General features: G+C 69.1%; 54 protein-coding genes and 2 tRNA genes (1 of these 56 only partly in view). 28 read left to right on the plus strand and 28 right to left on the minus strand.

From position 1 onward, the window contains the following. A partial coding sequence (locus tag C8D81_RS12515; protein WP_208109263.1) for a 5'-nucleotidase C-terminal domain-containing protein occupies positions 1 to 2,736 on the minus strand: 2,736 nt, incomplete at its 3' end. Between the two features lie 228 nt (positions 2,737 to 2,964). Between C8D81_RS12515 and C8D81_RS12520 the strand changes: the two genes are divergently transcribed. Beyond that, the gene (locus tag C8D81_RS12520) at positions 2,965 to 3,882 is read left to right on the plus strand and encodes an intradiol ring-cleavage dioxygenase (protein ID WP_133626161.1); all 918 of its coding nucleotides are present in this window, start codon (positions 2,965 to 2,967) and stop codon (positions 3,880 to 3,882) included. A gap of 58 nt (positions 3,883 to 3,940) precedes the next feature. Here the strand turns inward: C8D81_RS12520 and C8D81_RS12525 are convergent, their stop codons facing one another. Further along, positions 3,941 to 5,314 (minus strand): HNH endonuclease signature motif containing protein, encoded by a 1,374-nt coding sequence (locus tag C8D81_RS12525; protein WP_133626162.1) that lies wholly within the window; start codon positions 5,312 to 5,314, stop codon positions 3,941 to 3,943. A 151-nt stretch (positions 5,315 to 5,465) separates the two neighbouring features. On the opposite strand from C8D81_RS12525, the gene C8D81_RS12530 reads away from it, so the two are divergent. The 11 genes from C8D81_RS12530 (at position 5,466) to C8D81_RS20975 (ending at position 16,144) form a co-directional block, all read left to right on the plus strand. Next, entirely contained in the window at positions 5,466 to 6,620 is a 1,155-nt protein-coding gene (locus tag C8D81_RS12530; protein WP_094356729.1) for a hypothetical protein, read from the plus strand. Between the two features lie 9 nt (positions 6,621 to 6,629). Further along, entirely contained in the window at positions 6,630 to 7,448 is an 819-nt protein-coding gene (locus C8D81_RS12535) for an HAD-IIB family hydrolase (RefSeq protein WP_208109264.1), read from the plus strand. Between the two features lie 142 nt (positions 7,449 to 7,590). After that, positions 7,591 to 9,426, plus strand: a complete 1,836-nt coding sequence (locus tag C8D81_RS12540; RefSeq protein ID WP_133626163.1) for an acyl-CoA dehydrogenase — start codon at positions 7,591 to 7,593, stop codon at positions 9,424 to 9,426. A gap of 338 nt (positions 9,427 to 9,764) precedes the next feature. Next, positions 9,765 to 10,781, plus strand: a complete 1,017-nt coding sequence (locus C8D81_RS12545) for a VOC family protein (protein WP_094356727.1) — start codon at positions 9,765 to 9,767, stop codon at positions 10,779 to 10,781. Beyond that, positions 10,778 to 11,497, plus strand: coding sequence for an alpha/beta fold hydrolase (locus tag C8D81_RS12550; RefSeq protein ID WP_133626164.1), 720 nt, complete (start codon positions 10,778 to 10,780; stop codon positions 11,495 to 11,497). The genes C8D81_RS12545 and C8D81_RS12550 overlap by 4 nt, the downstream gene beginning before the upstream one ends. 57 nt (positions 11,498 to 11,554) lie before the next feature. Continuing rightward, the gene (locus tag C8D81_RS12555; protein ID WP_094404425.1) at positions 11,555 to 12,541 is read left to right on the plus strand and encodes an NHL repeat-containing protein; all 987 of its coding nucleotides are present in this window, start codon (positions 11,555 to 11,557) and stop codon (positions 12,539 to 12,541) included. A 63-nt stretch (positions 12,542 to 12,604) separates the two neighbouring features. Then, positions 12,605 to 12,973 (plus strand): DoxX family protein, encoded by a 369-nt coding sequence (locus C8D81_RS12560; RefSeq protein ID WP_094356724.1) that lies wholly within the window; start codon positions 12,605 to 12,607, stop codon positions 12,971 to 12,973. 59 nt (positions 12,974 to 13,032) lie between these two features. Next, a complete protein-coding gene (locus tag C8D81_RS12565) occupies positions 13,033 to 13,596 on the plus strand; it encodes a TetR/AcrR family transcriptional regulator (RefSeq protein ID WP_144009108.1) in 564 nt (187 codons plus the stop codon). 116 nt (positions 13,597 to 13,712) lie between these two features. After that, positions 13,713 to 14,315 carry a TetR/AcrR family transcriptional regulator gene (locus C8D81_RS12570; RefSeq protein ID WP_166646798.1) on the plus strand — a complete coding sequence of 201 codons (603 nt, stop codon included), beginning with the start codon at positions 13,713 to 13,715 and terminating at the stop codon, positions 14,313 to 14,315. Positions 14,316 to 14,429: 114 nt separating this feature from the next. Then, positions 14,430 to 15,584 (plus strand): SH3 domain-containing protein, encoded by a 1,155-nt coding sequence (locus tag C8D81_RS12575; protein WP_094430752.1) that lies wholly within the window; start codon positions 14,430 to 14,432, stop codon positions 15,582 to 15,584. A 419-nt stretch (positions 15,585 to 16,003) separates the two neighbouring features. Continuing rightward, positions 16,004 to 16,144 carry a hypothetical protein gene (locus C8D81_RS20975; RefSeq protein WP_166646799.1) on the plus strand — a complete coding sequence of 47 codons (141 nt, stop codon included), beginning with the start codon at positions 16,004 to 16,006 and terminating at the stop codon, positions 16,142 to 16,144. A gap of 56 nt (positions 16,145 to 16,200) precedes the next feature. Here C8D81_RS20975 and C8D81_RS12580 read toward each other — a convergent pair whose 3' ends face one another. Further along, positions 16,201 to 17,760 (minus strand): deoxyguanosinetriphosphate triphosphohydrolase family protein, encoded by a 1,560-nt coding sequence (locus C8D81_RS12580; protein ID WP_094426197.1) that lies wholly within the window; start codon positions 17,758 to 17,760, stop codon positions 16,201 to 16,203. Positions 17,761 to 17,792: 32 nt separating this feature from the next. Beyond that, the gene (locus tag C8D81_RS12585) at positions 17,793 to 18,122 is read right to left on the minus strand and encodes a plasmid stabilization protein (RefSeq protein WP_094430750.1); all 330 of its coding nucleotides are present in this window, start codon (positions 18,120 to 18,122) and stop codon (positions 17,793 to 17,795) included. Positions 18,123 to 18,214: 92 nt separating this feature from the next. Here C8D81_RS12585 and pgi point away from each other — a divergent pair, with 92 nt between their 5' ends. Together pgi and C8D81_RS12595 are read left to right on the plus strand one after the other, a co-directional pair. Further along, positions 18,215 to 19,891, plus strand: a complete 1,677-nt coding sequence (pgi, locus tag C8D81_RS12590) for a glucose-6-phosphate isomerase (RefSeq protein ID WP_094356718.1) — start codon at positions 18,215 to 18,217, stop codon at positions 19,889 to 19,891. Positions 19,892 to 19,929: 38 nt separating this feature from the next. Continuing rightward, the gene (locus tag C8D81_RS12595) at positions 19,930 to 20,592 is read left to right on the plus strand and encodes a SanA/YdcF family protein (protein WP_094356717.1); all 663 of its coding nucleotides are present in this window, start codon (positions 19,930 to 19,932) and stop codon (positions 20,590 to 20,592) included. Positions 20,593 to 20,702: 110 nt separating this feature from the next. Here C8D81_RS12595 and C8D81_RS12600 read toward each other — a convergent pair whose 3' ends face one another. Continuing rightward, entirely contained in the window at positions 20,703 to 21,518 is an 816-nt protein-coding gene (locus tag C8D81_RS12600) for an SDR family NAD(P)-dependent oxidoreductase (protein WP_133626165.1), read from the minus strand. A gap of 69 nt (positions 21,519 to 21,587) precedes the next feature. Between C8D81_RS12600 and C8D81_RS12605 the strand changes: the two genes are divergently transcribed. Then, positions 21,588 to 22,100 carry a MarR family winged helix-turn-helix transcriptional regulator gene (locus C8D81_RS12605; RefSeq protein WP_208109265.1) on the plus strand — a complete coding sequence of 171 codons (513 nt, stop codon included), beginning with the start codon at positions 21,588 to 21,590 and terminating at the stop codon, positions 22,098 to 22,100. Positions 22,101 to 22,329: 229 nt separating this feature from the next. Here C8D81_RS12605 and C8D81_RS12610 read toward each other — a convergent pair whose 3' ends face one another. The 4 genes from C8D81_RS12610 to C8D81_RS12625 form a co-directional block, all read right to left on the minus strand. Continuing rightward, positions 22,330 to 24,243 (minus strand): glycogen debranching N-terminal domain-containing protein, encoded by a 1,914-nt coding sequence (locus tag C8D81_RS12610; protein ID WP_208109266.1) that lies wholly within the window; start codon positions 24,241 to 24,243, stop codon positions 22,330 to 22,332. A gap of 7 nt (positions 24,244 to 24,250) precedes the next feature. Beyond that, positions 24,251 to 25,294: a hemolysin family protein gene (locus tag C8D81_RS12615; RefSeq protein ID WP_094404430.1), complete on the minus strand. Its 1,044-nt coding sequence runs from the start codon at positions 25,292 to 25,294 to the stop codon at positions 24,251 to 24,253. Then, positions 25,287 to 26,651 (minus strand): hemolysin family protein, encoded by a 1,365-nt coding sequence (locus C8D81_RS12620; protein ID WP_208109267.1) that lies wholly within the window; start codon positions 26,649 to 26,651, stop codon positions 25,287 to 25,289. The genes C8D81_RS12615 and C8D81_RS12620 overlap by 8 nt, the downstream gene beginning before the upstream one ends. Before the next feature lie 117 nt (positions 26,652 to 26,768). Next, positions 26,769 to 27,596 carry an aldo/keto reductase gene (locus C8D81_RS12625; RefSeq protein ID WP_094404710.1) on the minus strand — a complete coding sequence of 276 codons (828 nt, stop codon included), beginning with the start codon at positions 27,594 to 27,596 and terminating at the stop codon, positions 26,769 to 26,771. Positions 27,597 to 27,736: 140 nt separating this feature from the next. Between C8D81_RS12625 and argS the strand changes: the two genes are divergently transcribed. Continuing rightward, positions 27,737 to 29,371: an arginine--tRNA ligase gene (argS, locus tag C8D81_RS12630; protein WP_133626166.1), complete on the plus strand. Its 1,635-nt coding sequence runs from the start codon at positions 27,737 to 27,739 to the stop codon at positions 29,369 to 29,371. A gap of 48 nt (positions 29,372 to 29,419) precedes the next feature. Here argS and pdxR read toward each other — a convergent pair whose 3' ends face one another. After that, positions 29,420 to 30,784 carry a MocR-like pyridoxine biosynthesis transcription factor PdxR gene (pdxR, locus tag C8D81_RS12635; protein WP_098477357.1) on the minus strand — a complete coding sequence of 455 codons (1,365 nt, stop codon included), beginning with the start codon at positions 30,782 to 30,784 and terminating at the stop codon, positions 29,420 to 29,422. Positions 30,785 to 30,868: 84 nt separating this feature from the next. Between pdxR and pdxS the strand changes: the two genes are divergently transcribed. Further along, a complete protein-coding gene (pdxS, locus tag C8D81_RS12640; RefSeq protein ID WP_094430740.1) occupies positions 30,869 to 31,768 on the plus strand; it encodes a pyridoxal 5'-phosphate synthase lyase subunit PdxS in 900 nt (299 codons plus the stop codon). Beyond that, positions 31,765 to 32,361 carry a pyridoxal 5'-phosphate synthase glutaminase subunit PdxT gene (gene pdxT, locus C8D81_RS12645; protein WP_094430738.1) on the plus strand — a complete coding sequence of 199 codons (597 nt, stop codon included), beginning with the start codon at positions 31,765 to 31,767 and terminating at the stop codon, positions 32,359 to 32,361. The genes pdxS and pdxT overlap by 4 nt, the downstream gene beginning before the upstream one ends. 87 nt (positions 32,362 to 32,448) lie before the next feature. Here pdxT and C8D81_RS12650 read toward each other — a convergent pair whose 3' ends face one another. The 3 genes from C8D81_RS12650 to C8D81_RS12660 all read right to left on the minus strand — a co-directional run bounded on the left by C8D81_RS12650 (position 32,449) and on the right by C8D81_RS12660 (position 35,630). Beyond that, positions 32,449 to 33,549: a hypothetical protein gene (locus C8D81_RS12650; protein WP_094430736.1), complete on the minus strand. Its 1,101-nt coding sequence runs from the start codon at positions 33,547 to 33,549 to the stop codon at positions 32,449 to 32,451. A gap of 125 nt (positions 33,550 to 33,674) precedes the next feature. Then, positions 33,675 to 34,340, minus strand: coding sequence for a response regulator (locus tag C8D81_RS12655; protein WP_094430733.1), 666 nt, complete (start codon positions 34,338 to 34,340; stop codon positions 33,675 to 33,677). A gap of 9 nt (positions 34,341 to 34,349) precedes the next feature. After that, on the minus strand, positions 34,350 to 35,630 hold the full coding sequence (locus C8D81_RS12660; RefSeq protein ID WP_094430730.1) for a sensor histidine kinase: 1,281 nt from the start codon (positions 35,628 to 35,630) through the stop codon (positions 34,350 to 34,352). 182 nt (positions 35,631 to 35,812) lie between these two features. Here C8D81_RS12660 and C8D81_RS12665 point away from each other — a divergent pair, with 182 nt between their 5' ends. Together C8D81_RS12665 and C8D81_RS21300 are read left to right on the plus strand one after the other, a co-directional pair. Continuing rightward, a complete protein-coding gene (locus tag C8D81_RS12665; RefSeq protein WP_166646800.1) occupies positions 35,813 to 36,466 on the plus strand; it encodes a DUF4352 domain-containing protein in 654 nt (217 codons plus the stop codon). Positions 36,467 to 36,525: 59 nt separating this feature from the next. After that, positions 36,526 to 37,662 (plus strand): hypothetical protein, encoded by a 1,137-nt coding sequence (locus tag C8D81_RS21300; RefSeq protein ID WP_094430728.1) that lies wholly within the window; start codon positions 36,526 to 36,528, stop codon positions 37,660 to 37,662. A gap of 97 nt (positions 37,663 to 37,759) precedes the next feature. Here C8D81_RS21300 and C8D81_RS12675 read toward each other — a convergent pair whose 3' ends face one another. Beyond that, on the minus strand, positions 37,760 to 38,590 hold the full coding sequence (locus C8D81_RS12675) for an aldo/keto reductase (RefSeq protein WP_229119536.1): 831 nt from the start codon (positions 38,588 to 38,590) through the stop codon (positions 37,760 to 37,762). A gap of 13 nt (positions 38,591 to 38,603) precedes the next feature. Then, entirely contained in the window at positions 38,604 to 39,413 is an 810-nt protein-coding gene (ppgK, locus tag C8D81_RS12680; RefSeq protein ID WP_094356706.1) for a polyphosphate--glucose phosphotransferase, read from the minus strand. An 86-nt stretch (positions 39,414 to 39,499) separates the two neighbouring features. On the opposite strand from ppgK, the gene galE reads away from it, so the two are divergent. Further along, entirely contained in the window at positions 39,500 to 40,462 is a 963-nt protein-coding gene (gene galE, locus C8D81_RS12685; RefSeq protein ID WP_094430726.1) for a UDP-glucose 4-epimerase GalE, read from the plus strand. A gap of 181 nt (positions 40,463 to 40,643) precedes the next feature. Here the strand turns inward: galE and C8D81_RS12690 are convergent, their stop codons facing one another. The 3 genes from C8D81_RS12690 to C8D81_RS12700 are packed head-to-tail and all read right to left on the minus strand — an operon-like array spanning position 40,644 to position 43,244. After that, on the minus strand, positions 40,644 to 42,062 hold the full coding sequence (locus tag C8D81_RS12690) for a PH domain-containing protein (RefSeq protein WP_094402439.1): 1,419 nt from the start codon (positions 42,060 to 42,062) through the stop codon (positions 40,644 to 40,646). Then, on the minus strand, positions 42,059 to 42,565 hold the full coding sequence (locus C8D81_RS12695; protein ID WP_094356703.1) for a PH domain-containing protein: 507 nt from the start codon (positions 42,563 to 42,565) through the stop codon (positions 42,059 to 42,061). Before C8D81_RS12695 ends, C8D81_RS12690 begins: the two co-directional genes overlap by 4 nt. Continuing rightward, positions 42,555 to 43,244 carry a DUF1707 SHOCT-like domain-containing protein gene (locus C8D81_RS12700; protein ID WP_094404435.1) on the minus strand — a complete coding sequence of 230 codons (690 nt, stop codon included), beginning with the start codon at positions 43,242 to 43,244 and terminating at the stop codon, positions 42,555 to 42,557. The genes C8D81_RS12695 and C8D81_RS12700 overlap by 11 nt, the downstream gene beginning before the upstream one ends. Positions 43,245 to 43,345: 101 nt before the next feature. Here C8D81_RS12700 and C8D81_RS12705 point away from each other — a divergent pair. Further along, positions 43,346 to 43,419 (plus strand) — tRNA-Gly (locus C8D81_RS12705). Positions 43,420 to 43,508: 89 nt separating this feature from the next. On the opposite strand, the gene C8D81_RS12710 is transcribed toward C8D81_RS12705, so the two are convergent. Next, positions 43,509 to 44,108 carry a TetR/AcrR family transcriptional regulator gene (locus tag C8D81_RS12710; RefSeq protein ID WP_094356701.1) on the minus strand — a complete coding sequence of 200 codons (600 nt, stop codon included), beginning with the start codon at positions 44,106 to 44,108 and terminating at the stop codon, positions 43,509 to 43,511. Between the two features lie 138 nt (positions 44,109 to 44,246). Between C8D81_RS12710 and C8D81_RS12715 the strand changes: the two genes are divergently transcribed. Both C8D81_RS12715 and C8D81_RS12720 read left to right on the plus strand, forming a co-directional pair. After that, a tRNA-Gly gene (locus tag C8D81_RS12715) sits at positions 44,247 to 44,320 on the plus strand. 26 nt (positions 44,321 to 44,346) lie between these two features. Further along, complete coding sequence (locus C8D81_RS12720; protein WP_094404436.1) at positions 44,347 to 44,661, plus strand: hypothetical protein; 315 nt, start codon at positions 44,347 to 44,349, stop codon at positions 44,659 to 44,661. Between the two features lie 18 nt (positions 44,662 to 44,679). Here the strand turns inward: C8D81_RS12720 and C8D81_RS12725 are convergent, their stop codons facing one another. Beyond that, positions 44,680 to 45,087, minus strand: a complete 408-nt coding sequence (locus C8D81_RS12725) for a PPOX class F420-dependent oxidoreductase (protein WP_094356699.1) — start codon at positions 45,085 to 45,087, stop codon at positions 44,680 to 44,682. A gap of 65 nt (positions 45,088 to 45,152) precedes the next feature. Here C8D81_RS12725 and C8D81_RS12730 point away from each other — a divergent pair, with 65 nt between their 5' ends. After that, a complete protein-coding gene (locus C8D81_RS12730) occupies positions 45,153 to 45,632 on the plus strand; it encodes an NUDIX hydrolase (RefSeq protein WP_094402448.1) in 480 nt (159 codons plus the stop codon). On the opposite strand, the gene C8D81_RS21625 is transcribed toward C8D81_RS12730, so the two are convergent. After that, a complete protein-coding gene (locus C8D81_RS21625; protein WP_094404437.1) occupies positions 45,622 to 45,891 on the minus strand; it encodes an Ada metal-binding domain-containing protein in 270 nt (89 codons plus the stop codon). The genes C8D81_RS12730 and C8D81_RS21625 overlap by 11 nt on opposite strands. Then, the gene (locus C8D81_RS21630; RefSeq protein ID WP_229117630.1) at positions 45,888 to 46,460 is read right to left on the minus strand and encodes a hypothetical protein; all 573 of its coding nucleotides are present in this window, start codon (positions 46,458 to 46,460) and stop codon (positions 45,888 to 45,890) included. The genes C8D81_RS21625 and C8D81_RS21630 overlap by 4 nt, the downstream gene beginning before the upstream one ends. Positions 46,461 to 46,695: 235 nt before the next feature. Between C8D81_RS21630 and C8D81_RS12740 the strand changes: the two genes are divergently transcribed. Next, positions 46,696 to 48,063, plus strand: coding sequence for an aspartate aminotransferase family protein (locus tag C8D81_RS12740; RefSeq protein ID WP_094404439.1), 1,368 nt, complete (start codon positions 46,696 to 46,698; stop codon positions 48,061 to 48,063). Between the two features lie 165 nt (positions 48,064 to 48,228). On the opposite strand, the gene lhgO is transcribed toward C8D81_RS12740, so the two are convergent. Beyond that, positions 48,229 to 49,404 (minus strand): L-2-hydroxyglutarate oxidase, encoded by a 1,176-nt coding sequence (gene lhgO / locus C8D81_RS12745; RefSeq protein ID WP_094430724.1) that lies wholly within the window; start codon positions 49,402 to 49,404, stop codon positions 48,229 to 48,231. Positions 49,405 to 49,426: 22 nt separating this feature from the next. Between lhgO and C8D81_RS12750 the strand changes: the two genes are divergently transcribed. Further along, positions 49,427 to 50,302 carry a DMT family transporter gene (locus tag C8D81_RS12750; protein ID WP_094404441.1) on the plus strand — a complete coding sequence of 292 codons (876 nt, stop codon included), beginning with the start codon at positions 49,427 to 49,429 and terminating at the stop codon, positions 50,300 to 50,302. Here C8D81_RS12750 and C8D81_RS12755 read toward each other — a convergent pair. Beyond that, positions 50,286 to 51,452 carry a hypothetical protein gene (locus C8D81_RS12755; protein ID WP_094404442.1) on the minus strand — a complete coding sequence of 389 codons (1,167 nt, stop codon included), beginning with the start codon at positions 51,450 to 51,452 and terminating at the stop codon, positions 50,286 to 50,288. The genes C8D81_RS12750 and C8D81_RS12755 overlap by 17 nt on opposite strands. 66 nt (positions 51,453 to 51,518) lie before the next feature. Further along, positions 51,519 to 52,448 carry a DMT family transporter gene (locus tag C8D81_RS12760; protein WP_094430722.1) on the minus strand — a complete coding sequence of 310 codons (930 nt, stop codon included), beginning with the start codon at positions 52,446 to 52,448 and terminating at the stop codon, positions 51,519 to 51,521. Between C8D81_RS12760 and C8D81_RS12765 the strand changes: the two genes are divergently transcribed. Continuing rightward, complete coding sequence (locus C8D81_RS12765; protein WP_133626168.1) at positions 52,447 to 53,865, plus strand: aminotransferase-like domain-containing protein; 1,419 nt, start codon at positions 52,447 to 52,449, stop codon at positions 53,863 to 53,865. The genes C8D81_RS12760 and C8D81_RS12765 overlap by 2 nt on opposite strands. Here C8D81_RS12765 and C8D81_RS12770 read toward each other — a convergent pair. The 3 genes in view from C8D81_RS12770 to C8D81_RS12780 are tightly spaced (at most 5 nt apart) and all read right to left on the minus strand, a layout consistent with a single transcriptional unit that may run on beyond the window. Continuing rightward, positions 53,847 to 54,221, minus strand: a complete 375-nt coding sequence (locus tag C8D81_RS12770) for a hypothetical protein (protein ID WP_094356689.1) — start codon at positions 54,219 to 54,221, stop codon at positions 53,847 to 53,849. The two genes, C8D81_RS12765 and C8D81_RS12770, sit on opposite strands and share 19 nt — an antisense overlap. Further along, positions 54,205 to 54,738 carry an Asp23/Gls24 family envelope stress response protein gene (locus C8D81_RS12775; RefSeq protein WP_208109268.1) on the minus strand — a complete coding sequence of 178 codons (534 nt, stop codon included), beginning with the start codon at positions 54,736 to 54,738 and terminating at the stop codon, positions 54,205 to 54,207. Before C8D81_RS12775 ends, C8D81_RS12770 begins: the two co-directional genes overlap by 17 nt. Before the next feature lie 5 nt (positions 54,739 to 54,743). Then, positions 54,744 to 55,184, minus strand: partial view of an RNA polymerase sigma factor gene (locus tag C8D81_RS12780; protein ID WP_094404445.1) — the 3' portion only. 207 nt of this gene lie beyond the right edge of the window; only the last 441 of its 648 coding nucleotides appear in the window; its start codon lies off the right edge, out of view; the stop codon is at positions 54,744 to 54,746.

Below are 55,184 nucleotides of genomic sequence, written 5' to 3' on the forward strand. Positions count from 1 at the left end.
CAGGTAGTCGCGGATCAGACCCCAGGACTGGTGGGCGCCGGAGGCGGGGCTCCAGTAGATCGAGCCGCCCTGGAAGCGCTGGGCGCAACCGCCGTCGCGGAGTCCGCAGAACTCCCCGCCGAGCGGGTAGCCGAGCTGACCGGTCTCCCAGCCCAGGTCGGCGTACTTCTGCCCGATCGCTCCCCAGACCGGGGCCGGTCCGGACGCCGGCGACCAGTAGATCAGGCCGCCGGTGAAGCGCTGGGCGCAACCACCGTCGCGGAGTCCGCAGAACTCATCGGAGGTGGGGTAACCGAGCTTGCTGGTCTCCCAGCGCACGTCGGCGTACGCCACCGAGATCGCACCCCAGACCGGGTACGCGCCGGTTGCCGGGGTCCAGTAGATGAGCCCGCCCTCGAAGCGCTGGGCACAGCCGCCGTCGCGCAGCCCGCAGAACTCATCGCTCGTCGGGTAGCCCAGCTTGCCGGTCTCCCAGCCGGTCGCGGCCCACTTGTCGCGGATCGCGCCCTTCACCACGTGCTCACCGGTGTTCGGCGAGGAATAGACCGAACCGTTCTCGAAGTGCTGACCGCAGCCGCCGTCGCGCAGCCCGCAGAACTTGTTGCCGATCGGCTTGCCGAGCGGACCGTACGCCGGCTGCAGGGTGACCGGGACGTAGGCGGTGGTGTTGGTCGGGCTGGCGACCAGCTTCAGGATCGCCGGGCCGGCCGGCATTCCCGCGGGCAGGGTCACCGTCAGCTCACCCTGGCCGTTGCTGATCGCGGCCTCACCGACCTGCTGGTCGTTGATGGTCGCGACCACCCTGGTGTTCGGCTGCGGCGGGGCGGTGGTGCCGTTGACGGTCATGTCGATGGTGTCCGGGGCGACCGTGCTCGGTACGCCGAGTCTGAAGGTCGTCGCCTTCCCCTCCTCGAGCACGTCGGCCTTCGGGGTCATCGACACCGACTGGCGGGCGTAGCTCGGCGACAGCGGGGTGTTCTTCTTCACCCAGTCGACGAACGCCTCCAGGTCCACCCGGCCGGAGTCCCTGGTGTTGGTGCCCTTGCCGAGCTCGAAGAAGTTGTCGCCGCCGGCGATCAGGAAGGAGCCGGAACCGACGGTGTACTTCGCGGCCGGATCCACTGCCTTGCCGTTGATCGCGATCGAGGTGATCCGATCGCCCTCGGCGCGGGAGGCGTCGTAGGTGTAGCTGACGTTCCGCGACAGTCCGAGCTGCAGGTAGGGCCGCGACGGCACGTTGCCGGCGGCATCGCGCTGCCACTGCTGCTCCAGCACCGTCTTCAGCTGGGCACCGGTGATCTCGGTGGTCATCAGCGAGTTGGCGAACGGCAGGATCGAGGCGGCCTCCTCGTAGGTGATCTCGCCGGCGTTGATGTCGGCGCGGGTGCCACCGGGGTTCTGCATGCCGATGAAGTTCGGGTTGCCTGCCGACAGCTGGTCATAGAACATCTGCGCGACGGTGTCGCTCATCACCGACTCGCGGTTGCGGCTCGCGCCGGCCTCGCGGGCGATCGGCGCGGTGGCCTCACCGACGACCTGGGAGCCGACAACCTTCGCCTGGGCGAGCGCCTCGTCCAGGATCGTCTTCACCTGCCGGGCCCGCTCATAGGTGGCCGTGGCGGTGGCGGAGGTCATCGTCGACTTGATGTTGGCCACCGAATAGCAGCCGACCTGCTTGGTCGCCGGGTCGAAGCCGAGTTCGATCTTGCCGATGTTGGTGGCGTACGAACCGGTCTGGATGACCGGACGGGTGACACCGGTCATCCCGGGGACCGGGGCCTGGTAGGCGTAGGTCTGGTGGGTGTGGCCGTTCAGGATCGCCGACACCCGCGAATCGGTGCCGTTGATGATCCGGTCGAACGCCGGCGCCGACGGCGGGGCGGTCGTCGGTTCGGTGGTCGAACCCGGGGAACCCTCGTGGAAGGAGGCGATCACCAGGTCGGCCTCACCGTTGGCCGGGTTGCCGTCCTTGAGCTGGGCGACCTGGGCGTTCACCGCGTCCACCGGATCGGTGACCTTCCAGCCCTCCATCCCGGCGGGGGAGACCAGCGAGCCGAGATCTCCGGTGACCGCGCCGACGACGGCGACCTTCAGGCCGGCCTTGTCGAAGATCGTGTAGGGCTGGGCGATCGGCTGACCGGTGCTGGTGCTGACGATGTTCGCGGCGGTGTAGGGGAACTTCGCCCGCGGAACGATCCGGTCGGTGAAGTCCTTGGCGCCCTTGTCGAACTCGTGGTTGCCGACCGCGCTGCCGTCGACGCCGGCCGCGTTCAGGATGTCGATCGTCGGATTGTCGTCCTGCGAGGCGGAGGTGAACAGCGACCCGCCGACCGAGTCGCCGGCGCCGTAGAGGATCGTGTTGGCGTCGCCACCGGCCTCGGCGCGCAGCTTCTCGATGTCACCGAAGAAGCCGACGGTGTCCGGGTTGCTCTGGGCCAGTCGGCCGTGGAAGTCGTTGAAGCCGAGCAGCGTCAGCTTGCTCTCGTTGACGCACTGCGCCGCCGGGGTCGCCTTGACCTTCGCCGGCGTACGCGACGGCGTGGCGCTCGCGGTCGTGCTCGCGGTCGGGGACTGCGCGGACGAGGACTGGGCGGACGGGGTGGGCGCGGGGGTACGCGTCGTCGAGGGTGACGGGGTGGGCGTCGGGGCGGCGTACGCCGTCGCAACCGGCCCGGCAACGAGGCCGAGGGCGCACGCCGTGGCGGCGGCTCCCCGGAACCAGCCAGGAATCTGCATGACTCTCCTAGTCAGAATGGGCAGAGCGAACTCAGGGCAGGGCGAACCCGGTGCCCCGAACCACCCAAATGCCTCGGCCAACCCGGCCGCAACCGATGTCGACGATTGTTGGCGGAATGTTTCCTTTGCCCGGAACCCGTCCACAGCCGTTGGACAGGGCAGGGACAGTGGGTGGGCAGGTACGCGGGGGAGAGTCGTCCTCGACCGAGTGACAGTCAGGAGACACCGATGACGAACAGCCCAGAACCGCAGCAGACCCCCGCCGGCCCGGCGTACCAGGGACGACTGCTCGACCGGCCCGGCGAGGAGGTCATCGACCAGGGCGCGGCCTTCGACATCCGGACCGTGCTGAGTCGCCGGGGGATGCTGGGGCTGCTGGGCGCCGGCGGGGTGGCGGCGCTGGCGGCGTGCACGACCGGCGTCGGTGCGACCACGGAGTCGGCCGCGGCGACCTCCGGTACCGCGGTGGGAGAGATCCCGGAGGAGACGAACGGGCCGTACCCAGCGGACGGCACCACAGACCTGAACATCCTCCGGCAGTCGAGGATCGAGCGCAGCGACATCCGCACCAACCTGGGCGGCGGAACACCCGTCGCGGGCATACCGCTGACCTTCACGTTCACGCTCACCGACATGGCGAAGGGCAACGTGCCGTTCGCGGGCGCGGCGGTCTATCTGTGGCACTGCGACGCGCAGGGGCGCTATTCGATGTACACCGACGGGGTCGAGAACGAGACCTGGCTGCGCGGCATCCAGGTCGCCGACGACCAGGGTCGGGTCACCTTCACCACGATCGTGCCCGGCTGCTACCAGGGGCGGTGGACGCACTTCCACTTCGAGGTCTTCGGCGACCTGGCCTCGGCGACCGATGTGCAGAATGCGATCGCCACCTCACAGGTCGCCTTCCCGGCGGACATGCTCACGGCCGTGTACGCGGACAGTCGCTATCCCAATTCGGCAAGGAATCTGGCCCGGGTCGGCACCCAGCCGGCCGACGACCGCCTCTTCGGCGACGGTGACGTCAACCTGCAGCTCCCGACGATGACTGGGGATGTGGCCTCGGGGTACGCCGGGTCGCTGCCGGTCGCCATCGACACCACGACCGCCCCGGGCGGTGGCGGGATGGGTGGCCGCCCACCGCGGTGACTGTCCTGCTCACGTCCATCGAGTAGCTCGCGCAGCGAGCGTGTCGAGATGAACCCGGTCAGTGGTCGTCGCCGATGGGGTGTTGCCGGACCCGGTGTCGCAGATGCCGCCGCGGCGTACGATTGCGGTCCAATCCCTGTGGTGGCAGGAACTCCGGCAGCCGATCGGCGGGATTCAGGCGGACCTCCCAGCGATTTTCGTTGTGCAGTTGATTTCTCGAGGGTTCGACCAGGGCGTGGTGGTGCGGGCAGAGGAGTACGCCGTTGTCGAGACTGGTCGGTCCGCCACACCACCAGGGGCGGATGTGGTGAGCGCCGCAGCGACGGGCGGGTTGGTCGCAGCCGGGGAAGATGCAGCCACCGTCACGGGCAATCAGGGCAGCGCGGAGCTCACCGGTGAAGAAGCGGCGCAATTTCCCTACATCCAAGGGAATTCCGAGCCCGCCGAGGACGATGGGGATGATCTCGGCATCACAGGCCAGGAGGCGGAGTTGTTGCGCGGACATCGGGCCGGCTGTGGTGTCGGTGCAGCCGATGCCGCGACGCAGGGTATCCAGGCCGACGGTGACGTTCACCCGGGCGCGATCGGCGTCGTGGGCGGGTGCGTGCCGGGCGTCGGCGTACGCCTGGGCGACCTCCATGAGTGCGTCCGCGCGGCCCATCGCCCGCGACGGGCGGCCGCCACACAATCCACACGACGGCCCCGCGCAGGACGATCCGCAGAGCGGTGGTTCGTCGGCCTGGTGCCGATCGACCAGTGCATCCAACAGCGCGGTCAGCTTCTCGCCCTCGGCAGCTGGGAGCTGACCCTTGATGTGGGTCGAACCGTGGCCGTCGTGGTGCAGATGGAGTGCACGGTTGCGGCGAGCCGACTGCTCTTCCTGCTCGAGTCGGCGTTCCAGCAGGGCGTCGGCGTGGTCGGGGTCGATCACCTCGACGAGTCGGTTGCCGAGTTCGCGCAGCTCGACCGGATCCCACCGTTGGGCCTGTTCGACCATGGTCTGCTGGGCGGCGGTTTCCTTGCCTGGTGGCAGATCCGGCGGCAGATGCTTCAACGATTCCAGGATCGCGGTCGCCTGCCGAGGTGAGATCGCGGCCTCGGCCAGTGCCCGCCACACCAACGGTGCGTCCATCGTCCGGATGGCCTCGCGGAGCGCCCCCGCAGCCTGATTGCCTGCGTAGGCGTGGCTTTCCCGCAACCAGGTCGTGGTCCGCACCCCGTGCACCTGCCGCGTGGCGTTGCTCGTACTGATGCCGGCCAGGGTCCGGGTGGAGTGCGCCTGGAAGCGGGCGGCGATCCGTTCGTCGACCTCGGCGACGTGCAGCCTCTGCTCGTCGGTGAGCAACCGCTCGTCACCGTCGGCGAGGAGTTGGCGCAGCAGTTCGTCGACCGTCTCCACGGTCTCGACGTAACGTGCTGCGCTGCAGGTCATGTCCCCATTCAATAGAACGGGTCTGACGGTCTCGGCCCGGATTGCCCGCACTGGCGAGAAATCTCGAAATCTGTGGACAACTTTCTGACCGCCACGCCTGGACTGTCAGTGCCTCCCTGGATGCTGGGAATCCCCAGGAGAGGAACACATCATGTTGAATCACGTGAGACACACGGAGTTGTTTGAAACCGCGATCCAGATCCGGGAGCGCTTCGCGGACCGGTATGAGTCGCAGCGCGACAGTGGGAAGCAGAACCCGTTGGCCAAGCGATCGCGTGCCAGGAAACGCGTCGTGTGCGCTGGGTTTGGTCTCATCGCATGCGTTGGTCTCTTGGTGGCGATGCCCCCTGCCCACTCATTCGGGTTCGCGGCTGGGCTGGTGCTTTTCGCAGCAGGTCTCGCTGGAATGATGTTCTTGGTGCCATTCGTCCTCAGCCGTCGGGCGATGGAGTGGATTGGTCGAATGATGATACCTGCCAATGCAGCTCTTCGGTGGGTTTTGATCTTCGCTCTGATCGTCTCCGTCGCGTTCCAAGTAGTGATGGCGGTCCGAGCTCCCAACGAGGCCTATCGCATCGTTCTGAGTGTCATCGTTCTCACCCTGCAGATTGGCGCAGCGCTGACTGTCCGGGTGGCTTACGCCGGCATGCCGATCCTCTCGACTCGCACTCGCGATGGTGCACCCTGGCAGCGCAGAAGTGCCAACCTTTGGCTCTTCGCTCAGTTGGCACTGCTGGCGGGGTTTGTGGCGACCACGTGGGCAACCGAGGCATTGTCGATCATCGGGGGAAGCGTGGTGGTGGCCCTCATCCTTTACATGGTGGGCTGTCAGCGCACACGAACGCAGCAGATTGCCACGGCGCGCGCCGATCTGGTGCAGAGACTTACGGATCTCCGAAGCGTGTATGGGCCCGGGCGTGTGCCCACTTTGGATGAGGTTCGCCCTCCCCTGCTCGCATTCCAAGACCTGTGCAATGAGGATCTCTCAGATCCGCGCGCAGGCCTCCTTGGGCGGACCCTCGTCGACAGCGATCTCGCCTTGGTCGTCGACTATTGTGCGGGCAGGCTTTTGGGCTGTCCGGAGAGTGTGCGTCAGCTTGAATATGCAGAGTTCTTCAGGAACGGCTGTAACGGTGAGCCCGGGCTCAGCTCGTCCTCCGTGGATGATCTGATTGCAGCTCTAGGGGAGTTCGTCGAGGAACTGAGGCATCGTCTGCATCATCCATTCCTGACCGCAAAGCAGGCAGAGCGCTTTGCAGGACGGGACGAAGTGACTCAGCGGGGTTGGAACGCGTTCTCTCGCTAGGGTGCCCATGTGCCCGACCCCATCCAACTCATCGCCACCGACCTCGACGGGACCCTGCTGCGCAGCGACCTGAGCATCGGTCCGCGGACCGCCGAGGTGCTCGATCGGGTGCGCGAGCGCGGGATCCTGGTGGTCCCGGTGACGGCCCGCCAGCCCGGGCCGCTGCTGCAGGTGACCGGCGCGGCGAACTTCGACGGCTGGGCGATCTGTGCCAACGGGGCGTTCGCCGAGAACCTCGGCACGGGGGAGGTCGCGTACGCCCGGACCCTCGCCCCACCGATCCAGGCCGAACTCGCCACTCGCCTCCGCGAGCTCGCCCCCGACGTGCGGTTCGCGGTGATCCGCGATCTGGGGCGCACCTTCTGCGCCGAGGCCGGATACCGACAACTTCTGGCCGATGGTGATCATGGAAGACCGATCCGCGAGATCATGATCATCGACGGTCCGGAGCTGTTCTCCGAACCCTGCGTCAAGTTCGTCGCCCGTGACCCCAGCATCCCGGCCGCCGAGCTGGAGTCCATGATCAACTCATTGTCGATCAAGGAAATCACTGCCACTCGCTCCGGCGCCCCCTTCGTCGAGGTGGCCGCCGCCGGCGTCGACAAGGGCAGCGGCCTGGCCAGGCTGTGCAGCCGCCTCGGCATCGACCGGCAGGCCGTGGTCGCCTTCGGGGATGCCCCCAATGATGTCGAGATGCTGCGCTGGGCCGGCCGCGGGATCGCGATGGTCGACGCCGACCCGCTCGCGATCCGGGCCGCCGACGAGATCCTGCCCGCCGGCAACGACGCCGAGGCGGTCGCCGACTGGCTGGCGACCCATCTGCTCTGATCTCTTGGGGCCAACCGGCCGGTCCGCGCTCGCAACACCGGCGATAACTGCTGACGAAGTCGGGGTCCCTTGCATTTGTTACTGGCCAGTAGTTCAATGGATCGTGAAGCCCAGACTGCTGTCGTTCCAATGAGGTAGCCCCATGACGCACTACAAGTCCAACCTGCGTGACATCACCTTCGATCTCTTCGACGTGCTCGGCCGCGACGCCGTGCTCGGCACCGGACCGGCCGAGGACATGGACCGCGAGACCGCCGAGGCGGTGCTCAGCGAGATGGAGCACCTCTGCGCGACCCGGATCGCCGAGCCCTACGCCGAGGGTGACCACAACCCCCCGATCTACGACCCGCAGACCCGCACGGTGACGATCCCGGAGTCGACCAAGCAGGCGTTCAAGCAGTACATGGACTCCGACTGGTGGCGGCTCGAGCTGCCCGAGGTGCTCGGCGGCCAGGAGACCCCGCCCTCGCTGCGCTGGGCCGCGATGGAGCAGATCCTCGGTGCCAACCCGGCGCTCTACATGTATTCCGCGGGCCCCAAGTTCGCCCAGGTCGTGCACGAGAACGGCACCGAGCGGGACCAGAAGATCGCCCAGCACATGGTCGACCGCCAGTGGGGCGCGACGATGATCCTGACCGAGCCCGATGCCGGCTCCGATGTGGGCGCCGGGCGTACCCGGGCCCTCCCGCAGGCCGACGGCACCTGGCACATCGAGGGCGTGAAGCGCTTCATCACCTCCGGTGAGCAGGACATGACCGAGAACATCATGCACCTGGTGCTCGCCCGCCCCCACGGTGTCGAGGGCGTCGGCGGCCCCGGCACCAAGGGTCTCTCGCTGTTCCTGGTGCCCAAGTACATGTTCGACATGGAGTCCGGCGAGGTCTTCACCGATCAGCGCAACGGCGTGTACGCCACCAATGTCGAGAAGAAGATGGGTCTGAAGGTCTCCGCCACCTGCGAGATGACCTTCGGTGACGGCGCCCCGGCCGTCGGCTGGCTGCTCGGCGAGGTGCACGACGGCATCGCGCAGATGTTCCAGGTGATCGAGCACGCCCGGATGATGGTCGGCACCAAGGCGATGGCGACCCTGTCCACCGGCTACCTCAATGCGCTGGAGTACGCCAAGCAGCGCGTCCAGGGTGCCGACATGCTGACCCCGGCCAAGGATGCGCCGCGCGTCACCATCACCCATCACCCCGACGTCCGGCGCTCGCTGCTCACCCAGAAGTCCACCGCCGAGGCGCTGCGGCTGCTGGTGCTCTACACCGCCAGCTGGCAGGACCGGGTCTGGCAGGCCGCGGCCGAGGGGCGTACCGACGAAGAGGCCGAGGGCGTCAACGATCTGCTGCTGCCGATCGTCAAGGGCTACGGCTCCGAGCGCGCCTGGACCACCCTGGGCACCGAGACCCTGCAGACCTTCGGTGGCTCCGGCTTCCTGCAGGACTACCCGATCGAGCAGTACGTCCGCGACGCCAAGATCGACACCCTCTACGAGGGCACCACCGCGATCCAGGGTCAGGACTTCTTCTTCCGCAAGATCGTCAAGGACCAGGGTCGGGCGATCGGCGTGGTATCCAAGCAGATCGAGGAATTCCTCGGCATCGAGGGCCCGCTGACCGACGAGCGCAAGCTGCTCGGCCGGGCCGCGGAGGATGCCGCGCTGATGGTCGGCATGCTGACCCAGGTGCTGATGGGTGCGCAGCAGAACCCCAAGGACCTCTACAAGGTCGGGCTGAACACCAGCCGGGTGCTGATGGCCCTCGGTGACCTGGTCTGTGCCTGGCTGCTGATCCGCGCCGGTGAGGTGGCGCAGTCCCAGCTCGAGGGTGCCACCGGTGCCGAGAAGGACTTCCTGGCCGGCAAGATCGCCTCCGCCCAGTGGTTCGCCCGGACCCGGTTGCCGCAGCTGACCGCCGAGCGCAAGATGCTCGAGGCCACCACCCTGGATGCGATGGAGCTGCCCGAGTCGGCATTCTGATCGACCCGGCTGATCGACCCGGCTGGACGACCCGCCTGACCGGCCCGCGTCTCCCCGACCGCAGCCCCGGCCCACCGACTGGTGGACCGGGGCTGCGTCGCGTTTCAGTGGGCAGTGAAATCATCCTTACTGATCAATAAGGAAATGTGCCGTTCTGCGGAACGCGCCATGGTGTCGTGCCTCGCTCGCCGCGGACACTCGATGCCAAGCACGCCTGATCGCAGCGAGCTCCTGCATCCGGGAAAGTGCGTCCGCGGCGCGGTCCCGCGCCGCTCAGGTCTTCCCCGCGAAGCCCACGTCCGGCAGGCGCTGACGCCTGCCCGAAACAAGGAGCACCCATGTCCACTGCCCGACCCCGACTGGAGATCGCGCACCTCGCGCGAGCCGAGCTGATGACCCCCGACCTGGAGGGTTCGCTCTGGTTCTTCACCGAACTGCTCGGCATGCGGGAGACCGCTCGCGTCGGCGACTCCGTCTATCTGCGCGCCTTCGAGGATCCCTACCACCACTCGCTCAAGCTGACCGCCGCCGACCGCGCCGGGATCGGCGTGATGGGGTGGCGTACCACCTCCCAGGACGCCTTCGACCGCCGCCGGGACGCCGTCGACAAGGCCGGCCTCGGCCTCGGCCCGACCAGGGGCGACGAGGGCGTCGGTGAGACCTTCGCCTTCCAGACACCCGACGGTCACTCGATGGAGCTGATCTGGAACGTGGAGAAGTATCAGGCGCCGCCGGAGCTGCGCTCACCCATCCTGACCCGCGCCTCGAAGCGCCCGCTGAAGGGCGTACCGGTCCGCCGCATGGACCACGTCAACCTGCTCGCCTCCGACGTGCGCGCCCAGAAGGATGCGCTGGAGCAGACCCTCGGCTTCGACGTCCGCGAAGTGATGGTCGACGGCAACGTCGATGTCGGCGCCTGGCTGAGCGTGAACCAGCTCTCCCACGAGATCGCGGTGATGAACGACGCGTCCGGCGCCAAGGGGCGGCTGCACCACCTCGCCTTCTATTTCGGCAGCCCGCAGTACAGCTTCGACTTCCTCGAGATCTGCCGGGAGAACGGCGTACGCATCGAGATGGGCCCCGGCATGCACGGCGCGACCCAGGGCCTCTACCTCTACGTCTTCGAACCCGGTGGCAACCGGATCGAGTTCTTCGGCACCGTCGGCTTCCTCAACTTCGATCCCGACGTCGACACCAAGGTGTGGTCGGTGGAGGAGTTCATGAACGGCTGCGGCGTCTCGGTCGGCTCGTCGCTGTTCCCCGAGGAGTTCATGCTCTTCGGTACGCCGGTCGTCGACCTCGCCACCGGTGAGCCGATCGACGGCACCGGTGCCCGACTGGGTGCGCTGGCATGAGCCCGACCTTCGGCTTCCTGCACGGTTCCTGGCACACCGGGGGATGCTGGGACCCGACCAGGCAGGCGTTGGAACGCCGCGGCGTGCCGTCGGTCACGGTGACGATGCCGATCGACGATCCCACCCAGGGCGCCGCCGACTACGCCGCCCAGATCGTCGAGCAGTGGCGCGGGATCGACGACCTGGTGGTCGTTGCCCACTCGGCCGGTGGGCTGACCGCGCCGCTGCTGCCGGCGCTCCGCCCGGTACGCGGCATGATCTTCCTCGCCGCGCTGCTGCCCGAGGTGGGCGACAGCCTGGCGGGTCAGCGCGCCACCGGGCACCAGGTGATGACCGAGCAGTGGCTCACCGAATACCTCCCGCAGCAGGTCCGGTTGCCCGACGGGCGCACCGAATGGCCGGCCGAGCTGGCGCGGGAGATCTTCTACCACGACGTGGCGGATCCGGCCCTGGTCGAGGCCGCCCTCGCCGAGCTGCGGCCGCAGGCGATGACGCCGCTGACCGAGGTCACCCCGCTGGTGGAGTGGCCGAGCGTGCCGATGGACTACCTCGCCTGTGCCGATGACCGGGTGGTCTCCGCGGATGCCGGGTCGGCGCTGGCGCGGCAGCGGCTCGGGATCGAACCACGGCGGATGCCGGGCGGGCATTCGCCGTTCCTGGCCCGGCCCGACGAGCTCGTCGATCGGCTGCTCGAGGTGGCCGAGCAGCAGGGCTGACCGCCGGCAGCGCAGCGCGGCCATGGCGCCCCGCCGATCCGTCGGCGAGAATGACCCATGGACAACTCATCGAGATTCTCCCGCCGTGCCGCGCTGCTGGCCGCCGGTGGTCTCGCGCTCGCCACCGGTGCGCTCGGCGGCACCGCTGGATCCGCGTACGCCGCAGGGCGGCGGCGTACCCCGGCTCCCGAGACCATCGCGCTGCCGGACGGCCTCCGGCCCGAGGGCATCACCGCCTCGGCGACCGCGCTGTTCGTCGGCTCGCTGGCCGACGGCCGGATCGTCCGCGTCGACCCGGTGACCGGGGCGGTCACCACCGTGTGGGCCGGTCAGGCCGGCCGCCAGGTCCGCGGCCTGCGCCACGACCCGCGTTCCGGGCTGATCTGGGCCGCCGGCAACGTCGGCAGCGAGGCCCACGTCTGGGCGATCGACTCGAACACCGGGGCGGTGGTGTTCGACCAGCTGGTGCCCGGCGGGGTCTTCCTGAACGACCTGGTGGTGACCCGCGATGCCGTCTTCGTCACCGACTCCCGGGTCGACCGGCTGACCCGGATCCCGCTCACCACGGCGGGTACGCCGACCGGTGCGGCACCCACCTTCATCCCGTTGGGCGGTGCCTGGCCGGCCGGCGACGGTACCGCGGTGAACGCCAACGGCATCCGCGAGCTGCCCGACGGGTCGCTGATCCTGAACAACAGCCAGCACGGCGGCCTCTGGCAGGTCGACCCGGTGACCGGGGTGGCGCGGGAGATCCCGGTCTCCGGCGGGCCCGGGATCACCGGCGGCGACGGCCTGGAACGGTCCGGCGAGTGGCTCTACAACGTCCGCGGCAGCGGCCAGTACGAGGTCTCGGTGCTGAAACTGAGCCCCGACGGCAGCGGTGGCTGGCGGGCCAAGTGGCAGGGCGCGCGCAGCGACGAGACCCTCGACATCCCCTCCACCGCGGCCCTGCTGGGCGGCTGGTTGTGGGCGGTCAACGCCCGTTTCGGGGTGGCCTCGCCGGGCACCGCGTCCTACTGGATCACCCGGCTGCCGGCCCGCTGAGATCCTGGCGGGGTCACCGATAGCCTTGGGCCCTCGCCCGCCGTCGAGCACCCAAGGAGAACCGTGACCGCACCCCTGCGTACCGATGCCAAACTCGTGGTGTCCGCCTTCCTGGTCTCGGGGGTCGTGCATCTGGTGAAGCCGAAGGTGTTCAAGCCGCTGATCCCGAGCTGGGTGCCCGCGGACCGGGAGGTGATCGGTGCCTCGGGCATCGCCGAGTTGGTCTGCGCGGTCGGTCTGCTGCTGCCGGCCAGTCGGCGGGCCGCGGGGGTCGCGAGCGCGGCGCTGCTGGTCGCGGTGTTCCCCGGGAACGTGCAGATGACCGTCGACGCACTCGCCGGGACGAACCGGACCCGGCAGGCGATCACGCTGGCCCGACTGCCGCTGCAGCTCCCGTTGATCCGCGCGGCCTGGCGGGCCGGCCGCGACTGAACAAGGGCTGGATCCCCACCTGGTGAAACATCTGTGGGGGCGCCCGTACACTGTCGCCCGTGCCAGATGCCATCAGTCGTAGTCGCCGCCGGGCCGAGATCACGCGGGCCGCGATCCGCGCCTTCGCTCGAGGGGGTTACGACGGCACCACCTTGGCCGACATCGCCCAGGCCGCCGGGGTCTCCCAGCCCCGGATCAGCCAGATCTACGGCAACAAGGAGAACGCCTTCCTGGAGGCCCACGCGCAGGCCGCCGAGACGCTCACCCAGATGATCCAGGCCCGGGCCACGCCGCCGTTCTCCGCCGAACGGATGCTGGCCGGTTACTTCGATGTCGTCAGCCAGGATCCGGACAGCATGATGGTCATCTTCCGTGCCTTCACCTCCGCCTCCGCGGTACCCCGGATCGGGGTGGATGTCCGGCAGGTCCTCGGCGAGGTGGTCGACATCGTGATCAACGGGGCCGGTGGCACGTACGCCGACGCGCTCGACTTCCTGGGGCGCTGCTTCACGATCTATCACGTGCTGGCGGCCGATCTGCCGGGCCACGTCCAGGAGTCGGAGCATTTCGCGGGGGTCCTCGAGGAGCTGCGGCGGGGCCGGGACGAGACGCCCACCGACTGATCCCGGGCGTACCGGCCGCGGGTCAGGGAATGGACCGGACCCCGGCGGCCCGGGGCGATGGTCTAACCTCCCGGACAGCCTGCCCGGCCGGGGCGGGTCGTCCCAGGGAGAGGTCGATGCGCATTCCACCCGCACGCCGGCAGGAGTTGCTGCTCGAAGCCGCCTTCCGGGTGATGGCCCGCGACGGGGTCGCGGCCGCGACGACGCGTGCGGTCTGTGCCGAGGCGGACATGCCGCTGGCCAGCTTCCACTACGTGTTCGAGTCCCAGCAGGCCCTGATGGCCGCGCTGATCCGATCGGTGGTGCAGCGCGAATCCCACCTGGTGCCGGGGTTCGAGCCCAGCGGCGACCTGGGGTGCGACATCGAGAAGCTGCTGCTGAGCACTTTCGAGTTCGTCCGCGAGCACCCGGGTGAGGAGCAGGCGCTGCTCGAGCTCGGGCACTACGCCGCGCGTACGCCGGGACTGCAGGAGCTCGCCGGGTCGCGGTTCGAGGTCTCCGCGGCGGTGGTACGCGGTGCGCTGGACCAGCTCGAGGCCCGGTACGGGCCGTTGCGCACCGACCGCGAGCTGCTGGTGCAGTTGGTGATCACGGTGATCGAGGGCAACACGATGGTCTGGCTCAGCACTCGCGACGATGAGGCCTGTCGGGCCGGTCTGCGGGAGTTCGCCCGCCAGCTCACCGACCTCTGCCGGGCCACCGAATCCGGGGAAGTCTGAGAGTTCTGCGGGTTTTCTGAGAGAAACAGCCCCAAAAATTTCGTTTTTGCGGGCGAACCTGCTTAGACTCGCCCCGTCCTTGTCACGAAATGATCTCGACGCGAAGGCCTGATCTTGTCCGACTCTCCCGAGCAGCTGCCCGACTCGCTCGCCGATGACCGCATCGACGAGTCCGCTGTGGAGCATCTGCCCCAGCGGGCCCTGGTGGATGACGAGCCCGCCGGTGCCAGCGCGTTCCGCTCCCGGATCCGTCGTTTCGCGCTCCCCGGCGTACTGACCCTGTCGGTGCTCGCCGGGCTGGCGCTCGCCGGTGTCACCGGGCCGCGTCCCGATGACAGCAGCATCGCCGCGGCCCCGGCCGCCGCGACCGCTGCGCCGGCCGCCCCGCCCGAGGCGCGGACCGCCGATACCACCAGCCGGGATCAGTCCCGCACCGCGATCGACGTGCCGACCCCCGAGGCGAGCCCGTCGGAGGGCGTTTCCCCCGAGGGTCAGCAGCCGGCGCCGCGGCCCGCCGAGGCGCCGCTGATGAAGGTGTCCACCCTGGCGCCGTCGCCGACCAGCAAGCCGACCGTCGCCGGCACCCGGTACGCGACCGCGACCGTGAATGTCCGGGTCGAGGCGAGCGCCGACAGCGACAAGATCGGTTCGGTCGCCGAAGGGGACGCCGTCTCCATCACCGGCAAGACCGCCTCCGGCTTCAGCCAGATTCTGCTCGACAGCAAGACCGGCTGGGTCTCCAGCGAATACCTGAGCAGCAACAAGCCCAGCGCCTCCGCCAAGCCGAGCGCCCCGGCCAGCAGCAGCCAGAGCCGGTCGTCGACCCCGTCGAAGTCCTCCAGCTCCTCCAGCTCCGGCAAGACCGCCTCGGGCAACGGCCCCGCCGCCCCGGCCCCGGCTCCCGCCGGTTCGGGCAGCTGCAAGCCGGTCGCCGGCCTGCAGGCCAGCACCGCCCGCGTGCAGCAGGCCGTCTGCGCGAAGTTCCCCGGTGCCGCCGACAGCTACGGCGGCGTCCGACCGGACAACGTCGACTACCGGCACCCGGCCGGGCTGGCGCTGGACGTGATGATCTCGAACAGCTCCTCCGGCTGGCAGATCGCCGAGTGGGCCAAGGCCAACGCCGGCTCCTACGGCATCTCCCAGGTCATCTACCAGCAGAAGATCTGGACCACCCAGCGCTCCTCCGAGGGCTGGCGCTCGATGTCCGATCGTGGTTCGGCCACCGCCAACCACATGGACCACGTGCACATCTCCATCGGCGGTTCCTGAGCCGAGACCCGCGAAGCCCCCTGCTCCGGCAGGGGGCTTCGTCGTTTTCCGGGATCGTCGGGTTCGCCTACGCGCCGGGTTCCCAAAATGATCAAGGAATATCCGGACCTTCATCTGCAAACATACGTATGCAGGTACGAATATTCCATGATCATTTATTCTACCTACCTACCGGCCGTGGACGGGCTCGTCCCCGATGGCGCGGAGGCCAACCGCCGCCGGAGCCGTGGTCGGATCGTGCTGCTGTGTCATGGCCCACACGCTGTCCCGCAGGGGTGATCCAGGTCATATCACCCAGCGCATATCCAATTGGATTTCCCGTAGTCAGACGCCTATACTGAAGATGTCATTGGCGACAACCCCTAATCACAGAAAATTCCCCGACCTGCGGGTCAGGGTTCGTCGGAAAGATGAACAGCATGTCCTTCGCCAAGAACTTCCGCCAGCGTCGCGCCGCCAACCGCACCCAGCGGGCCGTGCAGCGCGCGATCAACAGCGCCGCCACCCCGGCGATGCGCGACGAGCTGATCCTCGTCGCCCAGCGCTCGCGCCTCTACTGAGCGATTGAGCCACCCCTGGGGCCACACCCCCAGGTAGCTGCTCCGCGGCCGCGGTCCTAGACCCCGCTGGCCCAGAGCAGCCCCGAGGACGGGCCGAGCCGGCCGGCGTACGCCACGGCCTGGGCATCACTCAAACCGGCCACGAAGTCGGTGATCGCCCGCCCGCGCGCCATCCGCGCGACGTCGCCGCGGTCGGTTCGCCCGTCCAACCACTCGGGATGCTCCTCGCGTACCCGCTGATGCCCCTGCTCGGACAGGGCCACCAGATCGAGCAACCGCCGCGGCGCCCTGGTCGCGTCGAACCGGTCGCTCAGCCACGAGTCGAAGGTCTCCACCAGATCGGTGAGCAGCATCGACTGGCCGCGCTGCACCATCGCCAGATCCGGGCGGTGCAGCACGAAGTACTGGTGCATGAACTTCAGCACCTGGATCTGGTGCCACTCCAGCGGGTTGACCGTCACCACCGGTGTCCGCGCGGTCGCCGGGTCCGGGTTCATCCGGACCGCCGCGGTGAAGTGGTCGATCCAGCGGCTCACGAACCCCGAGATCGCCCGGTCCGCCTCGCGTGACCCGTCGAACGGGGTCACCAGCACCCCGTCGACGAACTCGGTTCCGACGATCTTCACCGCCTCGGTGAAGATGTCGTCGTCGAACACCCAGTCATCCTTGTCCCGCGCCGCGCGCCGCAGCCGTTCCAGACCTGCACCCGGCTTGCGGACCAGGGTCTCCAGTTCGGCATCGGGTACGCCGAGCCAGCGCTCCTGCTCGCCCAGCCAGCTGCGGAACTCGCCCGAGATGGGGGAGTACTGCAGCACTCCGGAGCGGTGGAAGTCCTCCAGATCGTGCAGTGAGTAGGCGATGTCGTCGGCGAGATCCATCACCGCGCACTCCAGCGTCTGCCGGCCCGGCGGCAGTTCGAAACCCTGCAGCACCTCCAGCATCTCGGCCAGATCGGGGACGTAGGCGTTGAACTTCGCGGCCCCCGAGCCGTGCGCACCCGGGTTCGCCCCACGCGGCCGGTCCTGCCACTGGCTCGGATGCGGATCGGGTGCATGGAACCGGCCCCACGGATACTTCAACACCGCCGCCCGGGCCGCCGCGGTCAGGTTCAGCCCGTCGTCGTGTGCGCCGTGCACCTCCAGCTCGGTGATGATCCGGAAGGTCTGCGCGTTCCCCTCGAAACCGTCGGCCAGCCCGAACCGCTCCCGGGCGATCCGGTCCAGGGTGCGCTCGCCGAGATGGCCGAAGGGTGGATGCCCCAGATCGTGGGCGACGGCACCGGCCTGCGCGACGACGTGGTCCAGCCCGCCCCAGCGCTCGATATCGGCCGGGTCGGCGATCTGCCGCAACCCGACCGCGATCCCGCGCGCCAGCGCGGTGACCTTGATCGAATGGGTGAGCCGGTTGTGCACCACCCCGTCGGTCGCGTCGGCGGTGACCACCTGGGTGACATCGGCCAACCGGGCGAACGCCGGTGCGAACCGCAGCCGCTCCAGGTCCACCCGGAACTCCGATTCCGCCCCGGCGGTGAGCGGCTCCCAGAGCTCGCTCTCCTCGTGCCGACGCGCCAGGCGTACCTCATCCAGTTCGACGGGATCCTTGGCTGCGACCGGCATGCATCGAATCTAGCGCGCGCGGTCCGGATCGGTCAGCGGTCCAGCTCCCGCTCCAACTGGTCCTTGGTCATGTTCGAACGGCCCTTGATGCCCTTGCGTTTCGCCTCGGCGTACAACTGGTCTCTGGTACGCCCGCCGGGACCGCTGTGCGAGCGCAGGCCGCCGCGCCGTTCCGAGGAGATGTCTTCGGTCGAGGTTTTGCTGGCCTGCTTCGATTCGCCGGCGCGGGCGCGTTCCTTGTTCACCGTGCGGGCGGCGATCTCCTCGGCGGTGTCCTCGTCGCGGCCCCGTTCGGTGAGCCCTTCCTTGATGTGCTCGTACTGCCGCTCGCGCTTGTCCGACCACTGTTCCTGCGGGGTCATCCGGTCCTCCTCGATGAGAGTCGTTCCTCGACCCACGGTACCCGCGGGGACCTCGCCCCAACCGAGGCGGCCGGCGTCCTAGAGTTGGCCCCATGACCAGCGCTCCCGTTGATGCCACCGCCACCGCGCCCTGGGCCACGCTCACCGACCTGGCCGACGCCTTCGAGCCCGATCTGCGGGGCTGGTTCGCCAGCGACCCGAAGCGGACCGAGGCGATGACGCTGACCGCCGGCGATCTGGTCGTCGACCTGTCCAAGAACCTGATCACCCCGCCGATCGCGCAGGCACTGGTGCAACTGGCCCGCGAGGTCGGCGTACCCGAACGCGCCGAGGCGATGTTCCGCGGTGATCACATCAACGTCACCGAGGACCGGGCGGTGCTGCACACCGCACTGCGGTTGCCGCGGGAGGCGAAGCTGACCGTCGACGGCCAGGACGTGGTCGCCGACGTGCACGGTGAGCTGGACAAGATGTACGCCTTCGCCGACCAGGTGCGCAGCGGCGAGTGGACCGGGGTCACCGGCAAACCGGTGCAGACCGTGATCAACATCGGTATCGGCGGATCTGATCTTGGTCCGGTGATGGTCTACGAGGCGCTCAAGCCCTACGGCAAGCTGGGCCTGGAGTGCCGCTTCATCTCCAACATCGATCCGACGGACCTGGCCGAGAAGACCTTCGGCCTGGACCCCGAGACCACGCTGTTCATCGTCGCCTCCAAGACCTTCAGCACCCTGGAGACCCTCACCAACGCCCGGCTGGCGCGGACCTGGCTCCTTGATCAACTCCGCGAGCGGGGCATCGTCGGCGACAGCGAGGACGACGCCCGCCGCGCCGTCTCCCAGCATTTCGTCGCCGTCTCCACCGCTCTGGACAAGGTCGAGGCCTTCGGCATCGATCCGGCGAACGCCTTCGGCTTCTGGGACTGGGTCGGCGGGCGCTACTCGGTCGACTCGACCATCGGCACCTCGATCGCGATCTTCATCGGACCCGAGCGGTTCGCCGATTTCCTGGCCGGCTTCCGGACGATCGACGAGCACTTCAAGAACACCCCGATCGCCGGCAACGTACCGATGCTGATGGGCCTGCTGAACGTCTGGTACGACAACTTCCTCGGTGCGCAGAGTCACGCCGTGCTGCCCTACAGCCAGTACCTGCACCGCTTCCCGGCCTATCTGCAGCAGTTGACCATGGAATCCAACGGCAAGTCGGTGCGCTGGGACGGCAGCCCGGTCACCACCTCCACCGGCGAAGTGTTCTGGGGTGAGCCCGGCACCAACGGCCAGCACGCCTTCTATCAGCTGATCCACCAGGGCACCCGGCTGATCCCGACCGACTTCATCGCCTTCGCCAACCCGGCCCATCCGCTGAAGGACGGCGACGCCGACGTGCACGAGCTGTTCCTGGCGAATTTCTTCGCCCAGACCAAGGCGCTCGCCTTCGGCAAGACCGCCGACGAGGTGCGGGCGGAGGGTACGCCGGAGGAGATCGTGCCGGCGCGGGTCTTCTCCGGCAACCGGCCGTCCACCTCGATCATGGCCCCGGAGCTGAGCCCCTCGGTGCTTGGCCAGCTGATCGCGCTCTATGAGCACATCACCTTCACCCAGGGCGTGGTCTGGGGGATCGACTCCTTCGACCAGTGGGGCGTCGAGCTGGGCAAGCAGCTCGCCAAGGAACTGACTCCCGCGGTCGGCGGTGACGAGGCCGCGCTGGCCGAGCAGGACCAGTCCACCAGTGCGCTGATCCGCTACTACCTGGCGCATCGTCGCTGAGGCGGCCGGGTCTTTCCCGGCCCAACTATTCTGGCGACATGCCCGCTGCTCGGTTCCTCAAGCGCGCGGTCGTGACGTGTGCGGTGGTGGGCGTGGCGGGTGCGCTGGCGGTGCTGGGTACGGCCGGATTCGTCCGGTCCACCGCCCAGCCGCAGACCTTCTCCGCCCAGAAGGTGCCCTTCGCCCCGGTGGCGCTGGTGCTCGGTGCGGAGATCTATCCCGATGGCACCCCCTCGCCCTATCTGAAGGGCCGTCTCGATCTCGCGCAGCGGTTGCTGGAGGCCGGCAAGGTCAAGGTGATCCTGGTCTCCGGAGACAACGGTGAGGAGCACTACAACGAGCCGGATGGGATGCGGAATTACCTGATCCGCAACGGGGTTCCGGCCGGCAAGGTGGTCGCCGACTACGCCGGCTTCGACACCTACGACTCCTGCGTACGCGCCAAACAGATCTTCGGTGTCGACCGGCTGACGCTGGTCACGCAGGGCTATCACATCCCCCGCGCGGTGACGACCTGCCGGCTCGTCGGCGTCGATGCCCAGGGTGTCGGCGACTACTCGGTCCGCACCTATGGCAGCACCTGGCGTTCCGGCCAGGTGCGGGAGCTCTTCGCCAACTTCAAGATGATGTGGGACGTCGCCACCCGCCGCACCCCGATCCTCGGCTCCAAGGAGACCAGCGTCACCGAAGCCCTGCGCTAGTGGGACCCACGCTCATCGAGTAGGCCGCCATGCGGAGCGAAGCGGAGCAATGGCAGCCGTGCCGAGATGACTCCCCGTCCCCTCCGAGGCTTCGACTCGCTGGCGCTCGCTCACCCGCCGTTGGCGTACCGCGTATCCACCGACCGCTCCTCCCACCGGTCGAGGTCGGCCAGCTGATCGGTGAGCTTGGTCCGGATCCGCTGCACCGCCTCCGGGCCCAACGGCAGCCGCAGTGGGGAATCCGGGTCCGCGACAGCGGCCAGGATGACGCGCGCACCGGCGGCCGGATCGTTGGGCTGCTGACCGTCCTGATCGTCGAAACCGCGCCGCAGCTGCCCGGCCGGGGTCTCGTCGTACGCCGCCAGCGGCTCGGCCCGGCCGATCGAGCGGCCGGCGAAGTCGGTGCGGAACGGGCCCGGTTCGACGATCGTGACCCGGATGCCCAGGTCGCGTACTTCCCCGGCCAGCGCCTCCGACATCCCTTCCAGGGCGAACTTCGTGGTGGCGTAGGCCGCATGGCCGGGATTGCCGACCACCCCGCCCACCGAGGACAACTGCACGATGTGCCCGCCGCCCTGGGCGCGCAACTGGGGCAGCACGGCCCGGGTGACCCGGAAGGCGCCGAGCACGTTCACCTCCCACAGTGCGGTCAGTTCCTCGGGTGTCACCTCCTCCGCGGCGCCCAGGTGTCCGTGCCCCGCATTGTTCACCAGCACGTCGATCCGGCCGTGCCGGGCGATGGCCTCACCGACCGCGGCATCGATCGATGCCTGATCGGTGACATCCAGCCGCAGGGCATCGGTGAAGTCGGCGATCGCCCCGGTGTCCCGCGCGGTGGCGACGACGGTGTGCCCCTGCTCCCGGGCCTGCTCCGCGATCGCGCGGCCGAAGCCGGTGCTCGTTCCGGTGATGAACCAGACAGCCATGTTCTCCTCCTGATATCTTGAGATTCAAGACATTAGATCATCTTGAGGTTCAAGGTAAAGGGGCTCGGTGTGGACTCGGTCGAGAACGAACTCGAGGTGTGGCTGGCACAGATGGATCCGGTGGATGCGGAGGTGGAGGCGGCGCGGCAGCGGATCGGCCGGCTCGCTCGGCAGTTCAACCGGGTGCTGGAGCGCGCGGCCAACGAGAACGGACTCAGCCTGGCCGACTGGGAGGCGCTCTCGGTGATCGAACGCGCCGGGGGGACCTGCCGGCCCAGCCTGCTGATGGATCAACTCGGCCTCACCTCGGGCACGGTCAGTGTCCGGATCGCCCGGCTCACCGAGGCCGGCCTGGTCGAACCGGTGGCCGGGGCCGACGGCCGCAGCCGCCCGGTACGCCTGACCACCGCCGGACGGCGGCGCTGGCGGCGGGCCACCGCCACCCGGACCGCCATCGAGGCCGAGCTCTTCGGTGCGCTCGCCCCGGCCCAGCTCACCCGGCTGAATCCCTTGCTGGCAAGGCTGCTGGCGAGTTTCGAGGACGAGTTCGGGGTGGCTCCCCGGCACGACCGGACGGGCTGACCACGCTCAAACGCTCATCGAGTAGGCCGCCATGCGCAGCGAAGCGGAACAATGGCGGCCATGTCGAGATGAGCAGGTTGCGTTGGGTTCATCTCGACACGCTCGCTGCGCGAGCTACTCGATGAACGGAGGGGGATCGCTGCGCGAGCTACTCGATGAACGAGGGGGATCGCTGCGCGAGCTACTCGATGAACGGAGGGGGATCGCTGCGCGAGCTGCTCGATGAGCGTCAGGTGAGGGCGCGGGCCGCGACGAAGACCGACGCGGCGGCCCAGGCCTGCGGATGGCAGGAGGCGGGGTAGGGGATCGGCTCCGGGTCGCCCGACCACAGTTCCGGCAGTCGACCACGGAAGGCCTGCGAGGCGACCAGCAGTCCCTCGGCCAGTTTCCGTGCCTGGTCGACGAATCCGCCCACCAGCAGGCCCCGGATCGCTACCGCGGTGTCATGCGGCCAGACGCTGCCGCAGTGATAGCTGAGCGGGGAATAACCGCCCTCGGTGCTCGCCATCGTGCGCAACCCCAACCCCGAATCCAGATCCTCGCGTACCAGCCGATCGGCGACCAGCGCCTCCTCCTCGGCGGAGAGGATTCCGGTACCGAGCAGATGCCCGATGTTCGAGGTCACCGAATCCACCGGCCGCTTGACCGCATCCAGTGCCAGGGCAGGGAAACGGTCACCGTCGCGCTCGCACCAGAAGCGGGCCCGGAACCGATCCGCCAGCTCCGCGGCCCAGGTCTGCAACCGGTTCACCTCGCGGGCATCCTCATCCGATCCGTACGCCGCCAGCAGTTCCGCGCCCGCCCGCGCCGCCTGATGCGCGTACCCCTGCACCTCCACCAGTGCGATCGGCCCCTCGGCCCGCGAACCGTCGTGGAACCGGACCGAATCCGCCGAATCCTTCCAACCCTGGTTGGCCAATCCATGCCCGGTGGTGTCCAGATATTCGGCGAACCCGTCGCCATCGGCATCGGCCCCGCCGGTGATCCAACCCAACGCCGCCCGCAGGTTCGGCAGCAGCTCGCGCACCTCGGCCTCCGGCATCCCCGCCCGCCAGGCATCGTGCAGCAGGCACACCCACAGCGCGGTCGCGTCGATGGTGCCGAAATACAGCGGCGGCAAGGTCAGCTCGGCCATCACGTAGGTGCCGCGGCGCAGCTCGTGCATGATCTTGCCCGGTTGTTCGGCCGCTTCCGGATCCTCGCGGCGACCCTGCCGGGCGGCCAGCGTACGCAGCGTCGCGGCGGCCGGTCGCCAGTCCAGCTCGACCAGGAAACGCGAAGCCCACAACGAATCCCGGCCGAACAGGGTCAGATACCAGGGCGCACCGGCGGCGAAGAAGGTCTCCACCGGCCGATCCGCGGTCGCCAGTCGCAACCCGTTCAGATCGTGCAGCGACTGCCGCAGCCACGGTTCGAGCTGGGGTCGATAACGGTCCGCGACCGGGCCGAGCGCCGCCTCGGCCAGCGCCGCCACCGGCAGTCCGGGGTCGCTCGGCGCCACCAGCACACCCCCACCGTCGCGCATCGTCAACCGCCACTGCAGCCGCAGCTCACCCCCGACCGGCAGCGGTGCCCGCCAGCGCAGTCGCAACACCTCACCCTCGGCCAGCACCTCGGCACCCGGTGCCGAGAGTGTCGAGACCACGTCCTCGCCGAAGCTGACCGAATCCCCGGAATCTTCACCGGAGAAGGTGATCGGCGGCTGCGGCGTACCCTGCTTGATCGCCCCCACATTGCTGCCGTCGCTGGCCAGCAGCACCTCCAGCAGCACCCCATCCCGATCCAGATCATCCAGCCCGCGCAGGGTCAGCGTCTCGGTCAGCTCACCGGGGCGGACCGCCCGCCGCCGCTCCAACCGCAGCTCCGGATCCTTCGGCCCCTGGACCGCCGACACGAACACGGTCTCCGCACCCTCGGCGTACCAGGCCAGCGGCGTCAACCGCTCACCGTCGACAAGCACCTCGTTGCGGCACAGGGTCCGCACGTCGGCGTGCAGCACGCCCTCCGCGCGCCCGGGCGCCATGTCGCCGGACGCCCCGGACAGCGCCACCGTCGGCGCGGCCACCGTGGTCACCAGGTCGTGCAGGGCCTGCGCGGCCCGGGCAGCCGCCGTCCGCCGGGCGAGTTCGCCGGATTCGCTCACCGTCACGTCATTTCCTCTGCTGCTCGGCGTCCTCGGACACGGTTCCGATCATGGTCTCCATCACATCCTCGAGCATCACCCAGCCGACCGGTTCACCGTTCTCCTCGTCGGTGACCGCGGCCAGGTGCGCGCCGCTGCGCTGCATCGGGCGCAGCGCCTCGAGCAGGGTCGCACCGCTCGACACCCGGACCAGCTCCCGGATCGCCGACGTCGGCAGGGTGCGATCGGGATCGAGCGTCGGATCGAGCAGATCCTTCAGATGCACATAACCGACCCAGCCGGTCTCGCCGCGGACCGGGAACCGGGAGTGGCCGAACCGCACGCAGGTCTCCTCGGCCTCGGCCACCGTGTCGGATTCGTCGAGCGCGACGATCTGCTCGACCGGGATCGTCACCTCGGCCACCCGGCCGCTGTTCATCGTCAGGGCGCCGGCCATCAGCTGATGTTCGGTGTCCTCCAGCAGACCGCGTTCGTGCGACTCCTCCAGATAGCCCGGCACGTCCTCGACGCTGACGGTTGAGGAGACCTCCTCGGTGGGCTTCACCTTGAGCAGCTTCAGCACACCGTTGGCGATCGCGTTCAGCAACCAGAGCACCGGGCGCAGGGCCAGGCAGATCAGATACATCGGCGGTCCGAGCAGCAGCGCCACCCGCTCCGGCCCGGCGATCGCCAGATTCTTCGGCACCATCTCGCCGAGCACCATGTGCAGATAGACCACGATCGCCATCGAGATCACCAGCGACACCGGATGCATCAATCCCTCCGGGAGGTGCACCAGCTCGAACAGTGGGGTCAGCAGATGGGCGATGGCCGGTTCGCCGAGCGCGCCCAGCGCCAGCGAGCAGACCGTGATGCCGAGCTGGGCGCCGGCCATCATCGTCGAGACGCGGTCCATCGCCCGCACGGTCCAGCGGGCACCCGGGCGCCCGTGCGCGGCGGCCTCCTCGATCGGGGTGCGCCGCGCCGCGACCAGTGAGAACTCCGCTCCCACGAAGAATGCGTTGCCCAGCAGGAAAAGCACCGCCAGGGCGATCGCCAGACCGTCACTCATCGGCGTCCTCCGGATCCGGCAGCACCTCGAGCTCCGCCTCGGCGACGCGGCGGCCGTCCAACCGACGGACGGTGAGCAGCACCGGCACCTCGGGGGAGATGCCGTCGGCGTCGGGATGGGCGTGGTCGCGGCCGGTCGCCTCGACGGTGTCACCGACCTGGCTGAACCGCTCCAACCGTTCGGTGATCAGCCCGCCCAGGGTCTCGCTGGCCAGCCCTTCGGGCAGCTCCAATCCGATCAGGCGGCGCACCTCGTCCGGGCGCACCAGGCCGGAGAGCACCCAGTGGCCGGGGCCGAGTTCGGTGATCTGGTCCTGCGGGCGGTCCTGTTCGTCGGTGATCTCGCCGACGAGCTCCTCCATCAGGTCCTCCAGGGTGATGATGCCGTCGGTGCCGCCGTATTCGTCGATGACGATCGCGAGCTGCAACCCACCGCGCAGCTGGCCGAGCACGTTGTCCAGGGGCATCGATGCCGGCACCGCCGGCACCGTGCGGACGATCTCGCCGAGGCGTACCCGGTCCCGATCCTCCGCCGGCACGGCCAGCGCATCGCGGAAGTGCGCGGCGCCGATCACGTCGTCGGCGTCCTCCCCGATCACCGGGAAGCGGGAGTGACCGGTACGCCGGGCGGCGGCGAGCAAGCGGTTCACCGGCACGGTCGCGTCCAGGAAGTCGGCCCGGGCCCGCGGGGTCATCGCATCGGCGGCGAACCGCTGGCCGAGTTCGGCGGTCTGCTGCATGTGCTCGGCGAGGGCCGGATGCAGGGTGCCCTCGCGGGCGGACCGGTACGCCAGCGCGCTCAACTCCTGCGGGGAATGCCCGGACGCCAGCTCCTCGGCCGGGGTGACCCCGAACAGCCGGACCACCGCATTCGCGGTGCCGTTGAAGAACCGCAGCAGCGGCCTGGTGACGGCGACGAAGGCGAGCTGCGGGGTGGCGATCCAGCGCGCCAGTCGCAGCGGTTCGGCCAGTGCCCAGTTCTTCGGTACCAGCTCGGAGAACACCATCTGGGCCAGCGTCGCCAGCACGAAGGCCAGGCCGAACGAGATCGGGGTGGCCACCCCCTCGCCGAGCCCGAGGCCGTGCAGCACCGGCCGGAGCAGTTCGGCGACGGACGGTTCGGCGATCAGGCCGATCACCAGACTGGTGATGGTGATACCGAGTTGGCAGCCCGACAGCTGGGTGGACAGCGTGCCCAGGGCCCGCTGCACCGATTCCGCTCGGCGGTCACCCTGCTCGGCGGCCCGCCGGACCGCCGGGCGATCGACGGTGACGAGCGCGAACTCCGCCATCACGAAGAATCCACAGAGCGCGATCAGGACGATGACCAGCGCCAACAGCAGCCACGCCGTGGCCAAGAGAACCTCCCGGTTCGATGGATCTGTGCCGTTCGGGGCGCGAACCTGGGGCGCACCCCCGCTTCCCACACGTGCCGAGCCCCCCGCTCGAGGAGCAGGGGGCTCGGTGGGGAAGGATCAGGCGCCGACGTTGAAGGTGTCGGGGTCCGGGCCGATCCGGTTGCTGTCGTCCAGGCCGGCGATCTTCTGCATCGCCGCATCGTCCAGCTCGAAGCCGAAGACGTCGAAGTTCTCCTCGATCCGCTTCGGGGTGACCGACTTGGGGAACACCACCAGACCGCGCTGCAGGTGCCAGCGCAGGATCACCTGGGCCGGCGTACGCCCCAGCTGCTGGGCCAACTCGGTGATCACCGGGTTCTCCAGATCCTTGGCCTGGCCGAGCGGCGACCACGCCTCGGTGACGATGCCCTTGCTCTTGTCGAAGTCGACCATCGCGTCCTGGGTGAGGGTCGGGTGCACCTCGATCTGGTTCACCGCCGGGGTGACGGTGCCCTTGTCCAGGATCAGCTCCAGGTGCTCGCGCTGGTGGTTCGAGACGCCGATGCTGCGGGTCAGGCCGTCGCGCTGGGCCTCCTCCATCGCCAGCCAGGCATCGAGGTACTTGTTCTGCTGCGGCACCGGCCAGTGGGTCAGGTAGAGATCGAGGTAGTCCAGGCCCAGCTTGGACAGGCTCTCGGTGATCGCGGCGCGGACATCACCGTGCCGGTCGTTCCACAGCTTGGTGGTCACGAAGAGCTGGTCACGGGGGATCCCGGACTCCTTGATCGCCTGGCCGACACCCTCCTCGTTGCCATAGATCGCGGCCGTGTCGATGTGCCGGTAACCGACCTCGAGGGCCTTGCGGACCGCCGGCACGATGTCCTCGGTGGACACCTGCCAGACCCCGAAACCGAGCTGGGGGATGGTGTGGCCGTCATTGAGGGTGATCGTGGGCACGTTCGTCATCAGTTCCTCCGATTTCGTATGGGGTTGTCCGCCGCAGCCGCTGGTGGCGTACCCGAGGGACAGCACGGGCGACCGCGGTTTCATTCCCGGACCGGACAAAAAATCCTGACCGGGTGGTACGTCATGGAACAATGGAGGTCATGTCCTCCCTGCCTTCCGAACTGAATGCCCGTGTCGCTGCCGTAGCCGGGATCGACCCCGAGCTGCGCGCCGCGACCAAGCCGCAGTTCGGTCACTTCCAGTCCAACGTAGCGTTGCGGCTGGCGAAGTCCGAGGGCAGGCCCCCTCGCGAGGTGGCGCAGCGGATCGTCGACGAGCTCGAGGTCGGCGATCTGTGCGAGCCGCCGGAGATCGCCGGGCCGGGCTTCATCAACTTCCGGCTCCGCAACGAGGTGCTCGCCGGCGCCGCTGAGGCCGTGCTCACCGATCCGCAGGTCGGGATCGTGGCGACCGATGATCCGCAGCGGGTGGTGATCGACTATTCCGCGCCGAATGTGGCCAAGCAGATGCACGTCGGTCACCTGCGCACCACGATCATCGGCGACTGCTTCAACCGGGTGCTGACCGCGACCGGGGACACCGTCATCCCGCAGAACCACATCGGCGACTGGGGCACCCAGTTCGGGATGCTGATCGAGCAGATCCTGGATGAGGGCATCGAGGCGGCCGAGCTCGATCTGGCCGCCGCCGATGCGCTCTACAAGCGGGCCGCGGCGCACTTCAAGACCGATCCGGAGTTCGCGACCCGGGCCCGGGCGCGGGTCGCGATCTTCCAGGGCGGCGATGAGCAGTCGCTGGCGATCTGGCGGCAGTTGCTGGAGATCTCCAAGCAGGGCTTCAACGACGCGTACGCCCGGATGAACGTCTTGTTGACCGACAAGGATCTGGCCGGCGAGTCGACCTACAACGACGACCTGGCCGCGGTCTGCGACGAGCTGGAGGCCAACGGGGTCGCGGTCATCGACAACGGCGCGCTCTGCGTCTTCGTCGACGGCTTCGATGCGCCGCTGATCGTGCGCAAGAGCGACGGTGGTTATGGGTACGCCACCACCGACCTGGCCGCGATCCGGCGCCGGGTGCGTGACCTGCACGCGGACCGGATCATCTATGTCACCGATGCCCGGCAGTCCGGGCACTTCCGGCAGGTCTTCGCCGCCGCGCGGAAGGCCGGTTGGTTGCCGGACACCGTGCGCGCGGAGCACATCGGTTACGGGATGGTGCTCGGCGAGGACGGCAAGCCGCTGAAGTCCCGGGACGGGTCGGCGGCCAAGCTGGTCGACCTGCTCGAGGCGGCCGAGCAGAATGCCGCGCCGGAGATCGCGCTGGCCGCGATCAAGTACGCGGACCTGTCCTCGGGGCTGCAGAAGGACTACGTCTTCGACCCGGAGCGGATGACCCGGACCCAGGGCGATACCGGGCCCTACCTGCAGTACGCCCACTCCCGCTGCTGCTCGATCCTGCGCGAGGCCGCGGCTCGGGGGTACCAGGTCGGCCCGATCACCGTGCTCGACGAGCCGGCCGAGCAGCAGCTCGCGCTGAACCTTTCCCGCTTCGGCGAGGTGGTCGCCGAACTGGCCGAGAACCTGCAGCCGCACAAGCTGTGCAGCTACCTGTTCGAGCTGGCCAGCGGCTATTCTGTGTTCTACGAGAACTGCCCGGTGCTGAAGTCCGAGGACCCGGTGCGGTCCTCGCGGCTCGGGCTGGTGCAGGCCACCCGCGACGTGCTCGCCCGCGGCCTCGACCTGCTCGGCATCATCGCCCCCGAGCGGATGTGACCGCGTACCTCGAGTAGGGCGCCCCGCGCCCGTGTCGAGAGGTATTCGTCACGCCTCCCGCAGCGCGCGGCGCAGCACCCGCAGGCCCCGGTGGAGTTCCCGGTCCGGTACGCCCAGGCCGAGCGTGATCCCGGCCGGCCCCGCACCGACCCACCGACCGCGGGCGTCGCCGAGGCGTACCCGCTTCGCCAGGCAGGCCGCCCGGACCGCATCGGCACGCTCTCGGTCCAGCGCGATGACCGCCATCGCGCCGACCACCTCGACGCCCGCGATTCCTTCCAGGGCGGCGATCACCCGCTCGGCGTTGGTCTCGATCAGCCGTCGGGAGCGGCGCAGATGCCGTCGCAACCCGCCCTCGGCGAGGTAGCCGGCGACCGCACGCTGGGTGATCGCCGCGACCGGCGGGCCGAGATCGCGGCGGGCCTGCAGCACCGGTTCGACCAGCTCGGGCGGCACGATCAGATACCCGGTGCCGATGTCCGCACCGAGCACCCGGGAGAAGGTGCCCAGATGCACCACCGGGGCATCGGGCAGCATGCCGTGCAGCGTGGCCACCGCGGGGTGGTGCAGGAACTCGGCATCGTAGTCGTCCTCGAGCAACAGGGTGTCGGTGCGGACCGCCCACCGCAGCAGTTCCAACCGCCGGTCGGCCGGCATCGAGTCGCCATGCGGATAGAGATGGTTCGGCGTGAGCACCAGCAGGTCGAGATCCTCCGGCAGCTCGCCGAGGCGTACGCCACCGGTATCGACACCCACCTCGATCAGGTCGGCCTGCTGCCGGCGCAGCGCGTTCCGCAGTCCCGGGAAGCCCGGATTCTCAACCCCCACACGGATTGCGCCGTTCGGCAGCGACAGCATCAGGATGCCGATGCCCTCTCGGGCGCCCGCGGTGACCACCACCCGGCCCGGGTCGACGACCATCCCGCGCTGGATCCGCAGGTGTTCGGCGATCGCTGCGCGCAGCTGTGGTTCACCGGCGGGATCGGGCCGGTGTCGTCCGCCGGTGGGCTGGCTGGCCTGTCGCCAGCAGCGCCGCCAGGACGGGTCGGACAGCGGCGTCCCACCGGGCGGTCCGGGGGTGAGATCGAGGATCGCCGGGTCGTCGGTGGGTGTGTGTGCCGGTGGCAGCGGGTCCGGCTCGGGTGCCCGCTGACCGCTGGGTAGTCGATGGCTGACGATGGTCCGGGAGCGGTCCACCGCGACCAGGTAACCCTCGCCGATCAGCAGATCGTAGGCCGTGGTCACGGTCCCGCGGGAGACCGTGAGGCGGTTCGCCAGCTCCCGGGTCGAGGGCAGCACGTCACCGGGTGCGAGGACACCGCGGGCGATCGCACCGCGGATCGCGGCGGTCAGCTGAGCGGGCAACGACCGCGCACCACCCCGCTCCAGGGTGACCGGAAACTCCGCGACCATGCCGCCAGCATAGGCGTACTGGACCAAACAACTTGGTCATATCTGGATCTGGTCTGGTCCAGTCGGCTGCAGCAGGCTGGACGCATGACAACTCTCGAGACCCCCACCGACACCCGTGCCGTCGTCAATCCCGGGCTGGCCCGGATGCTCAAAGGCGGCGTGATCATGGATGTCGTCACCCCGGAGCAGGCGCGGATCGCCGAGCAGGCCGGCGCCGTCGCGGTGATGGCCCTGGAGCGTGTCCCGGCCGACATCCGGGCTCAGGGTGGGGTGGCGCGGATGTCCGCCCCCGAGCTCGTCGAATCGATCATCGAGACCGTGTCGATCCCGGTGATGGCGAAGGCCCGGATCGGGCATTTCGTCGAGGCCCAGGTGCTGCAGGCGCTCGGCGTGGACTACATCGACGAGTCCGAGGTGCTGTCCCCGGCCGACCACGCCAACCACATCGACAAGTCCGGCTTCGAGGTGCCGTTCGTCTGCGGCGCCACCAATCTCGGTGAGGCGCTGCGCCGGATCGCCGAGGGTGCCTCGATGATCCGCTCCAAGGGTGAGGCCGGCACCGGTGACGTGTCCGAGGCGATGCGCCACCTGCGGACCATCAACTCCGAGATCCGCAAGCTCGCCGCCACCAGCGAGGATGAGCTTTTCGTTGCTGCCAAGGAATTGCGGGCACCGCTGGAGCTCGTTCGTCAGGTCGCCCGTGATGGGGCGCTGCCGGTGGTGTGTTTCGTCGCCGGTGGGATCGCCACCCCGGCCGATGCGGCGATGATGATGCAGCTGGGCGCCGACGGCGTGTTCGTCGGTTCCGGCATCTTCAAGTCCGGTGACCCGGAGCGCCGCGCGAAGGCGATCGTGCGCGCCACCGCCCACTTCGACGACCCGCAGGTGATCGCGGATGCCTCCCGCGGCCTCGGTGAGGCGATGGTCGGCATCAACGTAGCCGATCTGCCCGCCCCGCACCGCCTGGCCGAGCGCGGCTGGTGAGGATCGGCGTACTCGCCCTGCAGGGCGCGGTCAGCGAGCATGCGGACCGGCTCGCCTCGCTGGGTGCCGAGGTGGCGTTGGTACGCCGGCCGGAGCAGCTGGCCGATCTCGACGGCCTGGTGCTGCCGGGCGGGGAGTCCACCACGATGGCCCGGCTCTGCGCCCAGGTCGACCTGGTACCGGCGCTGCGGGACCGGATCGCCGACGGCCTGCCGGTGCTGGGCACCTGCGCGGGCCTGGTGATGCTCGCCGACGAGGTGCGCGACGGTGCCGCGCTGCAGGGCTTCGACCGGATCGGTGGATTGCCGGTATCGGTTCGACGCAACGGATTCGGCGGCCAGCTGGCCTCGGCCGAACTGCCCCTGCACTGGTCCGATGGCGGCGCGGGCAGCGGTGTCTTCATCCGGGCACCACGCATCGAGGAGGTCGGTCCGGGTGTCGAGGTGCTGGCCCGCTGGGGCGATGAGGCGGTCGCGGTGCGCCGGGACCGGATCCTGGCGGCCAGCTTCCATCCCGAACTGTCCTCCGATACCCGGTTGCACGAGCTGCTCTGTGAGTTGGCGACCCGGTCGATGGATCGCCTCGCCGGTTGAGCACCAGCTCGCGAAACCCCCCGAACTGCGACGAAACCCCTGCTGCAGCAGGGGTTTCGTCGCATCTTCGGATGTCTCGTGGCGGCCCTACGAACCGGTGCTGGCCAGGCCGCCGGTGCTCTCGGGTTCGAGCGGGGCGTCACCGGCGGTGGCGCTGCCACCCGGATCCTTGCTGTCCCCGACGGGCTCGGCATCGGGGTAGCCACCCAGGCCACCGTCGCTCGGCGGCAGCGGCGCCGTGGTGGGCTCATCGACCGGCGGCTCGGCCACCGGCGGTTCCGCCGGGGGCTGGGTGACCGGCGGGGTGGTGACCGGCGGTTGCAGGGTGGGCGGCGCCACGGTCGGGGTCTCCCGCGGGGTCGCGGTCCGCGTCGGCTTGTCGGTCGGCTTGCCCGTCGGGGTCGGCTTGGCCGTCGGCCTGCCGGTCTCGGTCGGTTTCGCGGTGGGCTTGCCGGTCTCGGTCGGTTTCGCGGTGGGCTTGCCGGTCTCGGTCGGCTTCGCGGTGGGCTTGCCGATCGGGCTCTTGGTCGCCGTGGGCTTGCCGGTCGGCGACTTCGTGGCCGTCGGCTTGCCGGTCGGGGTCTTGGTCGGCTTGGCCGTCGGAGTCTTGGTCGGCTTGCTCGTGGTCTTCGTCGGCTTGGGGCTCGGCTTGGGCTTGTTGCGCGCCACGATCTCCTTCGCCAGCGGCTCCCACTTGGCGTACGCGTCCGGGTAGCCCGACCGCTGCACCGCCTGGGCCGCCTTGGTCAGCGGCATCTTCTCCCAGCCCTTGATGTCCTTCAGCCCGGGGTTGTTGGTGTGCTTGGCGACCCCGAGGAAGGCCTCGGTCGCCAGCACCGGATTGCGGATCTCCTTCACCGTGCCCCAGCCACTGACCGGCCGCTGCTGGAACAACCCCTGCGAGTCCCGGTCGCCGTAGTTCAGGTTCCGCAGCGTGGACTCCTGCATCGCCGTGGCGATCGCGATCTCCATCGCCCGCTCGCTGAACCCGTGCTTCTTGGTGGTCGCGATGATGATCTTCGCGTTCTCGAGCTGTTCCTTGCTCAGATCCTGATACTTCGACGACGGCGCGGAGGCGGCGGTCGCGGTGACCGTCAGGGGCACGGTGATCGCAGGGACGCCCAGCACGGCGCCGATCGCGATCGCGGCCAGCGCCTTGCGGCTCTTCAGCTTGGTCCTGAGGCTCATCGGGGGTTCTCCTGGTGCGTCACGGGGGTTCGGGTGTCCTGCGTTGCCCATCACGCTAGGGAAATGCGAGCCTGCGGAGAACATCGAGAGCGGCGGAAGGTTCCCTCTCGCTCGGGACGGCTGGTTCAGCCGGCGCGCTCGACGAGGAGGGCGATCTGGATCCGGGACTCCAGATCGAGCTTCGCCGACAACCTGGCCAGGTGCGTCTTGACCGTCGCCTCACCGACGTGGAGCCGGTGCGCGATCTGCTTGTTGGACAGGCCCTCCCAGACCAGCCGGGCGATCTCCCGCTCCCGGTCGCTGAGCTGGGCCATCCCGGTCCGCGCCTGTCGCTGCCGCTCGCTGTCCGCACCGGCGAAGTGGTTCAGCAGGTGCCGGGTGCTGCGCGGTGAGAGCACCGCTTCCCCGGAGTGCACGATCCGCACCGCGTCGCGGATCTGCTCCGGACGGGCGTCCTTCAGCAGGAAACCGGCCGCCCCGGCCTCCAGGGCCGCGTACACATATCGGTCCAGGTCGAAGGAGGTGAGTGCGACCACCTGGGGCGGGCGGACGCGGCGCCGCAGCATCGCGGTCGCGGTGACCCCGTCGACCCGCTGCATCCGCAGATCCATCAGCACGACGTCGGGTGCGTGCCGGTCGGCGGCGACCGTCACCTCGTCACCGTCGGTGGCCTCGGCGACGACGGTGATGTCCGGATCCTGTTCGAGAATTCCGCGTACGCCGGCGCGTGCCATCGGGTCGTCGTCGACGAGCAGCACCCGGATCGGTCGAGCCGCGGGTGGGGTGGTCATGCCGCCATTCTAGGAAGCTGGCCCCGGTGTCGCCGGGTCGTCCACCGCGGCCCAGGGCAGTTGCACCGACACCTCGAACCAGCCGTCCGCGGTGGGCCCGACGGTGATCTGGCCGTCCAGTGCCGCGACCCGCTCCTGCATGCCGATCAGCCCCGACCCCGAACCCGGCAGCCCCGACGGGGCACCGGTCAGTGGATTGCGGATCCGCAGCAGCACCCCACTGCCCGGAGCCGCCCGCAGATCCAGTCCGACCGAACTCCCAGGGGCATGCTTGACGACATTCGTCAGGGCCTCCTGGACGATCCGGAAGACGGCCCGGTTGAGCAGCGCACCGGCCTGCTCCGGGTCGCTGAGCATCACGAAGGCGTTGACCTGGACGCCGGCGGCGATGGTCGAGTCGATCACCTCGGCCACATTGGCCATCCCGTGCAATGGGATCTGCGCCGGTTCGGTGACCGGCCCGGCGCGATGCGGGTCGCGCAGTGCACCGACCAGATCCCGCAGATCCTCCAAGGACCGGTGGGCATTGTCGCGGACCACATGGGCGGCCTCGGTGACCCGCCCGTCGCCGGCCCGGGCGACCTCCTCCAATGCCCCGGAATGCAACGAGACAAGGGAAAGGCGGTGTGCCAGCGCGTCGTGGATCTCGCGGGCCAACCGCTCCCGCTCGGACTGCCGGGCGAGCTCGTCGGTGAGCCCGGCGACATGCTGCTGGGCCTGCTCCAGGTGCGCGTCGGCGCTCTCCAACTCCCGGCGGCTGCGGCGCAACCAGCCCAACATGAAGGTCCCGGCGTACCCGATCACCATCGCCACCACGTCGAAAGCGATCCGAGTCGGCTGATCGACGGTCGGCAACGGAACCCAGGTGCCGTCGGTCAGGGCGTTTCGAATCAACACGATCACGCCGACCACCCCGGCGCCGATCGCTGCGATCCGTCGTTGCCGGGCGGGGCGCCGGGCGATCAACTCGCTCATCCCGAGGAACATCAACAGCGGATCGAGCTGCAGCACCAGCGCGATCCCTGCGCCCATCCCCCAGAGCACCCAGGGACGAGTCCGGCGCCAGAAGATGGAGATCTCGAGCAGGAAAGCGACGAAGAACGCCAGGATGCCGAGGTTGCTGATCGATGGGCCACCGTTGGGCATCGGCGGTCCGCCGAGATAGGGCGGCACTTCGAGGACGGCCATCACGCTGACGACCACCATCACCACGAATGCCAGGATCGACGCCAGGACAGACAGCACGCGGCGTGACCAATGCCTGGTGCCGCTGCGGGAGGGGGTGGACATGTCCTGAGCCTAGGGCGGGGGACCGACATCGCGCGTCCCCCGATTCGGCGTACGGAACGTCCCGGCTGTCCACCGATCGGGGGACACCGATCGACTCGATCGGGCGACGCGGTCACCGCCGCGGGGCCGGGATCGTTGGGGCATCACCCACCCGGTTCGCCGGCCTACCCACAGGAGTCACGATGTCCCAGCAGCAGCCCCCGCAGCGTCCGCACCAGCAGCACCCCAACTACGCGATGTATCCGCCGCAGGGCCAGCCGCAGCCCGGCCCGGCCGGACCGCCGCCGAAGGCGAAGAAGCCGATCCACAAGCGGGTCTGGTTCTGGCTGTTGCTCGTGCTGGTCGGCATCGTCCTGATCAGCCAGGCCGGCGGGGGCGGTTCCGAATCCGCCGACGGCGAGGGTCAGCCGGCCGGTCAGCCGACCCGAGCCGGGAAGACGACCCCGCCGCCGGCCGGTTTGAACACCCCGGTCAAGGACGAGGATCTGGAGTTCACCGTCACCGGTTTCAAGTGTGGCGTCTCGGTCGAGGACCCGTTGACCAAGATCCAGCCGCAGGGCCAGTTCTGCAAGATGGACCTGTCGGTGAAGAACCTGGGCAGCAAGCAGGAGACGCTGTTGGACAACAACGTGAAGGTGCTCGACGACAAGGGTGCGGAGTACGCCTCCGGCAGCGAGACCTTCATCGTGAAGGACGTCATCGTGCTCAAGCAGATCAATCCCGGGAACACCCTCACCGGCAGCATCTACTACGACGTGCCGGCCGATGTGACCCCCACCAGGGCCAAGGTCCAGGGTTCGATGTTCAGCCGGGGCGGGACGATCGCGCTCGCCTGAGATGCGCCCCCGGTATGTGATCATGGTGCCTTCGAATCCCTCCATCGAACGGCAGATCCATGAGCAACAACCAGTGGGGTACCCCCGGGCCCCAGGGCGGTTTTGGACAGGGACCCGGTCCGCAGGGGCCGGGTCCGCAGGGACCGGGTCCGCAGGGACCCTACGGTCAGCAGCGGCCCGGTCCGATGGGACCGCAGGGGCCGGGTTTCCCGCCGTACGCCGGCGGCCCGGCTCCGCGGCCGAAGAAGAAGGCGACCCCGATCGTGCTGATCGCCCTGATCACCGTTGTCGCGGTGCTCGGTGCGATCATCGGCTTCGCCCTCTGGGCCGCCCGGGACACCCCGCAGAAGGGCGTCGACCGCTACTTCGAGGCGCTCAACGACTCCTATTCCGCCAACCTGGCCGACGTCGTGGTGAACGTCCCGACCGCCGCCGAGCTGAACGCCGCCAAGCAGTACTCCCTCGGCCAGCGGGGCGACTACACCGTGAACAGCGTCAGCACCTCCGGTGACCTGGCGAAGGTCGAATACACGATCGACGGGCGCACCGAGCAGGTGGATCTGCGGATGCGCAAGGTCGACGGGAAGTACAAGGTGGTCGACGGGTTCTCCAAGCTCACCCTGAAGTCCGCCGACGACCTGCCGCTCGCGATCGGCTACGAGAACAGCAGCATGACCGGCAAGGAGGTTCCGGTCTACCCGGGCACCTACGAGATCCGTGGGGTGAGTGGCGGCAAGGGGTTGTCCAGCAGCTACTACGAGTTCAAGGACGGCAACACCGTCACCCTGAAGCCGGGGGAGACGAAATCCGTGGACGTGCAGATCCAGCTGAACGAACGCGGCAAGGAACTGGTCCGCTCCACCGTGGGGTCGGCGTTCAGCCGCTGCACCATCTCCTCGGATCCGGCACCGGCCAACTGCCCGTTCAGCGTGACCGCCCCGGCCGACAAGGGTTCGAACCTCGCCAACTGGAAGCTGGTCGGTGAGCGGAGCCGCTCCGAGGTGGCAGCGAGTGCCGATGTCGCCGCCGGCCAGCCGCTGACCGCGACCTGCGTCACCTTCGAGGCCCAGCTGGACTACGAGTACTACACGGCCGACTACTCCAGCCGCACGGTGCGCGCCCCGCAGTCCAAGTTCACCGGTTGCGCAGACCTCACCCAGTCCCGGTCCACCCCGACGGTGACCTGGAAGTCATGACGCGGAGCTGAACCAGTACGCCGATTCCGAGCGATCGGGACGGTGCACGAGAAGCGGCCCCCGGGATATCCCGGGGGCCGCTGTCGTTCGGCTCGGCTCAGTGACCGAATTCGTCGGAGTCCACCGGCGCCATCCCGGCCGGCGGCTGCAATCCGCTCAGCAGGTCCAGCTCCTCGGTGCTCAGCGCGAAGTCGAAGATCGCCAGATTTTCCTGCTGGCGTTGCGGATTCGCCGACTTGGGCGCCACCGCGCACCCGAGCTGGACGGCCCAGCGGAGCAGCACCTGACCGGGCGTACGCCCGTGCGCCGCGGCCACCTGCTGCACGGTCTGGTCCTGCATCAGGCCGGTGTCGCGGCCCAGCGGGGACCAACCCTCGGTGACGATCCCGTGGGCGGACTGGTACGCCCGCTCCGCCGGCCGGTCGAGCCACGGGTGCAGCTCGATCTGGTTGACCTCCGGGGTGGCACCGGTCTCGGTGATCAACCGGTCGAGGTGCGCGGGCTTGAAGTTGGAGGTGCCGATCGCCCGGGTCAGGCCCTGTTCGCGCAGTCGCAGCATTCCCTGCCAGGCCTGCAGATAGGCGTCCTGGTCGGGGTTCGGCCAGTGGATCAGCAGCAGGTCGACATGGTCCAGACCGAGGCGTTCCAGGTTGCCCGCCAGGCCGGCCGCCGGATCGGAATGCCAACGTCGGTTGAATTTAGTGGTGACGAACAGGTCATCCCGCGGCAACCCGCAGTCGCGGATCGCGCGGCCCACGCCGACCTCGTTGCCGTAGTTCTCGGCGGTGTCGACGTGCCGGTAGCCGATCTCGACCGCGGAGCGGATGGCGGCCTCGACCTCGGTGTCGTCCATCGGCCAGGTGCCGAGCGCCACCTGCGGCATCTCGGCACCACCGGCCAGTCGCATCAACGGTGCGAGCTCGGTCACCGCGATCCCTTCCTCAGTTGATCGTTCCGGGCTTCGCCGCCGGCGAATCCCGCAGCGGATCGGGGTTGTTGGTGCGGTCGACGGCGAGCCAGGCCGCACCGATGATGCCGGCCCGGTTGTGGTGCTTCGCCGGCACGATCGGGGCATTCAGCTTGAGCTTGGGCAGGAACTTCTGGTGGTCCTTGCTGACCCCGCCGCCGATCACGATCAGGTCCGGCCAGAGCAGCTTCTCCACCGTCTCGAAATAGCGCTGCAACCGCGGCACCCACTCCTTGTAGGAGAGGCCGAGCTTGTCCTTCACACCGGAGGAGGCCTGGGTCTCGGCGTCATATCCGTCGATCTCCAGATGGCCCAGCTCGGAGTTCGGCACCAGCACGCCGTTGTAGATGATCGCGGTCCCGATCCCGGTGCCGAGGGTGGCCATCAGCACCAGCCCGGGGTGATCCTTGGCGGCCCCGAAGCGGACCTCGCAGACCCCGGCGGCGTCCGCGTCGTTGACCAGCACCACATCCCGGCCGAGCCGTTCCTCGAACAGCTTCTCGGCCTCGCAGTCGATCCAGGACTTGTCGATGTTCGCCGCCGAGCGGGTGATGCCGTGCATCACCACCGCCGGCACCGTCACCCCGATCGGGCCGTCGCCGATCTGGTCGGCGAACTGCTCGACGATCTCGGCCACCACCTCCGCGACGTTCTTCGGAGTGGATTTCTTCGGCGTATCGATCCGCAATCGGTCGGTCGCGAAGTCACCGGCGGTGAGGTCAACGGGCGCTCCCTTGATGCCCGAGCCGCCGATGTCGATTCCCAGCACTGGTCGATCAGTCACACGATGAGCCTAGTGGCCCGATTGCATCTGTGCCACGGGGTCCGCGTTAGGTTGGCTGGTGCAGGCAGGTGGTTGAAAGGATTTCGATGAACTGGTTGGTGACCGGTGGGGCCGGCTACATCGGGGCGCATGTGGTGCGGGCCTTCGCCGAGGCCGGGATCGGCACGGTCGTGCTCGACGACCTGAGCTCGGGGCGCCGGGATTTCGTGCCGGCCGGCGTACCGATGGTCGAGGGCTCGATCACCGACACCGAACTCGTCGCCAAGACCCTGGCCGAGCACGAGGCGGTCGGGGTGGTGCACATCGCCGGCTTCAAGTACGCCGGGGTCTCGGTGCAGCGACCGGTGCACACCTACACCCAGAACGTCACCGGCACCGCCTCGGTGCTGGAGGCGATGGAGCAGGCCGGCGTACCGCGGCTGGTGTTCTCCTCCTCGGCCGCCGTCTACGGCACCCCCGAGACCGAGCTGGTCACCGAGGACTCGCCGACGCGACCCGAGTCGCCCTATGGCGAGTCGAAGCTGGCCGGGGAGTGGCTGATCGCCGACCAGGGCCGGGCCACCGGACTGGTGCACACCTCGCTGCGCTACTTCAATGTGGTCGGGTCGGGGACCGATGAGGTCTATGACGTCAGCCCGCACAATCTCTTCCCGATCGTCATCGAGGCGTTGCTGGCCGGCCGGACACCGCAGATCTTCGGCACCGACTACGACACCCCGGACGGGACCTGTGTGCGGGACTACGTGCACGTCGCCGACCTGGCCCGCAGCCACGTCGCCGCCGCCCAGGCGCTCGCCGCCGATCGCTCCCTGGATCCGGTCTACAACCTCGGTTCGGGCACCGGGTTGTCGGTACGCCAGATCATGACCGCGATGGCGAAGGGCACCGGGATCGACTTCACCCCCGAGGAGGCGCCGCGCCGCCCCGGCGACCCCGCCCGGATCGTCGCCACCGGGGAGGCCGCCGGCCGCGATCTGGACTGGGCGATGCGCCACGACATCGACGAGATGGTCCGCTCCGCCTGGACCGCGCGGACCGCCCACGCCTGAGCGTGGGGGGCAGGGCCTCCTACGCTCGTCGAGCAGGTCGCGCAGCGACCGTGTCGAGACGTACTGGCTCATCTCGACACGCGATCCATTGCTCCGCTCCGCTGCGCATGGCTCGCTACTCGATGAGCGTGAGGGGCAGGGTCCGTTGCGCATGGCTCGCTACTCGATGAGCGGGTGAGTGTCAGCGTTCGATCGCGCGGGCGTGGGCGGCGCGGGCGAGCTGGTCGTTGACGATGTCGCGGGCCACGGCCGCGTCCAGATGGTGCAGCACCAGGGTGACCGGGCCCGGGGTGGTGTCCAGGTGCACCGAGGCCAACCGCAGCAGGCGTTGCAGCGGGCCCTGGGTGAGGCGTACCGACTGGGTCTTGGCGTGCGGAACCACCTCGCGGCGGTGCTGCAGCCAGCCGGATTCGCCGACCATCACGTGTTCGTTCCAGCCGTAGCGCAGGAAGCGCCAGCCGATCGGCCGCAACCAGGCCGCCCGGCGCGGTACCGAATACAGCTGCACCCACTCGTCCTCGGCACCGGGCAGCAGGTATGCCATCGCGATCCGGGTCTGCGTGGTGCTGGCGACCGGGAGCAGCATGCTGGACGCCGACCGGTTGTTGTCGGCGCCGTCGCTGCCGTAACCGAGCACATCGATGTCCACCCGGTGCAGCCGCAACAGGTGCCGCCACAGCCAGGACTGCTGGATGCGTACCCCCTGGATCCGATCCACCGGTACCGACTGGCTGCTCAGATTGGTCAGCCCCCGGGTGATCCGCAGCGCCCCGCTGCTGGTCCGGGCCAGGGTGTAGTTGAACTGCGCGATCACCCTTCGGCTGATCAGCGAGACCACACCACCGACCAGCGGGATCAACCCGGCCAGTGCGAACGCCCCCGCACCCGCGTACCAGGTGATGACCATCGCCGCGATCAGGCCGAGCACCGAGACCAGGAACTCGGTGGAGGTGACCAGGCCGAGCACCAGCATCGGCGGCTGCAGGCGTACCAGCACCTGGTCCGAGCTGGCCAGATCCTCCAGCGCCCGGGCCTGTGGCTGCTGGCCGGCCGCCTCGACGGTGGTCCGCTGGCCGTGCGCGCGGGCCAGCAGATAGTCGCGCAGTTGGTACGCCTTGGCGCGCTTCAGATAGCGCAGGGTGACCCGGGAATCACTGCCGCCGGCCTCGATCCGCAGCTCGCTGAGGCCGAAGATCCGGGCCCCGAGCGGCTGGATCACATCGACCGACTGGATCCGGTTGAACGGGATCCGCTTGGAGGAACGGTTCAGCCAACCCGTCTCGATCCGCAACTCGTCGCTGTCGATGACGAAGCGGGTGAACCACCAGCCGGCGAAGGCGATCAGGCCGCTGAGCAGCACGATGCCGAGCACGACCGCGATGATCAGCAGGATCGGCAGGGTCTGCGCCCACTCCAGTGCACCGCCGTTTCCGTTGCCGGGCAGGAATTCCCGGCCCACGGCGACGATGATCGCCAGCAGGACCACCCAACCGCGGATCAGCGGGGTCAGCGGATGCGGGCGTTCGGTCGCCTTGACCGCCGGGGTCTGCTCACCGGGCGGGACCACGACGGGATCGGCGGGGTGCTCCGGTGAGGTCACAGTCCCGAGGTCCTCGTCTCACCGAGCTCGGTCAACCGGTCCCGCAGCCGGGCGGCCTCGGCGGGCGGCAATCCGGGGACGGTGGCGTCGGTGGAGGCGGAGGCGGTGACCAGTTTGACCGTGGCCAGCCCGAGCGCGCGTTCGATCGGCCCGGATTCCACCTCGACGACCTGCATCCGGCCGTAGGGGACCGCGGTCAGCCGGCGGAACCAGAGCCCGCGGGTGACATAGAGATCGTCGGCCAGCTCGGCGTACCCCCAGGATCGCCAGAGCGCACCCATCCGCCACCAGCGCCAACTCGTCCAGAGCAGGCCGGCGACCAGGATCGGGACCCAGCAGATCGCCAGCCCGCCGGAGAAGAACCAGCCGGCCCAGGTGGCGATCGCGACCAGCGGCAGCCAACCGATCAGTACGCCGATCCGCAGCAGCGTGCGGTAGCGGGGGGAGAGCCGGCGCCACTGTTCGCTCGGCGGGGCGAACAGCAGGTCGGCCTCAGTGGCCATGGCCACCGCGGCGCTGCCGCTTGCGCTGCCTGCGGGCGATCTTGCGCTGGAAGGACTTGCTGTCCGGTCCGTAGACGTCGATCCCGCCCATCAGGCACAGACCCTTGAGCACGAGGGTCGGACCGTCGGGGTGCGGCCGCAGACCCTTGACATCGGTACCGCCCATGACGCCGATGGTCTCATCCCGCACGTTGACCCCCTCGGGCACCAGCAGGGTCAGCCCGCCCATGATCCAGGCGCCCTCGATCACCGCCTCCGGGGCGTCGAAGGTGGCCTCGGTGAAGTCGAGATCGTTGCCGCCCATCAGCGCGAAGCTGCGGGTCTGGGCGCGCACCTGCCAGGGACCCTCGCGATTCGAACCGCCCATGATGCCGATCATGGTGTCCGGTCGGTCGGCGCCGGCGGAGCGGCGCACCGCGGGGCTCGCCGGGGTGGGCTGGTGCCGCTGCTGCGGCAGCGGGGAGTTGATCGGGACCAGATCACGGGTCAGCGGGATCAGGTCGTCGAAGGTCCTGGCCCGGGTGGCCTGGCCGGTGCGTTCGTCGTGTTCGTCGCGGGTCAACCGGCCTTCGGCGTACGCCGCGGAGAGCAGGTCGAGCACCTGGTTGCGGTCTGCGTCGCTCGCCCGCAGGTCGCCACCGACCGCGGGGCCGACGTCGTCGGGTTCGCGCGGAGTCATGGCAGCAGCCTAGGCCAGATCTCCGACCCGGACCCGGTCCGCGACACGAGGCCCGGGTTCACCCCGGGTAACCCCGGGGCCGCGTACGCTGGGTCCGCCGCGCGGGCGTAGTTCAGTGGCAGAACGGCACCCTTCCCGGGTGCAGACGTGAGTTCGATCCTTGCCGCCCGCTCCACTCGCTCGGGCGTACCGGGCAGCATCCGATCATCGAGTGCACCCCCGGTACGGCCGGAGCCGCACCGGGGGTGCGTGTCGAATGGTCGGTCAGGCCGCCTCGGGCAACGGCTCGACGAGCAGCTGCTGGATGTGCGGTGCCAACGTCGCCACCAGATCGTCGATGCTCACCATCGCCAGGGCCGCGTCGCGCAGCATGTAGCGGTGCCCGGCGGTGCCGGAGAGAACCGCCGCCGCCAGTTCGGCGCGGAGCGCCGACCGGTCCAGGCCCAGATGCTCGGTGAGTGCGGTGAACGCCCGGGTGGCCAGGAACTCCCGGCTCTCGACGAGCCCGTCATCGGTGCAGCTCGAGCGGAACAGCGTGACGAACCGGGACTTCGACTCCGGGTCCTCCCAGACCTCCAGGAAGCAGCGCGCCGCCCGCTCACCGAGCCCCTCGATCGGCCCGTCGATCACCTGTTTCAACAGCCAGTCCGGGTCCGAGAAGGGCGAACCCGCCAGCGCTGCGGCGTACAGGGCCGCGCGCCCGTCGAAATAGTGATGGACCAGCGCGGGATCCACCCCGGCATCGCGGGCGATCGCCCGCAGGGATGCCCCGGCGTACCCCTTGTCTGCAAAGTGCTTCCGAGCAGAATCCAGGATCAATCGCCTGGTGTCATCCTGTGGTCTCGGCCCTCGTGATCTCGTCATAAGTTGGATGCTAACCAGCGCCCGGGTCTGTGTCTGGACAATCGGATGAAGGATCGATCCGTTACCGATCGCGATGCGTCGGTTGGGGGAGATGCGCTAGAGTGTGCTCGCGCCCGTGGCCTCGTGCTTGTGGGCCGCGCGAATGTAGTTCAATGGTAGAACATCAGCTTCCCAAGCTGAGAACGCGGGTTCGATTCCCGTCATTCGCTCCACGCCGGGCTGTGCAGGAGAGGCAGAGATGAGATTCTCCGACTTCTGGCGCAGCGCCTACCACGACAACCGCAGGGGTTTCCGCTTCGTCGTCGGCATGTGCCTGTTCTGGATCGGGCCGGTCTTCTTCATCTGGGCCGGTGTGGCCATGGATCGCCCGTCGATGCTCGGCTGGGGCCTGCTGGCCGGAGCCGGCTGGTTGCTCGCCTGGGCGGTGATGCTGATCCGGCACTTCCGCTCCGCCCCCGGTGAGGTCGCCGACCTCACCCCCACCGTGCCGATGATCGCGCCCGGGCTGATGATGGTGGTCGGGACCTTCGGGGCCTTCGCGAACTTCTCCTGAACCCCTAGGGTCGGGGGATCACTCCTTGGCGTCGCCCCAGCCGTGCCAGCGGTCGATCTCGGCCCGTACCGAGACCCGCTTGCGATCCCGGGTCGGATACTCCTTGCCGGTGTAGTGCTTCGCCAACCGGTCGATGTCGACCAGGTCCGGGTCGTCGACGACCTCGACGACATGGCCCTGGATGCTGACGTGGGTGTACCACTCGCCGTCCTTCATCGCGGTGAGCGCGATCCGGCCGTCGTTCTTCAGGTGCTGCAGCCGGACCCGTTCGGCGTCCAGGTTGAACAGCACCCGGCCGTCGTCCTCGATCAGATACCAGGTCGCCACGCTGACCGGCTGGCCGTCGGATCGGACGGTGGCCATCACCGCGGGATTGGGTTCGCGCAGCAGATCCATCACCTTGCCGGTGGGTGCACCTTTGGACATTGCTCCTCCTGGTCATGCGTCGGTTCGCGACAGCAGTCTGTCACCGCGGTCTCTAGGCTGAACGCATGCCGACCCCAGATTTCATCCTTCGGTTGCGGGAAAAGATCGGTACCGAACTGCTCTGGCTGCCCGGGGTGACCGCGGTCGTCATCGATCGGAGTACGCCGCAACCGCGGGTGCTCTGCGTGCGCCGCGCCGACAACGGGCAGTGGACGCCGGTCACCGGGATCGTCGATCCGGGGGAGCCGCCGGCGGTCGCGGCCGAACGGGAGGTGCTCGAGGAGGCCGGGATCACCGCGGTCTGCGAGTGGCTGGTCTCGGTCGAGGTGGTCGGCCCGGTCACCTATGACAACGGGGATCGCAGTCAGTTCGTCGACCACTGCTTCGCGCTGCGATACCTGGCCGGTGAACCCCATCCGGCCGACGGTGAGAACACCGAGGCCGGCTGGTTCCCACCGGATGCGCTGCCGCCGATGAACGAACGCTTCCAGCGCGCGGTCCAGCAGGCGCTCGCCGAGCCCGGTCCGGCCCGGTTCACCCGCTGACGGGGCCGGTGCCGTCGCGCCAGCGCCGGTAGGCCTCCGGCAGGCAGACCGCGCAGGGTCGGTAGCCGGCCGCCACCGCGGCGTCCTCGTCGGCGAAGAAGACGCGATATCGGGCGTACGGCCCGCCGCGCGCCAGGGCACGCAACGCGCCCGGGCAGTCCAGCCGGCCGTAGATCCTGCTGCGCCGATGGCCGCCGAGCGTGCCCGGCACCGCCGAGGCGTACGCCGTGCCGTCCAGGCCGAGCAGCCGATAGGTCACGCCGACGCCGCGGGAGCCTTCGCCAACCGGATCACCGTGCCGATCACACCGAGCGCCGCGAAGAGCAGGAAGATCACCAGGTCCGCGAGATAAGCGCCCCACAGGTCCGGCCGGAGCAGATTGACCAGCACGAACTCGGCCCGGCTCATCCCGCTGGCGGCACCGTATTCCGGGTAGGCGGTCCAGATGTCGGTCGCCACGATCGACACCAGACTGGCGGCGACACCGACCAGGATGACCCCGATCAGCGCCGGCGCACCACGCCGGGCCTGCGTCCCGGCACCGCGGGCATAGAGCCAGACCGCGAGCCCGGCGAGCAGGAACGGGATGAGCGAGGCGATGAACCCCAGCTTCCACAGCATCACGGTCGCCACCACCCCCGCCGGGATGGCGACCAGGGAGAACGCCAACCCGCGGCCGACGCGCTCCACCGGTGCCTCGACGCTCAGATCGGGAGGCGACTGGGGTGCACCGGGATAGACCGGAGCCGGCGGGTACGACGGGTTCGGTTGGTAGGTCTGACCCGGCTGGTACGCGGGATTCTGCGGGTACGCAGGATTCGGCGACACCGGCTGCCCGGAAGGATTCGGAGGGACCATCTCTGGTCCGCGGGGTTCGGTGGGCATGCTCATGGGTGGCCTTTCCTGGCTGATCTGGGCACATCGTGCCCTCCGGTGGATCGCGGCGCCAGCGTTGTTATCGGATCGCCACCAAAGTCGGTGGTGACGCTGGACACCCTCTCCCGGCGTCCGGGGCACCTGTGGTTCATTGGTCCCGAGGACAGCACGCGAGAGAGGGCCACCCATGAGTGAGAACAGTCAGGCACCGACCGAGGCCGAACTGGCGGCCGGTCGGGAGGCGTATGAACTCGATCGCGCCCACGTCTTCCATTCCTGGCAGGTCCAGGAGACCTTCAAACCGCTCACCGTGGTGAAGGCGGACGGGTCGCTGGTCTGGGACGGGGAGGGCAATGAGCTGATCGACCTGTCCGCGCAGCTGGTGTTCACCAACCTCGGTTTCCAGCACCCCAAGGTGGTGCAGGCGATCGTCGACCAGGCGCAGACGCTGGTCACCCTCGCCCCACAGCACGTCAACGATGCCCGCTCCGAGGCCGCTCGGTTGATCACCGAACTGGCACCCGAGGGGCTCGAGCACGTCTTCTTCACCAATGGCGGTGCGGACGCCAACGAGCACGCGGTCCGGATGGCGCGGTTGCACACCGGCCGCCGCAAGGTGCTCAGCGCCTACCGCTCCTACCACGGCGGTACCGATCTGGCGATCAACGTCACCGGTGACCCGCGCCGGATCGCCAACGACAACGGCGATGCCGGCACCGTGCACTTCTTCACCCCGTTCCTGTATCGCAGCTATTTCAACGCCAGCAGCGAATCCGAGGAATGCGAGCGAGCCCTCACGCACCTGGAGAACGTGATCAAACTGGAGGGCCCGTCGACGATCGCGGCGATCATCCTGGAGACCATTCCCGGAACCGCCGGCATCATGGTGCCGCCACCGGGCTATCTGGCCGGGGTTCGCGAACTCTGCAACGAATACGGGCTGATGTACATCGCCGATGAGGTGATGGCCGGTTTCGGGCGGACCGGGAACTGGTTCGCCATCGACCGCGAGGGCGTCACCCCGGATCTGATCACCTTCGCCAAGGGGGTGAACTCCGGTTACGTGCCGCTCGGCGGGGTGATCATGTCCAATGACATCTACCAGACCTTCGGCACCCGCAATTATCCCGGCGGGCTCACCTATTCCGGGCATCCGCTGGCCTGCGCCGCCGCGGTCGCCACCATCAACGCGATGGCCGAGGAGAAGGTCGTCGAGAACGCCGCGCGGCTCGGTGAGGAGATCATCTGGCCCAAACTGCTCGAACTGTCCGAGAAGCATCCCGCGGTCGGCGAGGTCCGCGGGGTCGGCGCGTTCTGGGCGATCGAGCTGGTCAGCAACCGCGAGACCAGGGAACCCCTTGCCCCGTACGGTTCCTCGAGCCCGGCGATGAACGACGTCGTCGCCGCCGTGCTCAAGGGCGGGGTGCTGCCGTTCTCGAACTTCAACCGGATCCATGTGGTACCGGCGCTGAACATCCCCGACGACCAACTGCGCCGCGGCCTGGACATCATCGACGAGGCCCTCGACGTCGCCGACCAGCACTACCAGGGCTGACCCCACGTTCATCTCGACACGTGTCCCGGCTCCGCTTCGCTGCGCCGGGTCACTACTCGATGAACGGGGTGATCGCCAGCGAGTCGAAACCACGTTCCTCGAGTAGCTCGCGCGGCGAGCGTGTCGAGAGGAACTCCGTTGCTGCCGCTCCGCTTCGCCGGGTCACTACTCGATGAACGTGGCGATTTCCTTGGCGATCTCCAGGGAGGCGGTCGCGGCGGGGGAGGGGGCGTTCAGCACATGCAACTGGCGCGGGCCCTCGACGAGCGCGAAGTCGTCCACCAGGGTGCCGTCCGCGCGCAGCGCCTGGGCGCGTACCCCGGCCGGTGCCGGGACCAGTGCGTCGTCGCCCAGCTCGGGTACCAGCTCGCGCAGGCTGGCCAGGAATCGCTGCTGGGACAGCGATCGCGCGACCTCGCCGATCCCGGTACGCCAGAAGCGGCGGCCCAGTCGCCACAGACCCGGCCAGCTCACCGACTCCGCCAGCTCACCGGGCACCACGTCCCGCCAGCGATACCCCTCGCGGGCCAGCGCCAGCACCGCATTCGGCCCGGCGTGCACACCGCCGTCGATCATCCGGGTGAGATGCACACCGAGGAAGGGAAGCGTGGGATCGGGTACCGGATAGATCAGCCCGCGCACCAGGTGTCGCTGCGACGCGGTCAGCTCGAAATACTCACCACGGAAGGGAATGATCCGCAAGCCCGGCTCCACCCCGGCCAGTCGGGCGATCCGATCGGCCTGCAGGCCCGCACAGTTCACCAGCGCGTCGCCGCGCAGGTCGAGGCCACCGGCGCGAACCCGGACACCGCGCTCGTCGGTGACGATGCCGGTGACCGGTGCGTCGAGCCAGATCTCCCCGCCCAGGCCCACGATCTCATCGGCGAGCGCCCGGCAGATCCCCGGATAGTCGACGATGCCGGTGGAATCGACGCGCAGTGCCGCCAGGGCCCGGACGTGCGGCTCGTACTCCCGCGCCCGGGCCACATCGATCCGGCGGCAGGGCACGCCGTTGGCGGTCCCGCGGCGCTCCAGTTCGGCCAGCGCCGGCAACTGCTCGGGGCTGGTCGCGACCACCAGCTTGCCGGTCACCTCGACCGCCACGTCGTGGCTGCGGGCGTACTCGACCATCGAGACCGCACCCGCCGTGCAGAGCCGTGCCTTCAACGATCCGGGGCGGTAGTAGAGCCCGGAGTGGATCACCCCGGAGTTGTGTCCGGTCTGGTGCTGCGCGACCCGCGATTCCTTGTCCACCACGACCACCCGGTGACCGCGGTGCAACAACTCGCGCGCCGTGGCCAACCCGATGATGCCGGCACCGACGATCACGACCTGGGACATGGGTCCACACTAGGCTGACCGGGTGCGCAGCCGCAGCGAGCTCCTCGGCACGATCGTGTTGATCGTGTGCTGGGCCGCGACGCTGGCCACCATCAAGATCGCCCTGTGGGGCTTCTCACCCTTTCAGGTCGCCGCGGGCCGCTGCCTGATCGGGGCGCTGCTGCTGTTGCCGGTCGCGATCGCCAGCGGTCGCGGGCCCGGGTTGCGGGACAACTGGTTCAGCTATCTGCTGCTCACTCTGGGCAATGTGGTCGGCTTCACCGGGCTGCAGACCTATGCGCTGCAGAATCTGCCGTCCGGGTTGGTCGCGGTGCTGATCTATCTGCAACCGGTCCTGGTCGCGGTCTTCGCCGCACCGGTGCTCGGCGAACCCCTCGGCCGCGCGAAGCTGATCGGGCTGCTGACCGCCTTCGCCGGCATCGTCGTGGTCAGTGCCGACGCGCTCGGTGGCCGGGTGTCACTGGTCGGGGTGCTCTGCGCGATCGGTTCGGCGGTGGCCTGGACCTTCGGCACGCTCACCTATCGACGCTGTTCCGATCGGGTCGACCCGCGCTGGTCGGTGGCCCTGCCGTTCCTCGTCGGCGGCGCGGTGCTGGCCGGATTGTCCGTGCTGCAAGGCGATCCGCCGATGCGGTGGGGGCTCGTTCCGGTGATCGGGCTGGTCATCTCCGGCGCCGTCGGTACCGGGATCGCCTGGCTGCTCTATTTCTGGCTGGTCAGCACCGGTGGCGCCGGACGGACCACCTCACGAATCTTCTTCGTGCCGATCCTGGCGATCGTGATCGGCGCGGTGGCGCTGCACGAGCGGCTCTCGATCACGGTGCTGCTCGGGGGCGCGCTGGTCGTGGTCGGGGTGTGGCTGGCGAATCGGCGCTCGGTGATCAGCGCGCCTGGCTGAACCGGTGCAGCGCCGCGCTGGCACCCTCGGCGTCGCGCACCCGGTGGAAACCGTCCTGCTCGATCAGGAACTGCAGCGGCAGTGGGGTCTTCTCCCCGAACACGAAGTCGGCTCCCTCGGGACCGGGCGTCGGGCGTGGATTCCCGGCGACCGCCGCGGGCAGGAAACTGTTCACCAGCAGGGTTCCGTCGTCGGTGCGCATCGCGGTCAGCGCGCGGAGCTGGGTGACGGCGTACGCCGCATCGTCCAGTGCCCGGACCCGCAACTCGCGGTGGACCCCGCGGGTCATCAGCGCGATGAATCCCGCGAACACCGCACCCATGATGATCAGCGGCAACGGAAACCCTTCGGTCGGACGGATGGTCCTGATCCCGACAAAGGCGAAGCCGAAGATCACCAGCAGCAGCACGATCCCGCAACCGGCGAAGACGATCGGCCCCCGCTGGCGCTGGATCTCGCTCGTGCGGGCCGGTTCGCACCAGGTGACCCGCTCGCCGGCCAGCAGCACGTCACCGAGCAGCCGCTGCTCCTCCGGTGGTACGCGGCCCATCTGGAGGCCCGGATCGGGTGCCTCGGCATGTCGTTGCGGATCCAGCAGGGCGGCCTCCGCGGCGTCGGCATCGGTGTCGGTCAGCCACAGGAACCCGTGGCGGCGGTAGCTCTTGCGGCTGGAGCTGGAACTGCTCCGGGTGCTCTGGTGGACCTCGACCCGCCAGAGCAGATCGGTCCGACCGCGCTCCTGGACCCGGGTGAGATGGGTCAGGGTCTCCCGGGGTTGTTCGTCCACGATCCGCGTACCGTCGCGGCGCACCTCGGCGACCAGGGCCCGGCGATCGGTGACGGCCTGGAGCTGCGGCGGTGTCCCACCGAAGAGCCGGCGCCCCATCGTCGCCAGCAGCACGAGCAGGCACAGCCCGAAGATGACCGGCCAGGAGCCGGTGAGGCCGCCGAAGGACAGCCCGCCGAAGCTGTTGGCCACCGTGCCCCACAGTCCGGTCAGCAGCCCACTGAGAACGGTGGTCATGAACAGCAGCACGAATGCCCCGCCGACCAGCCCGCCGAAGCTGGGTCGTCGGCGTGGCCGCTGCGTCGACCAGAGCACGGCTTCACCGGGTGCCAACACGGTTCGCAGGAGTTCTTCGGTCTGCAAGGGAGCGCTCCTTTCCTGACTGTGCAGGATAGTTGCCGTCCGGTGCAGTACGCCGCAGCGGCTCCGTCAGCGCGGGGCAATCCGCGCACGGACCGCCAGTGCGGCGCAACCGATCACGGCCAGGCCGCCGAGCACCACACTCCAGGTGAGCGGTTCGCCGAGCAGCAGCGCCGCCCAGGCGATGCTGAACACCGGTTGCACCAACTGCACCTGGCTGACCCGCGACATCGGGCCGAGTGCCAGACCGCGATACCAGGCGAAGAAGCCCAGGAACATGCTGACCGCGCTGAGATAGCCGAAGACGGCCCACTGCCCGAGGCTGGCCGCCGGCGGCTGGCGGGCGATGCTGACCAGGGTGAGCGCCAGCATCACCGGCGTGGAGATGACCAGGGCCCAGGAGATGGTCTGCCAGGAGCCGAGTTCGCGGGCCAGCAGGCCACCCTCGGCATAACCGATCGCCGCGGCCAGCACCGCGCCGAGCAGCAGCAGGTCCGCGGCGCGCAGACCGACCAGCGCGCCGCCGCCGGACAGGGCCGCGAAACCGACGGCCAGCACCGCGCCGAGACCGGCCAGCAGCCAGAACCGCCGGGGTGGGTGCTCGTTGCCGCGCCGGGCGGCGAGCACCGCGGTGGCGGCCGGCAGCAGCGCGATCACCACGGCGCTGTGGTTCGCCGGGACCGCTGTCAGGGCGTACGAGGTGAGCAATGGGAAACCTGCGACCACCCCAGCCGCGACGACCGCCAGCCGCAGCCACTGCCGGCCACGGGGGCGTGGCTGCCGGGTGCAGATCAGGGCGAGTGCGGCGAGTGCCGCGGCCACCACGGCCCGACCGGCGCCGACGAACAGCGGTGGCAACGCCCCGTCGGCGACCACGACACGGGTCAGCGGCACGGTGAACGAGAAGGCCAGCACGCCCAGCAGGCCCCACCACAGTCCATTCGACGAGGTGGAAAGCGGTGACCGTTTCGGGCGAGTAGCGCTACTGTGTGCTGTCATGAATGACGATAGCACGGCGAGACTGGCCGGAACTCTGCGCCGTTGGGTGGATGCTTCGGCCCCGGGCATGCGGCTGCCCTCCACCCGCCAGCTGGTCGCCGAGCACCAGGTCAGCCCGGCGACGGTGCAGAAGGCGGTCCGCTCGCTGGTGGCGGCCGGTGTCGTCGAGACGCGGCCGGGGGTGGGCAACTTCGTCCGCGAGGTACGCCGGCTGGCGAGCAGCGATTTCGGCTGGCAGACCGGGGCACTGGGGGAGGCCGCTCCGCGGGAACCGCAGCGGACCAGTTCGCTGGCCAGCGCACCCCCGGAGGCGATCGCCCTGCACTCGGGCTATCCGGATCGGGAGCTGCTGCCCGAACGCCTGGTCCGGGCCGCCTTCACCCGGGCCGCCCGCAACGATGCGGTGGTGCAGCGGCCACCGGAGGCCGGTACCGATGAACTGCGGGCCTGGTTCGCGCGGGAACTGGCGAGCGTGACCGGTGACGGCATCGCCGCCCCGGTCGCCCGGGATGCGCTGGTGCTGCCCGGCAGCCAGAGTGCCCTGAGTGCCAGCTTTCGTGCCCTGGTTGGGGTTGGCGGCACTCTGTTGATCGAGTCGCCCACCTATTGGGGTGCGATCCTCGCGGCCCGGCAGGCCGGTATCCGGTTGATTCCGATCCCGACCGGTCCCGAGGGCATCGACGCCGACGAGCTCGAGCGGGCGCTGCGGCGTACCGGGGCCCGCGTGCTCTATGCCCAACCGACGTTCACGAATCCCACCGGCGCGCTCTGGTCGGCGGACCTGCGGGACCGGGTGCTGGAACTGGTACGCCGGCACGGCGCCTTCCTGATCGAAGACGACTGGGCCCGGGACTTCGGGATGGTGCCCCCACCGGTGCCGCTGGCGGCCCAGGACGGTGACGGCCACGTGATCCATCTCCGCTCGCTCACCAAGAGCGTCTCGCCCGCGGTGCGGGTCGCGGGGGTGATCGCCCGAGGCCCCGTCCGGGAACGGATCCTGGCGACCACCCGGGCCGAATCGATGTATGTCAGCGGGGTGTTGCAGGCGGTCGCGCACGATGTCGTCAGCCAGTCCGGCTGGCGCACCCACCGGCGGGGCCTGGGTCGGCAACTGATCGCCCGTCGCGACGCGCTGATCGCCGCGCTGGCGCTGGAGGCGCCGGCGGCGCAGGTGCAGGGCGTGCCGGCCGGCGGGCTGAATCTGTGGATCCGGTTGCCCGATGTCGTCGATGCCGCCCGGCTGGCGCGTGACTGCCGGGCCGATGGCCTGCTCCTCGGCCCGGGGGTGGAGTGGTTCCCGGGGGAGGAGCCCGGGAACTTCCTCCGGTTGAACTTCAGCGGACCCGACCCCGGCGGATTCACCACCGGGGCACGGATTCTCGCTGCCGCGCTGGCCCGTCAGGGAGTGACGGACTGAGCGTTCTCCGGGGTCTCCCTGGTCGCCACCGACTGCACCCGTACCAGCACGGTCATCGACGCCGCATCGCTGTCGTCGATGGCCCGCTGGACCGCGCGCTGGGTGTCCTCGACGATGTCGCGGACCGGTCGGGAGCTGTCGACCCCGATCTCGACGGTGACGGTGCCCTGGTCCGGCTCGACCATCAACCCGTACCGGGCCTGGCTGGCCTGGGAGCGCCGGATCCGGGCGTCCAGGGCGCGCAGCGTGCTGGTGATCCCCGGCTCGATGCCGCGGACCCCGGGAATGGCGGTGACCACACTGGTCAGCTCCGCGGCGGTCGTGGTGGTGGTCGGCGTACTAGCTGGCGTACTCATAGAGATCCTCGATGTGGATATCAACGACGATGTCCGGTAGCTCCAGGTTGGACCGGCACGCGGAGCGTACCGACTCCCGGACCTGCTCGGCGACACCGATCAGATCGGGCGTGCCGAGCCGTACCGACAACCGGACCTTGACCCGCTCCGGCAGGCCACGGGCGCGTACCGAGTTGTCCTCGGAGTCGGCGTAGTCGACGGTGGTACGCAGCGCCAGGGCATCCGGCACCTCGTCCACCGCCGAGCGCACCAGGGTCCGCAACGCCAGCTCGGTGAGCGTGTAGGGCCCGGCCTCGGTGGGCGGCATCGTGACCTGCGCACCGTGCCTGGCGTCGACTCGGACGGCCTCCTTGATGCTGGAGACCGCCTGCTGGGAGAGCTGCACCGAGCTGTCCCCGCGGGCCTCCAGTTCGTCCCATTCCCGGTGCACCGAGCGGACCAGATCCAGGTAGCGCTGGTCAGCGGCGGAGTCCCCCTCCTGCGGCCCCCGGTCAGGGCTTCGATCGTCTGGTTCCATGGGGCTCACCTCCATTCCTCCATCCGTTGGATGATCTGGGTGCGGGCCCGCGCGATCCGGCCGCGCACCGTTGGTTCGGTCAGGCTCAGCGTCTGCGCGATCTCGCGATAGCTCAGCTCCTCGATCTCTCGCAGCACCCAGCAGACCCGGAGTTCGGAATCCAGGGTGGCGAGGATCTGGGCCAGCGCGTGCAATTGCGCGTTGACCTCGGTGGTGTGCGCCGGATCGACCCGCGAGCGCCGGGAGCCATCGGCCATGCCGTTGCTCTCGAGCTGCAGATCCTCCGGATCGTGCGCATCGGTCTGCCGCCGGGCGCGCCGCCGGACCATGTCGGTGGCGCGCCGGCTGCAGATCTGGGAGACCCAACCGCGGAAGGCGGCCGGATTCTCCAACAGGTGCAGGCGTTTCCAGGCGAGGATCAGGGTCTCCTGGACCACGTCCTCGCT

The organism is Enemella evansiae (assembly GCF_004362375.1).
GTDB lineage: Bacteria > Actinomycetota > Actinomycetes > Propionibacteriales > Propionibacteriaceae > Enemella > Enemella evansiae.

What these genes read in the sequence shown, in the direction of transcription:
- C8D81_RS12520 (WP_133626161.1), top strand. Translation starts at nt 2,965, where the DNA reads ATGACGAACAGCCCAGAACCGCAGCAGACCCCCGCCGGCCCGGCGTAC.
- C8D81_RS12525 (WP_133626162.1), bottom strand. Translation starts at nt 5,314, where the DNA reads ATGACCTGCAGCGCAGCACGTTACGTCGAGACCGTGGAGACGGTCGAC.
- C8D81_RS12530 (WP_094356729.1), top strand. Translation starts at nt 5,466, where the DNA reads ATGTTGAATCACGTGAGACACACGGAGTTGTTTGAAACCGCGATCCAG.
- C8D81_RS12540 (WP_133626163.1), top strand. Translation starts at nt 7,591, where the DNA reads ATGACGCACTACAAGTCCAACCTGCGTGACATCACCTTCGATCTCTTC.
- C8D81_RS12545 (WP_094356727.1), top strand. Translation starts at nt 9,765, where the DNA reads ATGTCCACTGCCCGACCCCGACTGGAGATCGCGCACCTCGCGCGAGCC.
- C8D81_RS12550 (WP_133626164.1), top strand. Translation starts at nt 10,778, where the DNA reads ATGAGCCCGACCTTCGGCTTCCTGCACGGTTCCTGGCACACCGGGGGA.
- C8D81_RS12555 (WP_094404425.1), top strand. Translation starts at nt 11,555, where the DNA reads ATGGACAACTCATCGAGATTCTCCCGCCGTGCCGCGCTGCTGGCCGCC.
- C8D81_RS12570 (WP_166646798.1), top strand. Translation starts at nt 13,713, where the DNA reads ATGCGCATTCCACCCGCACGCCGGCAGGAGTTGCTGCTCGAAGCCGCC.
- C8D81_RS20975 (WP_166646799.1), top strand. Translation starts at nt 16,004, where the DNA reads ATGTCCTTCGCCAAGAACTTCCGCCAGCGTCGCGCCGCCAACCGCACC.
- C8D81_RS12580 (WP_094426197.1), bottom strand. Translation starts at nt 17,760, where the DNA reads ATGCCGGTCGCAGCCAAGGATCCCGTCGAACTGGATGAGGTACGCCTG.
- C8D81_RS12585 (WP_094430750.1), bottom strand. Translation starts at nt 18,122, where the DNA reads ATGACCCCGCAGGAACAGTGGTCGGACAAGCGCGAGCGGCAGTACGAG.
- pgi (WP_094356718.1), top strand. Translation starts at nt 18,215, where the DNA reads ATGACCAGCGCTCCCGTTGATGCCACCGCCACCGCGCCCTGGGCCACG.
- C8D81_RS12595 (WP_094356717.1), top strand. Translation starts at nt 19,930, where the DNA reads ATGCCCGCTGCTCGGTTCCTCAAGCGCGCGGTCGTGACGTGTGCGGTG.
- C8D81_RS12600 (WP_133626165.1), bottom strand. Translation starts at nt 21,518, where the DNA reads ATGGCTGTCTGGTTCATCACCGGAACGAGCACCGGCTTCGGCCGCGCG.
- C8D81_RS12615 (WP_094404430.1), bottom strand. Translation starts at nt 25,294, where the DNA reads ATGAGTGACGGTCTGGCGATCGCCCTGGCGGTGCTTTTCCTGCTGGGC.
- C8D81_RS12625 (WP_094404710.1), bottom strand. Translation starts at nt 27,596, where the DNA reads ATGACGAACGTGCCCACGATCACCCTCAATGACGGCCACACCATCCCC.
- argS (WP_133626166.1), top strand. Translation starts at nt 27,737, where the DNA reads ATGTCCTCCCTGCCTTCCGAACTGAATGCCCGTGTCGCTGCCGTAGCC.
- pdxR (WP_098477357.1), bottom strand. Translation starts at nt 30,784, where the DNA reads ATGGTCGCGGAGTTTCCGGTCACCCTGGAGCGGGGTGGTGCGCGGTCG.
- pdxS (WP_094430740.1), top strand. Translation starts at nt 30,869, where the DNA reads ATGACAACTCTCGAGACCCCCACCGACACCCGTGCCGTCGTCAATCCC.
- C8D81_RS12650 (WP_094430736.1), bottom strand. Translation starts at nt 33,549, where the DNA reads ATGAGCCTCAGGACCAAGCTGAAGAGCCGCAAGGCGCTGGCCGCGATC.
- C8D81_RS12655 (WP_094430733.1), bottom strand. Translation starts at nt 34,340, where the DNA reads ATGACCACCCCACCCGCGGCTCGACCGATCCGGGTGCTGCTCGTCGAC.
- C8D81_RS12660 (WP_094430730.1), bottom strand. Translation starts at nt 35,630, where the DNA reads ATGTCCACCCCCTCCCGCAGCGGCACCAGGCATTGGTCACGCCGCGTG.
- C8D81_RS12665 (WP_166646800.1), top strand. Translation starts at nt 35,813, where the DNA reads ATGTCCCAGCAGCAGCCCCCGCAGCGTCCGCACCAGCAGCACCCCAAC.
- C8D81_RS21300 (WP_094430728.1), top strand. Translation starts at nt 36,526, where the DNA reads ATGAGCAACAACCAGTGGGGTACCCCCGGGCCCCAGGGCGGTTTTGGA.
- galE (WP_094430726.1), top strand. Translation starts at nt 39,500, where the DNA reads ATGAACTGGTTGGTGACCGGTGGGGCCGGCTACATCGGGGCGCATGTG.
- C8D81_RS12695 (WP_094356703.1), bottom strand. Translation starts at nt 42,565, where the DNA reads ATGGCCACTGAGGCCGACCTGCTGTTCGCCCCGCCGAGCGAACAGTGG.
- C8D81_RS12700 (WP_094404435.1), bottom strand. Translation starts at nt 43,244, where the DNA reads ATGACTCCGCGCGAACCCGACGACGTCGGCCCCGCGGTCGGTGGCGAC.
- C8D81_RS12710 (WP_094356701.1), bottom strand. Translation starts at nt 44,108, where the DNA reads ATGACGAGATCACGAGGGCCGAGACCACAGGATGACACCAGGCGATTG.
- C8D81_RS12720 (WP_094404436.1), top strand. Translation starts at nt 44,347, where the DNA reads ATGAGATTCTCCGACTTCTGGCGCAGCGCCTACCACGACAACCGCAGG.
- C8D81_RS12725 (WP_094356699.1), bottom strand. Translation starts at nt 45,087, where the DNA reads ATGTCCAAAGGTGCACCCACCGGCAAGGTGATGGATCTGCTGCGCGAA.
- C8D81_RS12730 (WP_094402448.1), top strand. Translation starts at nt 45,153, where the DNA reads ATGCCGACCCCAGATTTCATCCTTCGGTTGCGGGAAAAGATCGGTACC.
- C8D81_RS12740 (WP_094404439.1), top strand. Translation starts at nt 46,696, where the DNA reads ATGAGTGAGAACAGTCAGGCACCGACCGAGGCCGAACTGGCGGCCGGT.
- lhgO (WP_094430724.1), bottom strand. Translation starts at nt 49,404, where the DNA reads ATGTCCCAGGTCGTGATCGTCGGTGCCGGCATCATCGGGTTGGCCACG.
- C8D81_RS12765 (WP_133626168.1), top strand. Translation starts at nt 52,447, where the DNA reads ATGAATGACGATAGCACGGCGAGACTGGCCGGAACTCTGCGCCGTTGG.
- C8D81_RS12760 (WP_094430722.1), bottom strand. Translation starts at nt 52,448, where the DNA reads ATGACAGCACACAGTAGCGCTACTCGCCCGAAACGGTCACCGCTTTCC.
- C8D81_RS12770 (WP_094356689.1), bottom strand. Translation starts at nt 54,221, where the DNA reads ATGAGTACGCCAGCTAGTACGCCGACCACCACCACGACCGCCGCGGAG.
- C8D81_RS12775 (WP_208109268.1), bottom strand. Translation starts at nt 54,738, where the DNA reads ATGGAACCAGACGATCGAAGCCCTGACCGGGGGCCGCAGGAGGGGGAC.